59 protein-coding genes, 1 tRNA gene and 1 pseudogene (1 of these 61 cut by a window edge) are annotated in these 55,246 nt (G+C 65.0%); 46 read left to right on the top strand and 15 right to left on the bottom strand.

Features of this window, described 5'->3' with window-relative positions; all coding sequences use genetic code 11:
- A protein-coding gene (locus BLW17_RS16385; RefSeq protein ID WP_036731509.1) for a helix-turn-helix domain-containing protein crosses the window boundary here: on the bottom strand, positions 1-3 show its beginning. 324 nt of this gene lie to the left of the window's left edge; only the first 3 of its 327 coding nucleotides appear in the window; it begins with the start codon at positions 1-3; the stop codon falls past the left edge of the window.
- Between the two features lie 110 nt (positions 4-113).
- On the opposite strand from BLW17_RS16385, the gene BLW17_RS16380 reads away from it, so the two are divergent.
- The gene (locus BLW17_RS16380) at positions 114-2,369 is read left to right on the top strand and encodes an AAA family ATPase (RefSeq protein WP_081969065.1); all 2,256 of its coding nucleotides are present in this window, start codon (positions 114-116) and stop codon (positions 2,367-2,369) included.
- Positions 2,366-3,658: an McrC family protein gene (locus BLW17_RS16375; RefSeq protein WP_036731511.1), complete on the top strand. Its 1,293-nt coding sequence runs from the start codon at positions 2,366-2,368 to the stop codon at positions 3,656-3,658. Before BLW17_RS16380 ends, BLW17_RS16375 begins: the two co-directional genes overlap by 4 nt.
- Before the next feature lie 548 nt (positions 3,659-4,206).
- Here the strand turns inward: BLW17_RS16375 and BLW17_RS16370 are convergent.
- The 4 genes from BLW17_RS16370 to BLW17_RS16355 form a co-directional block, all read right to left on the bottom strand.
- A complete protein-coding gene (locus BLW17_RS16370) occupies positions 4,207-4,884 on the bottom strand; it encodes an RNA ligase family protein (protein WP_074827048.1) in 678 nt (225 codons plus the stop codon).
- Complete coding sequence (locus tag BLW17_RS16365; RefSeq protein WP_211656946.1) at positions 4,881-5,288, bottom strand: hypothetical protein; 408 nt, start codon at positions 5,286-5,288, stop codon at positions 4,881-4,883. Before BLW17_RS16365 ends, BLW17_RS16370 begins: the two co-directional genes overlap by 4 nt.
- A 134-nt stretch (positions 5,289-5,422) precedes the next feature.
- On the bottom strand, positions 5,423-6,787 hold the full coding sequence (locus BLW17_RS16360) for an AAA family ATPase (RefSeq protein WP_197055250.1): 1,365 nt from the start codon (positions 6,785-6,787) through the stop codon (positions 5,423-5,425).
- Positions 6,788-7,150: 363 nt separating this feature from the next.
- Positions 7,151-7,528, bottom strand: a complete 378-nt coding sequence (locus tag BLW17_RS16355; protein WP_244507346.1) for a hypothetical protein — start codon at positions 7,526-7,528, stop codon at positions 7,151-7,153.
- 326 nt (positions 7,529-7,854) lie between these two features.
- Between BLW17_RS16355 and BLW17_RS16350 the strand changes: the two genes are divergently transcribed.
- The gene (locus tag BLW17_RS16350) at positions 7,855-9,126 is read left to right on the top strand and encodes a tyrosine-type recombinase/integrase (RefSeq protein WP_036731517.1); all 1,272 of its coding nucleotides are present in this window, start codon (positions 7,855-7,857) and stop codon (positions 9,124-9,126) included.
- A 3-nt stretch (positions 9,127-9,129) separates the two neighbouring features.
- On the opposite strand, the gene BLW17_RS16345 is transcribed toward BLW17_RS16350, so the two are convergent.
- Entirely contained in the window at positions 9,130-9,729 is a 600-nt protein-coding gene (locus tag BLW17_RS16345) for a hypothetical protein (RefSeq protein WP_036731519.1), read from the bottom strand.
- A gap of 614 nt (positions 9,730-10,343) precedes the next feature.
- Here BLW17_RS16345 and BLW17_RS16340 point away from each other — a divergent pair.
- The 14 genes and pseudogenes from BLW17_RS16340 (at position 10,344) to BLW17_RS16275 (ending at position 22,858) form a co-directional block, all read left to right on the top strand.
- Entirely contained in the window at positions 10,344-10,604 is a 261-nt protein-coding gene (locus tag BLW17_RS16340) for a helix-turn-helix transcriptional regulator (RefSeq protein WP_244507345.1), read from the top strand.
- Complete coding sequence (locus tag BLW17_RS16335; RefSeq protein WP_036731521.1) at positions 10,601-10,840, top strand: hypothetical protein; 240 nt, start codon at positions 10,601-10,603, stop codon at positions 10,838-10,840. The genes BLW17_RS16340 and BLW17_RS16335 overlap by 4 nt, the downstream gene beginning before the upstream one ends.
- On the top strand, positions 10,837-11,232 hold the full coding sequence (locus BLW17_RS16330; protein ID WP_036731523.1) for a VRR-NUC domain-containing protein: 396 nt from the start codon (positions 10,837-10,839) through the stop codon (positions 11,230-11,232). The genes BLW17_RS16335 and BLW17_RS16330 overlap by 4 nt, the downstream gene beginning before the upstream one ends.
- Positions 11,229-12,242 (top strand): helix-turn-helix domain-containing protein, encoded by a 1,014-nt coding sequence (locus tag BLW17_RS16325; RefSeq protein ID WP_036731525.1) that lies wholly within the window; start codon positions 11,229-11,231, stop codon positions 12,240-12,242. Before BLW17_RS16330 ends, BLW17_RS16325 begins: the two co-directional genes overlap by 4 nt.
- Before the next feature lie 5 nt (positions 12,243-12,247).
- Positions 12,248-12,709 (top strand): annotated as a pseudogene (locus tag BLW17_RS18745) (DNA cytosine methyltransferase); the annotation flags it as partial.
- Between the two features lie 49 nt (positions 12,710-12,758).
- Positions 12,759-13,331, top strand: a complete 573-nt coding sequence (locus BLW17_RS18740; protein WP_036731529.1) for a hypothetical protein — start codon at positions 12,759-12,761, stop codon at positions 13,329-13,331.
- Positions 13,328-14,035 (top strand): hypothetical protein, encoded by a 708-nt coding sequence (locus BLW17_RS16310; protein WP_036731531.1) that lies wholly within the window; start codon positions 13,328-13,330, stop codon positions 14,033-14,035. Before BLW17_RS18740 ends, BLW17_RS16310 begins: the two co-directional genes overlap by 4 nt.
- A gap of 424 nt (positions 14,036-14,459) precedes the next feature.
- Complete coding sequence (locus BLW17_RS16305) at positions 14,460-15,209, top strand: DNA-methyltransferase (RefSeq protein ID WP_231572722.1); 750 nt, start codon at positions 14,460-14,462, stop codon at positions 15,207-15,209.
- An 8-nt stretch (positions 15,210-15,217) separates the two neighbouring features.
- Positions 15,218-15,682 carry a BglII/BstYI family type II restriction endonuclease gene (locus tag BLW17_RS16300; protein ID WP_036731533.1) on the top strand — a complete coding sequence of 155 codons (465 nt, stop codon included), beginning with the start codon at positions 15,218-15,220 and terminating at the stop codon, positions 15,680-15,682.
- Positions 15,683-15,696: 14 nt separating this feature from the next.
- Positions 15,697-17,028: a hypothetical protein gene (locus tag BLW17_RS16295; protein WP_139306053.1), complete on the top strand. Its 1,332-nt coding sequence runs from the start codon at positions 15,697-15,699 to the stop codon at positions 17,026-17,028.
- Between the two features lie 69 nt (positions 17,029-17,097).
- Positions 17,098-18,945 carry an SNF2-related protein gene (locus BLW17_RS16290; RefSeq protein ID WP_231572723.1) on the top strand — a complete coding sequence of 616 codons (1,848 nt, stop codon included), beginning with the start codon at positions 17,098-17,100 and terminating at the stop codon, positions 18,943-18,945.
- Complete coding sequence (locus tag BLW17_RS17500; protein ID WP_081969064.1) at positions 18,942-19,778, top strand: protein NO VEIN domain-containing protein; 837 nt, start codon at positions 18,942-18,944, stop codon at positions 19,776-19,778. The genes BLW17_RS16290 and BLW17_RS17500 overlap by 4 nt, the downstream gene beginning before the upstream one ends.
- Positions 19,779-20,273: 495 nt before the next feature.
- Positions 20,274-21,536, top strand: a complete 1,263-nt coding sequence (locus BLW17_RS16280) for a site-specific DNA-methyltransferase (protein ID WP_036731539.1) — start codon at positions 20,274-20,276, stop codon at positions 21,534-21,536.
- The gene (locus tag BLW17_RS16275; protein ID WP_036731541.1) at positions 21,533-22,858 is read left to right on the top strand and encodes a site-specific DNA-methyltransferase; all 1,326 of its coding nucleotides are present in this window, start codon (positions 21,533-21,535) and stop codon (positions 22,856-22,858) included. The genes BLW17_RS16280 and BLW17_RS16275 overlap by 4 nt, the downstream gene beginning before the upstream one ends.
- A gap of 641 nt (positions 22,859-23,499) precedes the next feature.
- Here the strand turns inward: BLW17_RS16275 and BLW17_RS16270 are convergent.
- The 4 genes from BLW17_RS16270 to BLW17_RS16255 form a co-directional block, all read right to left on the bottom strand.
- Positions 23,500-24,075, bottom strand: a complete 576-nt coding sequence (locus BLW17_RS16270; protein ID WP_036731543.1) for a DUF3489 domain-containing protein — start codon at positions 24,073-24,075, stop codon at positions 23,500-23,502.
- A gap of 96 nt (positions 24,076-24,171) precedes the next feature.
- The gene (locus BLW17_RS16265) at positions 24,172-24,399 is read right to left on the bottom strand and encodes a hypothetical protein (protein ID WP_028030960.1); all 228 of its coding nucleotides are present in this window, start codon (positions 24,397-24,399) and stop codon (positions 24,172-24,174) included.
- A 111-nt stretch (positions 24,400-24,510) separates the two neighbouring features.
- Positions 24,511-24,732, bottom strand: a complete 222-nt coding sequence (locus BLW17_RS16260; RefSeq protein ID WP_028030959.1) for a hypothetical protein — start codon at positions 24,730-24,732, stop codon at positions 24,511-24,513.
- Between the two features lie 13 nt (positions 24,733-24,745).
- Positions 24,746-24,940 (bottom strand): DUF6900 domain-containing protein, encoded by a 195-nt coding sequence (locus tag BLW17_RS16255; RefSeq protein WP_028030958.1) that lies wholly within the window; start codon positions 24,938-24,940, stop codon positions 24,746-24,748.
- A 123-nt stretch (positions 24,941-25,063) separates the two neighbouring features.
- Here BLW17_RS16255 and BLW17_RS16250 point away from each other — a divergent pair, with 123 nt between their 5' ends.
- From BLW17_RS16250 to BLW17_RS16210, 9 genes are all read left to right on the top strand, one after another.
- Positions 25,064-25,600: a hypothetical protein gene (locus tag BLW17_RS16250; RefSeq protein ID WP_036731546.1), complete on the top strand. Its 537-nt coding sequence runs from the start codon at positions 25,064-25,066 to the stop codon at positions 25,598-25,600.
- A complete protein-coding gene (locus tag BLW17_RS16245) occupies positions 25,548-27,602 on the top strand; it encodes a phage terminase large subunit family protein (RefSeq protein WP_036731548.1) in 2,055 nt (684 codons plus the stop codon). The genes BLW17_RS16250 and BLW17_RS16245 overlap by 53 nt, the downstream gene beginning before the upstream one ends.
- The gene (locus BLW17_RS16240) at positions 27,602-27,814 is read left to right on the top strand and encodes a phage head-tail joining protein (protein WP_036706918.1); all 213 of its coding nucleotides are present in this window, start codon (positions 27,602-27,604) and stop codon (positions 27,812-27,814) included. The genes BLW17_RS16245 and BLW17_RS16240 overlap by 1 nt, the downstream gene beginning before the upstream one ends.
- Before the next feature lie 2 nt (positions 27,815-27,816).
- The gene (locus BLW17_RS16235) at positions 27,817-29,322 is read left to right on the top strand and encodes a phage portal protein (RefSeq protein ID WP_036731550.1); all 1,506 of its coding nucleotides are present in this window, start codon (positions 27,817-27,819) and stop codon (positions 29,320-29,322) included.
- Positions 29,322-30,632 (top strand): S49 family peptidase, encoded by a 1,311-nt coding sequence (locus BLW17_RS16230; RefSeq protein ID WP_036731552.1) that lies wholly within the window; start codon positions 29,322-29,324, stop codon positions 30,630-30,632. The genes BLW17_RS16235 and BLW17_RS16230 overlap by 1 nt, the downstream gene beginning before the upstream one ends.
- 70 nt (positions 30,633-30,702) lie before the next feature.
- The gene (locus tag BLW17_RS16225) at positions 30,703-31,083 is read left to right on the top strand and encodes a head decoration protein (RefSeq protein WP_036731554.1); all 381 of its coding nucleotides are present in this window, start codon (positions 30,703-30,705) and stop codon (positions 31,081-31,083) included.
- A 47-nt stretch (positions 31,084-31,130) separates the two neighbouring features.
- Positions 31,131-32,153, top strand: a complete 1,023-nt coding sequence (locus BLW17_RS16220; protein WP_036731556.1) for a major capsid protein — start codon at positions 31,131-31,133, stop codon at positions 32,151-32,153.
- A gap of 18 nt (positions 32,154-32,171) precedes the next feature.
- Positions 32,172-32,486, top strand: coding sequence for a head-tail joining protein (locus BLW17_RS16215; RefSeq protein WP_036731558.1), 315 nt, complete (start codon positions 32,172-32,174; stop codon positions 32,484-32,486).
- Entirely contained in the window at positions 32,483-33,112 is a 630-nt protein-coding gene (locus BLW17_RS16210) for a DUF6441 family protein (protein WP_036731560.1), read from the top strand. The genes BLW17_RS16215 and BLW17_RS16210 overlap by 4 nt, the downstream gene beginning before the upstream one ends.
- A gap of 45 nt (positions 33,113-33,157) precedes the next feature.
- Here BLW17_RS16210 and BLW17_RS16205 read toward each other — a convergent pair whose 3' ends face one another.
- On the bottom strand, positions 33,158-33,385 hold the full coding sequence (locus tag BLW17_RS16205; RefSeq protein WP_036731562.1) for a hypothetical protein: 228 nt from the start codon (positions 33,383-33,385) through the stop codon (positions 33,158-33,160).
- Positions 33,382-35,019 (bottom strand): EndoU domain-containing protein, encoded by a 1,638-nt coding sequence (locus BLW17_RS17495; protein ID WP_052176216.1) that lies wholly within the window; start codon positions 35,017-35,019, stop codon positions 33,382-33,384. The genes BLW17_RS16205 and BLW17_RS17495 overlap by 4 nt, the downstream gene beginning before the upstream one ends.
- A gap of 118 nt (positions 35,020-35,137) precedes the next feature.
- On the opposite strand from BLW17_RS17495, the gene BLW17_RS16185 reads away from it, so the two are divergent.
- The 18 genes from BLW17_RS16185 to BLW17_RS18905 all read left to right on the top strand — a co-directional run bounded on the left by BLW17_RS16185 (position 35,138) and on the right by BLW17_RS18905 (position 50,431).
- The gene (locus BLW17_RS16185; RefSeq protein ID WP_036731565.1) at positions 35,138-35,560 is read left to right on the top strand and encodes a hypothetical protein; all 423 of its coding nucleotides are present in this window, start codon (positions 35,138-35,140) and stop codon (positions 35,558-35,560) included.
- Between the two features lie 23 nt (positions 35,561-35,583).
- Entirely contained in the window at positions 35,584-36,522 is a 939-nt protein-coding gene (locus tag BLW17_RS16180) for a phage tail tube protein (RefSeq protein ID WP_036731567.1), read from the top strand.
- Between the two features lie 2 nt (positions 36,523-36,524).
- Positions 36,525-36,962: a hypothetical protein gene (locus BLW17_RS16175; RefSeq protein WP_036731569.1), complete on the top strand. Its 438-nt coding sequence runs from the start codon at positions 36,525-36,527 to the stop codon at positions 36,960-36,962.
- A gap of 83 nt (positions 36,963-37,045) precedes the next feature.
- Positions 37,046-37,192, top strand: a complete 147-nt coding sequence (locus tag BLW17_RS18855; RefSeq protein ID WP_425287092.1) for a DUF7697 family protein — start codon at positions 37,046-37,048, stop codon at positions 37,190-37,192.
- Positions 37,185-39,647, top strand: coding sequence for a phage tail tape measure C-terminal domain-containing protein (locus BLW17_RS16170; protein WP_074827034.1), 2,463 nt, complete (start codon positions 37,185-37,187; stop codon positions 39,645-39,647). The genes BLW17_RS18855 and BLW17_RS16170 overlap by 8 nt, the downstream gene beginning before the upstream one ends.
- Positions 39,647-40,273, top strand: a complete 627-nt coding sequence (locus tag BLW17_RS16165) for a DUF2460 domain-containing protein (RefSeq protein ID WP_036734808.1) — start codon at positions 39,647-39,649, stop codon at positions 40,271-40,273. Before BLW17_RS16170 ends, BLW17_RS16165 begins: the two co-directional genes overlap by 1 nt.
- Positions 40,270-40,617: a hypothetical protein gene (locus tag BLW17_RS16160; RefSeq protein ID WP_036734810.1), complete on the top strand. Its 348-nt coding sequence runs from the start codon at positions 40,270-40,272 to the stop codon at positions 40,615-40,617. Before BLW17_RS16165 ends, BLW17_RS16160 begins: the two co-directional genes overlap by 4 nt.
- Positions 40,610-40,741, top strand: coding sequence for a hypothetical protein (locus tag BLW17_RS18850; protein ID WP_269429090.1), 132 nt, complete (start codon positions 40,610-40,612; stop codon positions 40,739-40,741). Before BLW17_RS16160 ends, BLW17_RS18850 begins: the two co-directional genes overlap by 8 nt.
- Positions 40,742-40,745: 4 nt before the next feature.
- Complete coding sequence (locus BLW17_RS16155) at positions 40,746-41,432, top strand: lysozyme (protein ID WP_074827033.1); 687 nt, start codon at positions 40,746-40,748, stop codon at positions 41,430-41,432.
- The gene (locus BLW17_RS16150; protein ID WP_028031130.1) at positions 41,429-41,644 is read left to right on the top strand and encodes a hypothetical protein; all 216 of its coding nucleotides are present in this window, start codon (positions 41,429-41,431) and stop codon (positions 41,642-41,644) included. The genes BLW17_RS16155 and BLW17_RS16150 overlap by 4 nt, the downstream gene beginning before the upstream one ends.
- A complete protein-coding gene (locus BLW17_RS16145) occupies positions 41,641-42,525 on the top strand; it encodes a DUF2163 domain-containing protein (protein ID WP_036734813.1) in 885 nt (294 codons plus the stop codon). Before BLW17_RS16150 ends, BLW17_RS16145 begins: the two co-directional genes overlap by 4 nt.
- Positions 42,522-42,956 carry an NlpC/P60 family protein gene (locus tag BLW17_RS16140; protein WP_036734816.1) on the top strand — a complete coding sequence of 145 codons (435 nt, stop codon included), beginning with the start codon at positions 42,522-42,524 and terminating at the stop codon, positions 42,954-42,956. Before BLW17_RS16145 ends, BLW17_RS16140 begins: the two co-directional genes overlap by 4 nt.
- 9 nt (positions 42,957-42,965) lie before the next feature.
- Positions 42,966-46,964, top strand: coding sequence for a baseplate multidomain protein megatron (locus BLW17_RS16135; protein ID WP_036734822.1), 3,999 nt, complete (start codon positions 42,966-42,968; stop codon positions 46,962-46,964).
- An 11-nt stretch (positions 46,965-46,975) separates the two neighbouring features.
- A complete protein-coding gene (locus tag BLW17_RS16130; RefSeq protein ID WP_036734827.1) occupies positions 46,976-48,898 on the top strand; it encodes a DUF2793 domain-containing protein in 1,923 nt (640 codons plus the stop codon).
- Between the two features lie 31 nt (positions 48,899-48,929).
- Positions 48,930-49,238 carry a hypothetical protein gene (locus BLW17_RS16125; RefSeq protein ID WP_036734830.1) on the top strand — a complete coding sequence of 103 codons (309 nt, stop codon included), beginning with the start codon at positions 48,930-48,932 and terminating at the stop codon, positions 49,236-49,238.
- 122 nt (positions 49,239-49,360) lie between these two features.
- Positions 49,361-50,035 (top strand): YcbK family protein, encoded by a 675-nt coding sequence (locus tag BLW17_RS16120; RefSeq protein ID WP_036734832.1) that lies wholly within the window; start codon positions 49,361-49,363, stop codon positions 50,033-50,035.
- Positions 50,032-50,277, top strand: coding sequence for a hypothetical protein (locus tag BLW17_RS16115; protein ID WP_036734834.1), 246 nt, complete (start codon positions 50,032-50,034; stop codon positions 50,275-50,277). Before BLW17_RS16120 ends, BLW17_RS16115 begins: the two co-directional genes overlap by 4 nt.
- A gap of 25 nt (positions 50,278-50,302) precedes the next feature.
- Entirely contained in the window at positions 50,303-50,431 is a 129-nt protein-coding gene (locus BLW17_RS18905) for a hypothetical protein (RefSeq protein WP_331429087.1), read from the top strand.
- A 201-nt stretch (positions 50,432-50,632) separates the two neighbouring features.
- On the opposite strand, the gene BLW17_RS16105 is transcribed toward BLW17_RS18905, so the two are convergent.
- Positions 50,633-51,250, bottom strand: coding sequence for a TetR/AcrR family transcriptional regulator (locus BLW17_RS16105; RefSeq protein ID WP_036734838.1), 618 nt, complete (start codon positions 51,248-51,250; stop codon positions 50,633-50,635).
- Positions 51,251-51,332: 82 nt separating this feature from the next.
- On the opposite strand from BLW17_RS16105, the gene BLW17_RS16100 reads away from it, so the two are divergent.
- Positions 51,333-51,806, top strand: coding sequence for a (2Fe-2S)-binding protein (locus BLW17_RS16100; RefSeq protein WP_036734840.1), 474 nt, complete (start codon positions 51,333-51,335; stop codon positions 51,804-51,806).
- The gene (locus BLW17_RS16095) at positions 51,803-53,917 is read left to right on the top strand and encodes a molybdopterin cofactor-binding domain-containing protein (protein ID WP_036734842.1); all 2,115 of its coding nucleotides are present in this window, start codon (positions 51,803-51,805) and stop codon (positions 53,915-53,917) included. Before BLW17_RS16100 ends, BLW17_RS16095 begins: the two co-directional genes overlap by 4 nt.
- Before the next feature lie 323 nt (positions 53,918-54,240).
- On the opposite strand, the gene BLW17_RS16090 is transcribed toward BLW17_RS16095, so the two are convergent.
- Positions 54,241-54,963: a hypothetical protein gene (locus tag BLW17_RS16090; protein ID WP_036734845.1), complete on the bottom strand. Its 723-nt coding sequence runs from the start codon at positions 54,961-54,963 to the stop codon at positions 54,241-54,243.
- A 161-nt stretch (positions 54,964-55,124) separates the two neighbouring features.
- A tRNA-Met gene (locus BLW17_RS16085) sits at positions 55,125-55,201 on the bottom strand.
- Positions 55,202-55,246 lie beyond the last annotated feature (45 nt).

Here is a 55,246-nt window from a genome sequence, read left to right as displayed (position 1 = left end):
CATCGCAGTACACAGTCCTCTCTCCCGTCGATCCGCTTGTTCGCGGATATGCGGAGTGTTACGCATTATCAACAAGGGTTTCAACAGAGACCGCCGACGTGGAGGCGCAGCACGTGTCGAAGTTTATCCCAAGCTACAACGCTGAGCCGATCTATCGGGCTGCTGACTTATGGGCAAGGCGCTGTCTACAGGCAGACGGCTCGGTCTTCGTCGAGGATCGAACCCTGTGGACGATCGAGCTTCTAGATGAGCTTGATCAACGATTTGTCAAAAATCTCTACGCAGGTGAAGGTAATTTTCTGTCCACGCTGAAGGAACAGCTCGAACCAGGCTCCCCGCACTGCAAGCAATTGATGGCAGAATGTTTATGGGTCTTGCGACTGTTTCCTTCAAACATCGGTGCCGCCAAAAAACGCGAAACCATACGCGAGGCTTGGGAATGGTCCGGCGACGTACTCGAAGATGGTCATCATCTTCTGGAAGACGCCGTCCTAGGGGGGGTGGGCTCCACCGGTACGGCATTCCTCACGCACCATTGGCGCGAGCTCGCGTTTTTGATCCAAGCCATGAGAGCCCTGAAACGCCGGGAGGCCGGCGACCGCGGCGCGATCCTGAAAGACCCCTGGGCTTTCTCAAGTTGGTTAAGTAGCCTTCCCGAGGCCGATAGGCGACAGGTAACTCATATCTTTCCACACCTACTGTTTCCCGACACTTTTGAGCGGATCAGTTCTGCAGGCGACAAGCGCCTGATCCTCGCCGGCTTCGGAGACACGCCGGAGAAGGAGATCAAGAAGTGGAGCACTGTCGAGATCGACCGCGCCTTGCTCGAGCTGCGCCGCCGACTTGAAGGAGAGCATGGCGAGGACATCGATTTCTACGAGGAAGAGTTCGAGGCCCAGTGGAAGAACCAGACGAAGAACTGGCTGCTCAGTTGGAACCCCTCCAAATGGACCTGGGACACACTCGCGGCCGACCGCGCCACGACGATCAGCGGGGAGAAGGCCGACAACCGATGGCGCTGCAGCTCGAGCAAGCCGCGTGAGGGTGACCGCGTCTTTTTGATCCGCACCGGCAGCCCTCCGAAAGGCGTCGTTGCAGTTGGAAAGGTCACGCGCGCGCCCTACGAAGCCGAGCACTGGGAACAGGCCCGCGCCGATGCCGGCGAGACGACGCGTTTCGTTGACGTGGCATTCGACTCCGTCCGCGATGCAACAACGGACGAAATCGTCCCTCTGGAACAGCTGCAAAACCGCGAGCCCGGCCAGGAATGGAACCCGCAGTCTTCCGGAATCGAGATCAAGGCAAAGGCTGCCCGGACCTTGGAGCGCCTATGGAAGGCGCTGTCACCACCCGTATCGGACCCTCCTACGCCGGGGGGCGACGCTGGATCTGAAGATCCGTTTTCAAAGAAACTCGCACCGCCCCTGAACCTCATTCTCTACGGCCCTCCGGGTACCGGCAAAACGTACCGCCTGAAGAAAGACTATCTGCCGCGCTACCAGGATGAGGCCGGTGATCGCTTCGAGTTTGTGACGTTTCATCAGAGCTACGCGTACGAGGACTTCGTCGAGGGCATTCGCCCGGTCACGGAGAACGGGGCCGTCACCTACGAGGTGCGGTCAGGAGTGTTGAAGCGGCTTTGCGATCGGGCCCGGCGCTCGCCGGACAAGCGGTTCGCCCTCTTCATCGACGAGATCAATCGCGGGAACGTCGCCAAGGTCTTCGGCGAGCTGATCACGCTGGTCGAAGTTGACAAGCGCATCCGCATCGATGCCTCGGGAAACCGCTTGGCGAGCTGCAAGGGCTTGGAAGTGACGCTCCCTTACTCCGGTGAGCGTTTTGGTGTGCCCGCGAACGTCGACGTAATCGGCACAATGAACACCGCGGACCGCTCTATCGCTCTGCTCGACACCGCCTTACGGCGCCGGTTCCGGTTCGAGGAACTCACGCCGAAGCCGGAACTGCTTGGATCGATCAATGACAGCGAGGGCGACGCGATCGACCTGCGTCAGCTCCTCCAGGTTATGAATGCCCGCCTGTCCCGCCTGCTGCATCGCGACCAGACCCTTGGCCACAGCTACTTCTACCACGTGAAGTCCTTCGACGAGCTGCGCCGTGTATTTGCGAGGGAGATACTGCCGTTTCTGCAAGAGGCGTTCTACGACGACTGGCGTCAGATCCGTTACGTCCTCGCCGACCAGGCCGTAGAGGAGGAGCTGCAATTGGTCCGGGCGCGGGCACAGAATGCCGCTGTGCTCTTTCCCAAGGCGGACCCGGCCGAAATCGGGGACGGTGAGGCGTTCGAGATCATTCGGGAAGACGACATCACCCCGGACGCAATCCGCAAGATCTACGAGCCACCGGAATGAGGTGCCTGACCTTCCGAGAGAGGGAGAGTGTCAGCATCGGTCCGGCCGGCGAGATCAGCGAGCTCGAGGCAGAAGGCATCGCGAAACTCGCCGGACGTCTGCCACCTGGGGTCCTCGCATGGGGCCTTCGGTCATTGCAGTTCGGGCCGTTCTGCGGAGTCCTGCAAACCGAGCAGCTGGCAATCGAGATACTTCCAAAGATCGACCATGGCAGCGATAGCAGCGAAGACATGCGGGGCCTTTTGGTGGCCATGCTTGCGCGCGCAGGTGAGCTTGGATCAAAGCGCGTCGGCGATGCAGGCCTTGGGCAACAGCACAGCCACCTCCTGGACGTCTTCATCGAAGATTTCTGCAGCCAGGTGAAATCTGCGCTCCGAGGCGGGGCCATTGCCCGGTACTCGGAGAGGACGGAGAACCTCAATGCCATCCGCGGACGGCTCGAGCTGACCGAGCACCTGCGCGCGAACGCCTTCGATCGTTCTCATCTGCTCTGTCGTTTCGACGAGCGCAGCATCGACAACGCCTACAATCAGACACTGAAGGGCGTCCTGCGAATCCTCCTCGGATTCGCGCTGAGCCCGAGGACCCGCGCGATGGTGGCTGCGTTCCTCCATCGCTTTGACGAGGTGACCGATCGCAGGGTCAGGGCTCGCGACGTCGGTGCCTTGCGGTTCGATCGCACCGTCCGACACTGGGAGCCGGTGTTTGCGCGGGCCCGCTGGCTGCTGACAGGCCTCTATCCGGATGTTCGCATCGGCGACGCAGCTGGTTCCGCTCTGCTGTTCAACATGGAGAAGCTCTTCGAGACGGTACTCGGACTGCGCATCCGGCATGCTTGCCAGGTGCAGGCCGGTGCACGCCTTACTGTCGGACTTCAGAGCCCTGTGAAGAACCTCGCGACGGCGGGCTTCCAGCTGCGCCCCGACATCACCGCTCAGAGCGGAGACGAGTGCGTCGCCATCTTCGATGCAAAATGGAAGCACCTCGATCTCGCCGAACCGAACTCGGGCGTCTCGAGCGGCGACGCATATCAGATGAACGCCTACGCCAGTCGCTACCGCTGCAAGCGACTCGCGCTCGTTTACCCGGCCTCAAGGGACTGCCCGCCAGGAAGGATCACCGAGTTCGTGCTCATGACCGAAGAGCGGCCGGTATTGGATGTTGTCGCGATCGATGTTCGAGAGCTCGCCTTTGGCAGCGGGATCCCGGTCGGCATCGATGCGATGATCCCGATCGAGCGGCACTGGAAGCAACGATCATCGCAGGCACCGGTTTACGAAGCGGTATGAAGGACTTCGGCCCCTCTTGCTTCCACAGTGCTTCCACGGGTGGCGGAAACGCAAACGCCGCCCCGGAGGGCGGCGTGTAAGCGTTTGATAACGCGTACAAAACTGGTTGCGGGGATAGGATTTGAACCTATGACCTTCAGGTTATGAGCCGAACCTATTGATTTTTTTGACTCTTTTGTTTTCAGAGACTTAGTGGACAGGCCTTTGGAATGGCGGATTCTTTTGCGAACTCTCGACGTTTCTCGCCGGATTTCGGCGGATCGACGTGCGCACAGGAAGGCATTCGCGGGTTGACCAGACGTTGACAAGCGATGCTCATCAAGTGTAATAGACCATCACCACGGTCGCATGCACCGATCATCACGCGATGGGCGGAAAGCTGTCTGACGGCACCGCGACATGCAGTCTCTGCGAAAACGGAAACGCGGACATTCATGAACGTGTGCGTGAAATGCTTGTCCCCGGTAGATTCTCTCTTCTTTCGGGGTGCGCTGGCAGAGTTCGTGCAGCTATCTTCATTTCTTGGCCGGATACGACACCGCCGATGGCTATGCCAAGCGGTTCCATGATAGAGGGCGAGAGCTCCAATGTTCCTGAATAGCTTGTGAAAAGTCAGGCCTGACGAGCTTGGCGCGAGCAACACTTAGCTCATCGCTTTCACTTCTGATGACTAGCCCTTCTATTGTGCCATTTCTGAACTCACTCTGCGCATTGAGTAATAGGTTAGTTAACTGACCCAACGTGAACCGCCCTCTAGCAATTTCGGGCACTGTGCTGATACCAGCGGCCCGTGCCATCGCATTCCTTTGCACTGTGCTTAAGAATCTTTCTTTACCGCGGCAATAGACGTCGAATAACACAAACCAGTCCGGCAAGTGATCATAAAGCAGCGAGTGCTTCGCCGCGCACCATTCACCGAACAATATTGTCTCCGGGGAGAGAACGCTGCCTAAGCCTTCCGCGTGCTCACCAAGCCACGACGTAAGTCGGGTAAACTGTCCTCGATAGGGTGGGGAAAGATAGGAACCCCGATTCTGCAGTAAAATCTCGTTGTCCTGTGCATACGAAATCCCAAGGTTTGCCCCATCGATCTTCTCCTCGACAATTACTTCGTTCGCCAGAAACTCCCGCATTTCATATTGTGAAAGAACCTTGTCCCCTCGAGGACCTCCCGAACCAAGCCAAGCTAAGTGGGGTGTATGTGGAAAGCGAAAGAAGTTGCTCATTTAGGCAATTTTGGTTGGCCGTTATCTGGAAACTTGGAAACATAAAACTGACAAGCATCATCCGGGCACAAGAAATCGACCGCGATACCGTGATTTCCGAGCGTTTCCCACCAATCCAGCCATTTGCAGTCTGCGGCCTGCAAAATAGGTGGTTTCTGTGGATGCGCGTTGGAAACGGCTGCAAACTTTCGGTCGGGAGGGTCAAAGAGATCTTCGAGCTCTGCGTCCGGAAACTCTGAAAATCTGTTTTCTTCAACCTCAGTAATTGTTACTTGTTCGACATGAGCGGGGTTCCGTTGGTTTTGAAGCAGCCATTTCAGGAACACATCACCCACCCCTTTCGGTTGGTTCGGATGCGTCTTGTTCTGATATTCACGAAGTATATGAAAGCAGTCGTCAATCACGGTTATGCCCTGTTCCTTCTGGAATACGAGGCGCTCAATGCATTTTTCAATGCAAGCGTCCGAGACATCTCCGTGGCTTCCGTTAGCGACCAAGAGGACATTGGTATCGACAATTGCACGAACCATTATTCTACCTATCTCAATTTTCCGGCAGATCGTCTCCTAATTGCCGCTAGTGTCCGCGCAGTTATGTCCTCCATTTCATCTCCGAAAAAGTTTTCTGGCCAGTTCATGATTTCTCCGTTCTCATCGAGCTCAAGCTCCTCGAGTTGAGCCATCCCTTTTCTGCCATTGACAAAATAGACCGCTATATCATCATTCTTAATCACTCCCTCAGCAACCCGTCTTTGCAAACGGTTGAGAAGATGCTCCGAATGCGTTTCGATGATGAGTTGTGTCTCGCGTGGCTTACCATCCTCGTAAGATTGAATTGCACTGATAAACGCATCAGCCAATACGGATTGTGCTTTGGGATGAAGATGTATTTCCGGCTGCTCCATCCACACGGTGGAACCCACTGGACAATAGAAGGCTTGCACCAACGCTGGAAGGACCTGCGAAACACCGAAGCCTACATCAGTGAGCTTGACTTCGGGCGACTTTGCCTGCGCCTTCACCAGAACCTCATACTCTTTGCGGCCTTCAGCGACGGCCTTCACGCGAAACTTGGCGATGATGCCGAGGTCAACCAGCCAAGATGCAATGAACTCGTCGAAACGCTGCTTGCTGCGCCCGCGGCCGCGATTGAGCCTGCGGCCCTCAGCCGAAGCCGAAAGGAGCGCCGCAATAGCACTTTCACCCTCCTGGCCCACATCGGGGGGACTATCGCCTGACCACTGATACACTCGCCGAGGTGGGCTTCTCAAAGGGCCGAGATAATATAAATCATCCAAGAGGCGTTCGGTCTCTAGCGCAAACTCAGTCAGGAAATCAGCATTCTGATATCGGAGAAGCGTTCGATCTGCGAAACGATAGAATTTCTCAGGTGGCTCTGCTGGCCATTTTCGACCTTGAGCATGGATAAGCCGCAGCGGCGTGGCATCAAGATACCCACCGCTGCCTTTGCGACCATGCTTGATCTCGAGGATCTTTTCTTCCCCATCGAAGAGTGAGTATTGGATCTCATCCGTGATTGGCTGCCCCGCCTTGTCTGCCCGCAGAGTCGAATGGAGGGACAGCTGGTCACCTGAGTATCCTTCTGAAGAGGACAGGGAGTTATCGATGTCCAATCGACGAGGAAGCCGCCACTTCAAGGTGAACTCAAGCGACGACTCCAGATCGTGACCATGCAGGCAGTCTGTAAAAGTCCCTAGATCGATCAAGGAGTTCTCGTCACCGAGATGAAGCGCGCGTTTTCGGTCGGAAATCTGCACCGTTTGCTTCAAGGCGAGAAGGAGATGGCCGAGGCTCGATTTGCCGGAGCTGTTGCCGCCGAACACGACGGTGAGAGGCGCGAGTCGGATCGGACCCGTATCCTGCCACGCCTTGAAGTTTTTCACCTGTAGTTCAACTAGCATCGCATCTCTTCCTGCTGCTTTGTTGTACTAACGCGGTTTGAACTGCTCACGTCAATCGGGTTCGATGCTCGCGTTTGCCCAAGATACCTCCAGACCTCGAAGCGGTCGGATGCCTAACACGTTTTGTTGCGCCACGCCGACGGCGGATGGCCCAGCTTCTCCCGCAGGATCGAAATCGCCAAGCGCGATCCCACGGCGGCTGACGTGCGCGACCGGGTGGGCGCATCGCTCCTAAGTTGATGCAGCCTTCGCTGCGTTGCGCCTGACCGGCGGCTTCGGAGAGTGCGGCATTGCCGGAAGATTTGCCGCCGAGTGGCCGTTTCGGGCCGAAAGCCCCGCCCCTACCTACCTCTTCGGCGCAACATCCTTCATCCTCTTCTGCAGCAGCAGTGCCACCTGTTCTGCGGTGAACTTGAAGCCCTGGCCATCGGGGATTCGCTCGGCTGACACCGGGTATTTTGGGCGGCGGGGGTCGATGCCGGTGACGCGGAACTGCTCGCGCCCTGTGCTGAACTGGCGGCCGTAATCGGCGGGGGAAAGCCCAAGTGCCTCAGCCAGCGCCTCGAACCGCAACCGCCCAAGGTCGAGGGCTGAGCCGTCCGGCAGGGGGATCGACACGCGAAAGGTGGCATCAAACCCCCAGCGCAGGTCAACGGCAGTGATGTTCCGCGGCTCGACCACCAGGCCATGACGGGCGGCGACAGCCTCACAGGCCTTCAGCATCTCGGCTTGCAGGCGCTGACACAGCACTGGCGTCAGGTTTCTCGGGGGCTTGGCGCTGGGCATGGCAGTTTCGCGATTGGGAGCGTGCCGACAGGATTACCCCATGGGCGGACCCCGATCAAACGATGGGTACAGATGGTGGCGTGCCTCCGTCTGCTCCCTGTCCCGCGCGCTGGGCCAGTTCGCCCAACCCCTTGTTCTTCCTGTCCGGAATTGCCACCGGCGCGCAATTCCACCTTCCGCCTGTATTCCGGTCCCTGCCTCGTGGTCCGACTTGATAGTGGCGCGGGTCTACGCCTGTGTCACAGGACTTGGAGGCGGGATGGATGGTCAAGAGACTGAAACTGAATGAGAAAACCCTGCGCGAGGCGGAACCCAAGCCCGGCGTCAGCTATCAGATATTCGACACGGAGGTGATCGGCTTCGCCGCCCGTGTGCAGGCCTCGGGCGCGCGGACCTTCACCATCGACTACCGGCACGCCGGGCGGCAGCGGCGGATGACCATCGGGCGCTGGCCGGAGTGGAGCGTCACGGCCGCGCGCGAACGGGCCAAGGAACTGCGCCGCGCCATCGACGAGGGACAGGATCCTCTGGCGGCGCGGGATGAATGGCGCGGGGCCCCGCGGATCACGGACATGATCGACCGCTACATCGCGGAGCATCTGCCGAAACTGGCCAAGACGAATGCGGGCGACCAGGTCTCGATGCTGAAGAAGATGGTCGAACCGGCCTGGGGCAACCGGCTGGTGACGGAGATCACCAAGACCGACGTCGCGAAGTTCCTCGATTTCGTGGCCGAGGGCCGCCCCCGCCCCTGCAAGGCGAAACCCAATAACAGGGCCCGCAAACTGCAGGGCCACAAGCCCACCCCGATCCGCGCCAACCGCATGGGTGAGGTGCTGCGCAAGATGTTCACGCTGGCCATGGAATGGGAATGGCGGACGGACAACCCCGCGCAGGGGTTCCATCGTCGCATCGAACATGCCCGCGAGCGCTTCCTGTCGCCCGAAGAGCTGACTCGACTGGCGACCGTGCTGGATGGCGCCGAGGATCAGCGCGCCGCGGCGATCATCCGCATGTGCATGTTGACCGGCGCGCGGGTGGGCGAGGTTCGCACCGCGCGGTTCGAACAGTTCAACCTCGACTATGCCATCTGGTCGAAACCCGCCTCGACCACGAAGCAGCGCAAGATCCATCGCGTCCCGATTTCACAGGACGTCGCGGCCATCGTGCGGCTGCGCCAGCAGGCGGTGCCACGCGGGAATCCGTGGCTCTTCCCCGGCGACACCGTGGGCCAACCGGTGCGCGAAATCCGCCGCTTCTGGGCCAAGGTGCAGAAGGACGCCGGGCTGGCCGACGTCCGCATCCACGACCTGCGCCACACCTTTGCCTCGCTTCTGGTCAGTGGCGGCGCATCGCTGGAAATGATCGGCAAGCTTCTGGGCCACAGCCAGATGCAGACCACCCAGCGCTATGCGCACCTGATGGATTCTCCCCTCCGGGCGGGCGTCGACACGGTGGCCAGCCTCCTGCGCCCGCGGCCGCGCCTCGTGCATGACGCGGCACAGGACGGGGCCGACCTTCCGAAATCGGCCTGACCGTCACGCGGCATCCTCGCCGCGCAGCCTGCGCCAGAGCGAGGACAGCCGCTTGCGGATGGTGCTTTCATCCGGCACCTCGCCCGACTTCGAGTTCTGGACGAACCAGTCCTGCACCAGCGTGACCAGCGCGGTCTGGGTGTCGGGCACGCCCTTTTCGAACAGGAACCACGTCAGCCACGCGTACATCGCGTCCCAATCGTAGCGCGGGCTGGCCCCTATGGTGGAAGCCGGGCGCCGCAGCAGATCGCGTTCCTCCTCGAAGGCTTGCAGCGTTCCGGAATCCAGCAGTAAGTCCGAGGACCGGACCAGTACACCCTCTGCCGGATCGGTGATCTTGAGCCAGGTCTTGCTGCCCAGCGGCATGACTCGCCTGAGCCGCGCCTGCTCGCTCGGGCCCATCCGCCGGAACATCCCCATCAGTTCCGCCATCGGCACCTGGACCATACCGGCCACCGTCTCGTCACCGCAGAGGACGGGAGGAATGCCCGCCACGACATGCAGATGCCCCGCCGCCGCCCAGCCCGCCACATCGGCCGGGTGACAGCCCCAGCGCACGGCGATTTCGTAGATCGAGAAGAAGGCAACGGGCGGAAGCGGCATGAAACAATCTCCTTTCAGACATGCGGCATCGATCGGCCAGGGCCGTCAGCACGCGGGTTGCAAATGACCCTGCGCGCGAGAGGCGCGCGGGCACACGGGGTGGAGAGCACGTCGTCGAGGAAAACCGCCTGCAGGCCAGAGCCGCACCGTCACCGGCGCAGACATCCGACTGTGTTCGTCTTTTCGATTCTTATGGACTGCTCAACCATTAATCTATGCATCCAGAAGGCGAGCACGCAACCACAAACCTGTGATGCACCACCCGAACAAAGAAAGAACCTGTGGATATCGTCGAGCGCCTGCGGAACCTGACCGGAACGCCCCATTCCGGCAATTCCGCTCCCCTCAGCAGCGACGAAACCGCCTGAACACCGGCCAATCGGCCCTCCCCGGAGAGAGCGGTAACGCTGGCGCATGAATCGCCGCTCGGAACCGGCACGGACCCTGGTCGCGGAGACGCGTTCCTGCGGTGATCCAATCTGCCATCACGGCAAAAAACCTCAATGAAACAAGAGGTGGAATAGGGCGGCGGCCCTCAATTCCACCTTCCGCCTGTCTTCCGGTCCTCGCGCTCTGCTTCGCTGAACCGACCCCGCCATAGGGGTGCCGCGCGAATGGAGCAGCCGATGAAGGACATTCAGACCGATCTTGACGAGGACATCCCCGACCTGCTGGCCGACTGGATCAGCCGAGAGCAGCTGGCCCGGGCGCTGGGCCTGACGGCAGACACGCTGTCTCGATGGGAAGCCCGCCGCCAGGGGCCGCCCTGCACACGCATAGGTCGAAAGACCTTCTATCGCCGCGCAGCCATTCAGGAGTGGATCCGCGCGCAGGAACAGGCCCATCCGGTGCGCAAGACGCGGGGGCGGTCATGACCATGCAGCCCCGCAGTTCCACCTGGCCCGCCGACCGCGTGGCCGAGGCCCGCGCCGTCATCGCTGACGTCGCGCATCACAGCGATCTCCTGATCCGGCTCGCCTGCAACGTGCTTGCCCAGCATGGCGAGACCCCGGGCGAGCGAGCTGATGCCCAGCGCCTGCTGGTCGTCGTCGATGCGCGACGGCCGGTGCGGCGCGCCCAGCGCGAAGACCAGGGGAGGGCCGCGCGATGATGCGCCTTGGCACCCCCGAGGCCGATCTGCAGCGCGCCGTCGTGCAGGCGCTTCGCATCGCCCTGCCCCGCTCGGCCATCATCCATCATTGCGCCAACGAAGTCACCGAGGCCGGGCCCCGCGGGGCCAAGCGCCAGGCGATCCTTGTCGGCATGGGCGTCCATGCCGGGTTCGCCGATCTGATGGTGATCTGGGACGGCCGCGTCCTGTTCCTCGAGTTGAAGGCGCCGAAGGGGCGCCTGCGGCCGGAACAGGAGGCATTCCGTGATGCCGTTCTGGCGCAGGGGTTCAGCTGGGCGCTGGTCCGCAGCCTCGACGATGCGCTGGGCGCACTGGCCGATCACGGCTTCACCACGCGCATCGCCCCTGCCCTGCGGAGGACAGCGCCATGAGCCACGAGGCCACCAACTGGGCCATCAAGCAGCGCGGGCTGAAGCCGACGACCAAGATCGTGCTCTGGCATCTGTGCGACCGGTTCAACCCGGATTACGGCTGCTTTCCTTCGCAGGACCGGCTGGCGCATGACTGCGAGATCAGCCGGTCCACACTGAACGATCACCTTGGCCAGCTCGAGGCGGTGGGCTTGCTGCGGCGGGTGCCGCGGCTCGACCCCGTGACCAAGCGCCAGCTGCCCACCCGCTACATCCTGGGGTTCGAGCCGGGGTTCACACCCGTGGCTGTGGTGCCGTGTCCGGAAATCGGACACGGCAACGACAGCGGCGCGGAAATCGCTGACATGGCCGAGGGTTCGCCCCTGGATGGCGCTGCCGACGCCCTGCCGTGTCCGGATTTCGGACACGGGGATAGCGCGAGGCCCGTGTCCGATTTTCCGGCCGAGCCGTGTCCGGAAAATCCCGAAAGCCGTGTCCGGATTTCGGACACTAACCCTGTAAGGGAACCTTTAAGAGAACCAGTAAAGGAGGAGGAGGGCGCGCAGGCGCGCGAGGCGATTTCCGATGAGGTTTTCGGGGATCTGCTCGCAGCACTCGGCCTCGACCCCGCGGCACTGCCCGGCTGGTGGCAAGGCTGGCCGCCCCGGCTGCACGTCCAGCGCTGGCGCGACGAACTTTGCCTGACCGAGGCGGAGATCATCGCTGCGGCCGAGGCCAGCCGCCAGGAACATCCGGAACCGCCTGATGGGCCGAAGGCGCTGGACCGGGCGATGCAGCGTGCCGCCCAGCGCAAGGTCGAAGATACCGGGCGGAAGCGCCGGAAGGCGAAGGAGGCTCCCGCCCCTGCCCCGGCTGCGAAGCCAATCACCGACTTGCCAGCCTTCTACGCCGATCTGGTCAACTCTGACCGCTACCTGCCGGTCAGCGCGATCAGCAACACGATGCGCGACGCCATGCTGGCCCGGGGGCTGGTCACGGCCGAACGCCTGCGCGAGCGCGGGGTGCGGTGAATGGCATGGTGTCACGTCCCCGGCACGGATTGTCCCTCTGCGCAGGCGGCGGAGGCCTTGATCTGGGCCTCATGCTCGCCGAGCCCGGCTATCACACCCGCGCCTTCGTCGAATGGGAGGACTGGCCAAGGGCGGTCCTCATCGCCGCCCAGCGCGCGGGGTATTTCGTCCCGGCCCCAATCTGGACCGACCTGCGCAGCTTCGATGCCCGGCCATTCCGCGGCGCCTTCGATGCCGTTCTTGCCGGATACCCCTGCCAGCCCTTCAGCGCTGCTGGAAAGCGCGGTGGCGCCGAAGATCCTCGGCACCTCTGGCCCGACGTTGCGCGGGTCATCGGCGAATGCCGTCCCGAATGGATCTTCCTCGAAAACGTCGCCGGGCACGTCACCCTCGGCCTTGAAACCGTCCTGCGAGAGCTTTGGGGATTGGGCTACAGGCCTGCGGCGGGCCTGTTCTCGGCGGCAGAGGTCGGCGCGCCGCATGAACGGCTGCGGATCTTCATCCTGGCCCACACCGATGAGCCTGCATCCCGGCACCGGCCGCTACAACCCGGCCGGGAACAGCGACTTCACCCGGAAGGCGGAAGCGCTGGCGCTGGGCATTGCGAAGGCCCTGCCGAACCACTGGCCGACCCCGGCGGCACAGAACTGGAAGGGCAGTTCGGAAGCCAGCATCACGCGCACCGACGGCAAGTCCCGGATGGACCTGCTGCACTACCGGGCGGAGCAGGGCTTCACCCGCCCAGCCCCGGCGATCTGGCCGGATGGGCCGCGGTCCTCGCCACACGCCCCGATCTCGCGCCCGCTCTGGGCTTCGATGACTGCCTCGCATGGGCGCGTCGTCTCGCGGCGGATCCTGAAGGGCCGGGCACGGCGGCGGCTGAACCCGCTCTTCGTCGGATGGCTGATGGGTTGGCCCATCGGGCACGCGCTCTGCGCCTGCTCGGCAACGGAGTTCATCCTCTGGCAGCGGCACATGCGTGGCGCACTCTCGCGGCTGCCCATGGCCTCGGGCCCGTGGATCTGGCGGCCGACGGACCAGGCCCAGCGCCCGGCGCAGATGGATTTCCTTGAAGGATTGAACCCATGAGTTTCCACGGCCGCGTCAGCGGCACCAGGATCAAGCGCGCGCTGGGCGTGCAAGCCGCGCTGGAATGGGCGTTCCGGATCGAACAGGCGCAGCTGGAACTGCCGCTGCCCCCAGACGTCACCGAGGAAGGCTTCGGCTTCGGGTTGGAATACGTCCTGCTGCAGCGCGCCGTGCTGGGCTGCAAGATCGACGGCGGTCAGCACAAGATCGGCGGCTACACCCACGAGGACGCTGAGGTCATCGCCGCCACTGTCGCCGGGATCCCCGACAGCCTCGGCGGCAAGCGCATGGCGATCCGCGTCGCCGAACTGGCCCGCGCCGGGCTGACACCGGACTGGATGCCGGGCGCCGTCCCGCGCTGCGTGCCGACCATCGTCAAGCAGAACCAGCACGGCACGCATGCAGGGGCCATCGTCGTCGGCACCGAACGCATCCGGGTGCGTGGCGCGGGCGCCCGTGCCACATGGAAGACCGTCGACATCCTGGCCTGCCCGGTCACCTTTTCTCCCCATCCGCAACAGATCGAGGCCGCCCGGCGCGGCTATGACGACTGGTGCCAGGCGCTGGGTTGGGTTCGCGAGGGGCTAATCGAAGGCGGGATGCTGCGGGAGGTCGAGGTGACGGCAGCGATGCCGAAGGCGCGGCCGTGGGGCGCCGAGGTGCCACCGGCAAAGGCATTGATTGCTGTTGCCAAATCCCGTTGAGACTGTCGTCGAGGCAGACATCAAGCGGCCTCTCGGTGCGCCAAGCCCGTAACAGTTGTGTGCGGCCCAGCAGCACGACGAGTACTCCCGATGCCACCGGTCCTGTCCAAGTCAGCTTCCGTTAACCCAGAGCAACTAACGTATGGTAAGAGGCGAGGATGGTCGAACGACGCCAGATGCAGGATTGCGTTTCGCGCCAGATACCAGATATCGTCTAGGTGCCGCCTCGGTTTTCGTCCTGCCGCACCATTCATGCAGCGTAAAGAATCATCGGAACAAAGACATGCCCTCGAAGCAAGCCGTTGCCCTTGTGCACTCTGACCACAACGATAGTGCCACAATCCACCGCTTGGAACGGGATGCGAAAGCCGAAATCGCTTGCGAGCACAATTTAAAGTTCATGCGCCGTCTGCCTGACGAGTCCATGAGTCTGATCGTGACCTCACCGCCGTACAACATTGGAAAGTCTTACGAAAAGCGCACATCGCAAGAAAAATATGTTGAGGATCAGGCTGCGTGCATTGCCGAAGCCGTACGTCTGCTCGCGCCAAACGGGTCCATCTGCTGGCAGGTTGGCAACCACGTTGACTCAGGCGAGATATTCCCGCTAGACATCCTTCTCTACCCGCTCTTCAAGCACCACGGCCTGCAACTCCGCAATCGAATTGTTTGGACATTCGGTCATGGGCTGCACTGTCAGAAGCGCTTTTCGGGTAGGCATGAAACGATTCTATGGTTCACCAAATCTGAGGACTACACGTTCAACCTAGATCCTGTCCGCATCCCCTCGAAGTATCCGAACAAAAAGCACTTCAAAGGTCCGAACAAGGGCGAGCTTTCCAGCAATCCTCTTGGAAAGAACCCTTCCGATGTTTGGGATATTCCCAATGTCAAATCCAACCACGTTGAAAAGACCGATCATCCTTGCCAGTTCCCCATCGGGCTGGTGGAGAGATTGGTGTTGGCTTTGACAAACGAAGGCGAGAGCGTCCTCGATCCTTATCTTGGCGTTGGTTCGTCCGCGATTGCAGCGTTGAAGCATGGAAGACATGCCTACGGCTGCGATCTCGATAAAGCCTATGTCGATATTGCATGGGATCGTATTCACCAGCTCCGCGCAGGTACGCTCCGCACCCGCCCGATGAACAAACCCGTCTATGACCCCAATGCTTAGTAGGATCCATGAAGCTCGCATATACCTACGAAGATCATCACAGCGCGGGTGCCGAATGGGATCGGCGTGACCTGAAAGAATGGCTCACGGACGTTTTTGAAGCGCCCGCAGTCAAGATCGCGCCGCGATGCACGCCCGATATTCGAACGCATGTGGAAACCGAGTTCCTGAAAGAAGGGTGGGCGCTAAACGTCAACCTCGACCAGGCGCATGGCCTCAGCGTCTTTGCCATGCAAGACGATCTCGCGTTCCAGCTTCAAACGGGCAACATGAGCCGAGCGCCCTACGATCTCCTGAAGCTCCAATACCTATTTCAAAGCCAGAAGATCGAAGCCGCAGGCATAGCCCTGCCAACAAGAGAAGCTGCAAAGATCATTGGCGATAATATCGCCAACGCCGAGCGCGTTATCAAAGAGCTTGAGCTCTTCGACCGTGTAATCACCGTGCCTATCCTCGTGGTCGCGTTCGAGTAAGAAGGGGGACGCCAGTGACCTACAAAATCAATCTGACACCCCGAGCAGAGCGCGAGGCCATGATCGCCAAGAGGCGAGAAGCGTCGGATGAATTCGGCGAAACTATTTTTGATTTTCGTAGCGACAAGTTCACGCCCAAGGTGATTTCCTTGCCCATCGACGTTCCCGTGTACCGCATGGAAAACTGCCGCACGTTCAGCGCGCAGCAGACGGAGATCGCCCGCGAAGGCCTGGCCAAGGACTTCTTCGAGAAGGGTCAGGAGCTGACCACCGCTCAGCAGGCGCAGCACGAAATCCTGGCGCGGCTCGCCAAGCAGGGCACCGACTCTGTTACCCCAATCATCTCGGTTCTGGAAAAGGACGGCCAACGCGAGACGATCCTCATTACCAGCACGGGTGTTGTCGTTAACGGCAACCGACGCCTTGCTGCTATGCGCGAGCTCATGAAGCGCAAGGATGGATCGCTTGATGATCGCTTCACCAACATCAAGTGTGCCGTTTTGCCGCCAGACGTTACGCGAGACGAAATCGACGATATCGAAGCCGATCTGCAAGCGCGGCCTCAAACGAAGCTCGACTATGACTGGATCGGCGATGCAAGACTGATCCGCCGCCAGGTCGGAAAGAACAGATCCACGAAGGAGGTCGCTGACCGCCTTCGCCGCAGCAAGACCGACATCGAAAACGTCCTGCAAGCGCTGGATGAAGCAGACTTGTACCTCAGCGAGTGGGTCAAGAAGCCTGGCGAGTACGACCTGCTTCAGGACGGGCAGCAGATATTTGGGGATCTCCCCAAAGCTATCGCCAAGAAGGACGCGAACCTTCAGAACGCAAGCCGCGCGATTGCGTGGTGTCTCTATGAAAACCGCGACAGGATTAGCGGGCGTGTCTACCGCTTTAATGCGGCGTTCGGCAAGCTGGCACCCCAAGTGCTGGAAATTATGGAAGATCAGCTTGAGCTGCCCGCCGCCGATGATGACGATCAAGTCGATGACGATGATTTCGCCATCGATATCGACAATGACGGCGACAGCAAAGACTACACGCCCATCATCCAGGTGCTGCGTGACGAAGATACCAGGGACGAAGCGATCACCACTTTGATCGAGGCCTGCGAGACAGCCATTGAGCTCGACAAAGGTCAGAAGAACGAAGAAGCCGCGCTCAAGGCGCTGGCGCAGGTCAACTCCAAGATCACGGGCATCGACATCAGTTCCGCAGGAACGCCGACTTTGCCAGCCATCCTCAAGCAGATTGGATCGATCCGCAAAGGTCTCGACAAGATCGAGGCCGCGATCCAAGCGCGCCAGGACGGTGTTGCTGCCGATGATGACGGGGAGGAGTAAGCCTGCGTGAGCGATACCCCAACAGCCGTAACCGTTCGATATAATCCAGATCACACAGGCACTTTCACAGTGCCTGACGACGCGCTGGAAACCCCCATCTGGTCGCGCCTGAAGCTGGCGATTCGTACGAAGAAGCTCGATCACACCGTTGCTGGCGGCGCGATCAATCTGTCTTGGCCAGACACGCTTGGCGTGGTGCGAGAGCTTGGCAGCAAGGCCAACCAGATAAGCCTGAATTTCCGCTTCAGACCCGAGGGTGAGGCCGAAGGCAAGTTGCGCGCGTTCGCTGTGCAGATACGCAAGACACGCGAGCTACGCAGTCAGATAACTGAAGTTCTCAGCACGGATGAGATCGAAGCGCGGCTTAAAGACATGGGCTTCACCAAGCGGGAACTCCGCGACTTCCAGCTTCGAGACCTTTCTCACCTTCTCGCACTCAGCAACGGTGCAAACTTTTCTGTTCCTGGCGCTGGAAAAACTACGGTGACATTCGCGCTGCATATGCTGACGCGGCGACCTGGACATCACTTCATTGTCGTCGCGCCGAAGGCGGCTTTTCAGGCCTGGATGGACATTGCTGACGAGTGCATGATTGAAGATGCCCCAGACGGCGGCTCTGAACCTTTCACGCTCTTGGTCGGTTCTGAGGAAGAAACCCGAAAAGCGCTTCGGTCGGGGGCGACGCGGTTCATCATCTCCTATGACATGGTGATCCGTCACCAGGGTTTGCTGGCTTCACATTTCGCCACCACGCCGACCCATCTTGTACTTGATGAAGCCCACCGCATGAAGGCGGGCTGGCAGTCTCAGCGCGGCGCGTTCTTTCTCCGAACGGCAGATGACCCCATACGGCGCGATATCCTTACGGGAACGCCAATGCCGCAGGCGGCATCCGATATGGAGTCGCAGCTCGATTTTCTCTGGCCTGGACACGGCTACGGCCTCGAAATCTCGCACGGAAAATCTCCGCGTGAGGTTCTCGGTAATCTTTATGTCCGCACGACCAAGACCGAGCTAGGCCTTCCACCCGCCGAGCGGCACTTCATTGATATCAGCATGGATTCGGGGCAACTCGCCCTTTACTCCATCGTCCGCAACGAATTCCTGCGCAACTATTCAAAGCAGATATCGCGCGGCATGGGTGACGCGCAGTTCCTGAAAGCACGGCGGTCGGTCATGCGCCTGCTTCAGCTCTCCGTTAATCCAACCCTCGCGCTCAGCGCGATGGCCAATGATGACGTCAAGGTGGACTCGGCCATTGTCGATCAGGTGCTCGATGAAGGCCACTCCGCGAAAATGCGGGCAGTCATGGATCATGCCTATGCACTGGCGAGGGACGGCAAGAAGTGCGTGATCTGGACGATCTTCACCGACACGATCCACAGTTTCGTCTCGGCGCTTGCCGACCTGAACCCCGTCTACATCCATGGCGGAGTTCCGTCAGGCCTGCCTAGTGATCCTGAAACTAGAGAGGGACGGATTCGGCGCTTCCACGAAGACCCAGGATGCTTCGTCCTCGTGGCAAATCCTGCTGCAGCGGGTGAGGGCATAAGCCTCCACACCGTCTGCCACAATGCCATCTACGCCGACCGCAGCTACGTTTCGACCCATTATCTTCAATCCATCGACCGCATTCACCGCCTCGGTCTGGCACCCGACGAAGAAACCCACATTCACATCTACCGCTCCAAGGCACCGCCCGTCATCGGCAGCATCGACATGTCGGTCAGTCGCCGCCTTGTTGAGAAAATCCGCAACATGCAGCAGCTCCTTGACGATCCTGATCTCCACGAGATCGCCTTTGACGAAGAAGAGGCCGCCGATCCGCTCGACTATGATGTCGAGCTCAAGGATATAATCGACCTCATCGCGGAGATGGAGGGTACAGCACCGGACGTTCCGCCGGAGGTCGAATGACCGCGGCGATCTCTACCGAACGTGTCTTCTCGCTGCCGTGCTTCGAAGGACTTCGCCTGTTTCGCAAGTATCGGGCAAGTCATCCAGAACTTCCGCTCACCGATCTGCTTGCGCTAATCGAAAGCGTTGAAGCAGACGCACACAGCCTGGATATGGAAGCATCTGTCTACCTGTCCGGGCTCGTCGAGAAAGACTGCCCGCTCGACGGCCATCTTTTCTACCAGACCTGCATCAAGGGTGTCTTGATAAAGCACCAACCGATTTGGGCAAAGCTCATGCGCCAAGGCCGTAAGCGCTTCGTCAAAAGGCTTGACCGCAACGATCAAGATGTTTTCGCAGCTGCCGGTCTGATGGAGAGCCCGACGCCACTCCATGTTGTTACCTGGTGGGATTCGGTTTCAGGCTATGCACGCCTGCTCACAGATCACGAAAAAATGGAGCAGGGACGCGCTGCAGAAATCCTTTCGCTGGAACATGAGCGCAAGCGCCTCAAGGACATCGGTATTGACCGGGAACCGGAATGGCCAGGTTTTGATGACAACTTTGCAGGTTACGACGTGCTTTCCTACGATAACAGCAAGGGCGGCATTGCGAACAGGCTCATTGAAGTCAAGTCCACTACGATCTCTCCCATGCGCTTCATTGTGACACGCAATGAATGGAACAAGGCAGTTCAGGCTGCCGACGCTTACATTTTCCATATCTGGGATATGAATCAAGCACCGCCAGTGTTGCACACTCGAACAGTGGCGGAGGTTGCCCCTCACATCCCGACAGATAGCGGGAAAGGATCGTGGAAGAACGCAGAAGTTCCCGTCCTTAACCAAGCATAGATCATCCAGCAGAGATCGAATACGGAAAGCACGGTAGATAGACACTCTGAGACAACACATCACTTCCCCACATGTATTCAGTCTGTACCGAGCAAACATCCCCCTCCTCTGGTTCCTCCCCGGCCCCGAACGTATGCGGGGGGGCGCAGCGCGGCGGTTCGCTAGCGTGAGGCATTTTCACCGGGGAAGCCAGGCGGAAGCCACCTTGCGACCTGATGCCGGAATTCGTGAGTCAGATCAGCGGCTTGCGGAATCGCGATCTGGCAGGGGTGGATTCCCGGCGGGAAGCTAGGGAAGCCACCTTCGGGGAAGCCAGGTGGCCAGAAGCCACCCCGAAAAGCCAATTCGTTAGAAGCTGTTGAATCCGCTTCACTTTTCGGGTTGACAGACCTGCCCCCATTGACCTACCCCTTGATCATCGAAGAAATTGCGCCCGGAGGAACCCCCTCGCGGGCGCTTTTCATTTCCCCTCCCCCACATCCCGAGCCCTATCCCATGGACCTCGTCTTCGCGCCGAGCCAGGTAGAGTCCTGGCCGATTGCCCGGCTGCGCCCGTATGCCCGCAATGCCAAGATGCACGGCGACGACCAGGTGGCGAAGATCGCTGCCAGCATGGCCAAGTTCGGCTGGACCGTGCCCTGCATGGTGGCCGACGACGGCGAACTGATCGCGGGCCATGGACGGGTGCTGGCGGCCACCATGCTCGGGCTGACCGAGGTGCCGGTCATCCGGCTCAGCCATCTCGACGAGGCCGAGCGCCGGGCCTACCGGATCGCCGACAACAAGCTGACGGAACTGGGCGAATGGGACGAAGCCCTGCTGCGCGACGAGATCGCGGGGCTGCTGGCTGAGGATTTCGACCTGACGCTCTTGGGCATCAGCGACGATGACCTCGACGCGCTTTTGCGGGATCCCGACGCGCTGGGCGACGATGGTCCGGTCGAGGGCGAGGACGATGTGCCCGAACTTCCGGTCACGCCGGTGTCGGTGCCGGGCGACCTGTGGCAACTCGGCGCGCACCGTCTGATCTGCGGCGACAGCACTGCGGCGGATGTGGTCGGACGGCTGCTCGGGGATGTACGCCCCCTGCTGATGGTCACCGACCCGCCCTATGGCGTGGAGTATGATCCAAGCTGGCGCAATCAGGCGGGCGCGGCCAAGACGAAACGCACCGGAAAGGTGCTGAACGACGACCGCGCCGACTGGCGCGAGGCATGGGCGCTGTTTCCCGGCGACGTCGCCTATGTCTGGCACGGCGCGCTGCATGCCGGGACCGTGGCGGACAGCTTGACCGCAGCAGGTTTCGCGATCCGGTCGCAGATCATCTGGGCGAAGGACAGGCTGGTGCTCAGCCGCGGCGACTATCATTGGCAGCACGAACCCTGCTGGTATGCGGTGCGCGCCAAAGGCAAGGGCCATTGGGCCGGGGACCGCAAGCAGACCACGCTCTGGCAGATCGCCAACCGAGATCAGGATGCAGACACGGTCCACGGCACGCAGAAACCGGTCGAATGCATGCGCCGCCCGATCCTGAACAGTTCCAGCCCCGGCCAGGCAGTCTACGAGCCTTTCATGGGATCCGGCACCACCGTGATCGCGGCCGAGACGACGGGGCGTGTCTGCTTCGGGATCGAGTTGAACCCGGCCTATGTCGACGTCGCCATCGAGCGCTGGCAGTCCTTCACGGGCGAGGAGGCTGTGCTGGCGGAAACCGGCGAGACCTTTGCCGCCCTCAAGGCCAAGCGGCTCGCGGCATGAACGCGCCCCTCCTGCCCGGCCGGATCGAGCATTGGCCGCTGGGCCGCCTTCGCCCCTATGCCCGGAATGCAAAGACCCACGATGCCGATCAAGTGGCGAAGATCGCCGCCAGCATGGCCGAATTCGGCTGGACCGTTCCTTGCCTGGTTGCCGCGGATGGCGAGTTGATCGCGGGCCATGGCCGCGTCCTGGCCGCTGCACAGCTCGGGCTGGCGGAGGCGCCAGTCATCGTGCTGGGCCATCTGACCGAGGCGCAGCGCCGAGCCTACCGGATCTCCGACAACAAGCTGACCGAACTGGGCGGGTGGGACGAGGCGCTCCTCCTCGAGGAATTGCGGGGCCTTATGGCCGAGGATTTCAACCTGGGGCTGATCGGCATCCCCGAGGACGAGCTGGACGCGCTGCTGCATGACGCCGACGATCGTGCGCCCATCGACGATGACACCGCGGATACCATCCCCGAGGCCCCGGCCGAACCGGTCACCCAGCCGGGCGACATCTGGGCGCTGGGCGATCATCGGCTGATCTGCGGCGATGCAACCGACCCCGCCGTGGTGGCGCGGCTGATGGACGGGGCGCAGGCGTCGCTCCTCTTCACCTCCCCGCCCTATGCCCAGCAGCGCGACTATGGCGCGGCGAAGGAGAAGGTCGGCGATTGGGATGCGCTGATGCAAGGCGTCTTCGCCGCGGCTCCCGTCACGGCCGACGCCCAGCTGCTGGTGAACCTCGGCCTTGTCCATCGCGATGGCGAATGGATCCCGTATTGGGAAGGCTGGCTCGACTGGATGCGCGCGCAGGGCTGGCGGCGCTTCGGCTGGTATATCTGGGACCAGGGGCCCGGCCTGCCCGGCGACTGGAACGGGCGGCTGGCACCGTCGCACGAGTTCATCTTCCACTTCAACCGCCAGCCCCGGAAGCCGAACAAGACAGTGGAGAGCAAGCACGCGGGCGAAACCCTCGGCGGCGGTGGGCTCCGCGGGGCCGACGGCATGGTTCATCGCAAGACCGGTTTCGGCAACGCGATCCAGAGCCACCGCATCCCGGACAGCGTCTTCCGCATCATGCGCCACAAGGGCGGTCTTGGCGCCGCCGGGTCGCACCCCGCCGTCTTCCCGGTGGCGCTGGTCGAGGCAGTGCTGGAAGCCTTCACTGATCCAGGCGACCTGGTGTTCGAGCCATTCTGCGGTTCCGGCACCCAGCTGATCGCCGCCGAACGCACCGGGCGGCGCTGCTGCGCTGTGGAACTGGACCCGGTCTACTGCGACGTCGCTGTACGACGTTGGGAGATGGCGACGGGAAGAGAAGGCGGTCTCGTATCATGAGCAGCGGAGACTTTGATTGCCTGAAAGTTGCTGCACGCGATACGGTGCGCTTGGACAATTTCAAGCGGATGTAGGGCATGCCACGTAACTCTCTGCCAAGGGCCCGTATACAGGGTAATCTCGACGGCCTCTGCGGGGTCTACGCAGTCGTCAACTCTGTGAGAAACTTGAGTCCGAAAAGGTTGAATGGCGAAGATGAAAGGAAGCTATTCCGGCAACTGATTGCCAAGTTGGGAGAAGAGGATCGTCTGGCAGATGCTCTTTGCAACGGAATGACAGTGCAACCCCTTGGTCGACTGATTGACTCAGCCAGTGAATTTCTGCAGGGCAACCGGGGTCACCGCCTCAGCCGCCAACTCGCATTTCGCCAAACGCCTGAAGGTCTCCAGCAATTCTGGGAACTCATATCTTCGCATCTGTCCGATCATGGACCGGGGTCGGTGATCTTGGGCTTAGGCGGAAAGCATGACCACTGGACCTGCATCAGCACGATGAGCGAGCACACTATTACCCTTATCGACAGCGATGGAATTCGCCGCCTCCATCGAAAGCACTGTACCGTCTCGGATGCTAAGGCCGGCAGACATCATGTGCTTTGGCCGACCCAGACATACGTCTTGCACGTCGAAGCCCAAATTTGATCAACTGCGATATTGGCAACTGGGAAAGAGGGTGTACACCGTCCCCCTACCCTCGACCTTCTCCGCGGCGATGGGCAAACCCAGCTTCTTCTTCAGCGCCCCCGAGATGCAGCCCCTGACCGTGTGCGCCAACCATCCGGTGGCCTCGACCATTTCGGCGACCGTCGCCCCCTCGGGCCGCTGCAGCATGGCAATGATCTGCGCCTGCTTGGTGCCAGCGCGGATGGCGATGGGTTTCGTGGTGGCTGTGGCGTCGGGCGCGGGTTCCGCCTTGGGCTTCGCCCTCCGCACGCTGGCGACGGCGTTGGCCACCACCGGATCGATCCCGATGGCCTCGAGCCCGGCCTCGGTCGCGATCAGCGTGGTGCCGTGGCCGTCGCCGGTTTCGCGCCACATCGGCTCGCCGCGCCGCAGGTCTGCCTCGACCTCCTCGAGCCAGCCGCGAGCGATCATCTTGCCGACAACCATCTTGGCGGCGGCGCCGACCAGCCCCTCGGGCAGCGGCAGGGCGAGGTTGCCGGGCCGGGTGGCAGCGCGGGACAGGATCAGGGATTGGGTGTCGGACGGGGTAGTCATCGGGGCCTCCGGGCGCTTGGGCGCGCGCAGTGCGCGCCTTCTACTGAGGCAAGCCCCGCCATCCGGACGGGGCGGCCATCGCGCGGGTTGGGCGCGTCAAGCGGCGTGTTCGCCTTCCTTGAAGGCACTGTCGGTAATCTGGCGCAGCAGGCCCGCGTAGTGCGTCAGCGTCCCGACATGCCCCCAATGGATCTCGTCGGGTTGGGTTTCGAAGTGGTCGTCGCTGAGGGCCTTCAGGCGCTCCAGCATGGTGTCGATCTCGGCCTTTGCAGCGATGAAGGCGTCGAGGGCCTTGGAGTTGTCGGTGGCGCGGCGGGTCGTCATGGAAGGGCGTCCTTCGGTGAGTTGCATCGTCTTGGTGCCGACACCATCGCTCTGTCGGGCGGATGATCGTAGGCAAATCGGAGCAATATCAGTGCTTTCTGATCGCTCCCGTCAGATCAGCTGCATCTCGGCCAGCGTGCGGCTGGCGGCGCCCAGCTGGGCGGTGGGCAGTTCGATCTTCAGGTGCGAAAGGACGTCGGACGCCTCGGCCGGGATCCCGCTCTCGCGCAGCGCCTGCTCGATGACTTCGGCGATGGCGTCGGGGCGGGTCAGATCGAAGCCGTCGGGAAGGGCGGAATAGTCGATGCGGATGGTGGTGATGGCCATGGTCATGTCAACGGCTCCCTCAGCGCTTGGCCGCAGCGAGGCCCGCGGCATAGGCCTCAATCAGGGCGGCGCGGATCGACCAGACGGCGACGTCGTGGAAGTCGAGCCCATCGCTGTTCCGGGTGTCCAGCGTCTCGACGAAGAAGTGGCGCTTGGCGATGTCGAGCATGAGCGCCTCGGGCGCGGCGGGGGCGGGTTTGGCGGTTGCGGTCATGGTCTGGCCTCCGATCCAGGGGTGAGTTCCTGATCGCAGAATCGCTCTGGAGGGCAAGGCAATCAACCGGATTGATTGTCTTTTCCTGTTTATTTTCAATATCTTGATGGGATTCACAGCGCCATGAAAGGCATGAGCGAACGCGAGTACGCGGCCCATTCTGGCCTGTCGCGCGGCGGGGTGCAGAAGGCACGCAAGAACGGGCGACTGGTGGTGCATGACGACGGGTCGATCAACGCCGCGGCCTCGGATGTGCGGCGGGCGGAGATGACGGACCCGGACCAGCAGCGGCGCAGCCTGGGTGGCGAAACCCTCGCCAGCGGTGCGGGCGAGACCTCGTCCTACATCAAGGCCCGGACGCTGCTGACGGTCTATGCCGCACAGGACAAGCAGATCGCGGTCCAGAAGAAAAAGGGCGCGCTGGTCGACCGTGCGCGGGCGGAAACACTGGTGTTTCGGCTGGCGCGGCAGGAACGGGACGTCTGGGTCACCTGGCCCGGACGGGTGGCCGCGCTGATGGCGGCGCAGATCATGGCGGAGGTGGAACGGCAATCCGGGGCATCGGTGACGATCGAGACCGCGATCATGCAGAGGGTGCTGGAAGCCCATGTCCGCGAACAGCTCGACGCCCTCGCCGACCTCCGGGTTTCCCTCGGGTGACGATGATCGGATCGACAACGACCTGACGGCCGGCCTCGACCTCGGCTTCGACGGCGCCGAGGATCTGCTCCGGGTCTGGCGGCAGGGGATGCGCCCCGACCCCAACCTGACGGTGTCGGAATGGGCGGATCAACACCGCTGGCTCAGCTCGCGCGCCTCGGCCGAGCCGGGCCGGTACCGGACGGCGCGCACCCCTTACCTGCGCGAGATCATGGATGCGCTGTCGCCCGGCCACCCGGCGCAGCGCATCGCGTTCATGAAGGCGGCGCAGGTCGGCGCGACCGAGGCCGGCAACAACTGGATCGGCTTCGTGATCCACCATGCCCCGGGCCCGATGCTCGCCGTTCTGCCCACGGTCGAGATGGCGAAGCGGTCGTCACGCGGCCGAATCGACCCGCTGATCGCCGACAGCCCGGCGCTGCGCGAGAAGGTCAGCCCGGCGCGGTCCCGCGATGCCGGGAATTCGATGCTGTCGAAGGAATTCCCCGGCGGCATCCTCGTGCTGACCGGCGCGAATTCGGCGACCGGCCTGCGGTCGATGCCCGCGCGCTATGTCTTCCTCGACGAGGTCGACGCCTATCCGGCCTCAGCCGACGAGGAAGGCGATCCGGTCACGCTGGCCGAAGCCCGCACCACCACCTTCTCGCATCGGCGCAAGGTGTTCATGGTGTCGACCCCCACGATCCGGGGGCTGTCGCGCATCGAGCGCGAGTTCGAGGCGTCCGACCAGCGGCGCTACTTCGTCCCCTGCCCGCATTGCGGGACGATGCAATGGCTGCAATTCGACCGCCTGCGCTGGGCGAGGGGCCGGCCGGAAACGGCGGCCTATCACTGCGAGGGTTGCGAACGCCCCATCGCCGAACACCACAAGACCGAGATGCTCGCCCGCGGAGAATGGCGGGCGACAGCGGTTTCCAAGGATCCGAAGGCCATCGGGTTCCACCTCTCGGCACTCTACTCGCCGCTCGGGTGGAAAAGCTGGTCCGACGTCGCGCGGGAATGGCTGGCGGCCCAAGGGTCGGACGAGACATTGCGCGCAGCGCGCAACACGCTTCTGGGCGAGACATGGGTCGAGAGCGGCGACGCGCCGGAGTGGCAACGGCTGGCGGATCGGCGCGAGGCGTGGAAGCCGGGTACCGTGCCTGTGCCGGGGCTGTTCCTGACCGCTGGGGCGGACGTCCAGAGGGACCGCATCGAGGTCGATATCTGGGCCTGGGGCCGGGGGCTCGAGTCCTGGCTTGTTGATCACATCGTCATTCCGGGCGGGCCTGACGATCCGGCCGCATGGGACAAGCTGACCGCCTTGCTCGGCCGGTCGTGGCAACATGCCAACGGCGCCTTCATGACCGTGGCGCGGCTCGGCATCGACACCGGATATGAGGCCGCGGCGGTCTATGCCTGGTCGCGCAAGGTCGGGTTCGAGCAGGTCGCGCCGCTGAAGGGGCTCGAGGGCTTCAACCGGGCCGCGCCGGTTTCGGGGCCGACATATGTCGATGCGACCATCGGCGGGAAGCGCTTGCGCCGCGGTGCGCGGCTCTGGTCGGTGGCAACGGCGACGTTCAAGGCGGAGACCTACAGGTTCCTGCGCATTGAACGGCCGTCAGATGAGGACCGGGCGCTGGGCGTCCTCGATGCGCCGGGCACCGTCCACATCCCTGGCTGGGCCGACACCGAATGGCTGAAACAGCTGGTGGCCGAGCAGCTGGTCACGATCCGCAACAAGCGCGGCTATGCCCATCAGGAATGGCAGAAGATGCGTGAACGGAACGAGGCGCTGGACTGCCGGGTCTACGCCCGCGCCGCGGCATGGATCCTTGGCGCAGACCGGTGGGACGAAGCCACCTGGCGGCGGCTGGAAACTCAGGCGGGCGTGGAAACGCGCATGCCCACGGCCGTCGCAACGGAAAGTTCACCACCCGATCCGGCCCAGCCCAAGGCCGGAACCCTGACCACGCCGCGCCGGAAACGGCGGGCCTACACCCCGAACTTCATGAGGGACTGATGGACTTGGAACGCATGCAGGCCCTGCTGACCGCACTGCAAGAAGCCCGCTTCGCCGGGCTGCGCAGCGTCAGTTACGACGGCAAGACCGTGACCTATGGCTCGGACGCCGAACTGGCTGCGGCGATCCGGGATCTGGAAGGACGGATTGCCACCGCCTCTGCCACGCCGCGTCGCCGCCGCTGGGGCACGGTCGCGACGAAGGGTCTCTGACCATGGTGCTCGACGCCTTCCGTGCGCGGCTCGGGTCCATCATCGGCGGGTTCGACGCGGCGCAGTCCCACCGTCGCATGCGCGGGTTCCGGGCCACCCGGGCGCATGTGAACACGCTGATCGCCGCCTCCGGCGAGACCATCACGGCCCGCGCCCGCTGGCTGGTCAAGAACAACGGCTATGCCGCGAACGCCGTCGACGCCTTCGCCAACCATGTTGTCGGCGACGGCATCAAGCCCTCGTCGAAGATAACTGTGGCAGCGAAGAAGGAGGAGTTGCAGAAGCTCTGGCTCGCCTGGACGGACGAGGCCGACGCCGAGGGGCTGACCGACTTCTTCGGCTTGCAGCGCCGGGCGGCGCGGGAGGTATTCCTGGCAGGCGAGGTGTTCTTGCGCATCCGCACCCGGCGTCCCGAAGATGGTCTGACAGTGCCGATGCAGTTGCAGATGCTGCCCTCGGAAATGCTGCCCCAGGACATGATCCGCGTTCTGCCCGGTGCCGGGTCGATCCGGCAGGGGATCGAGTTCGACGGCATCGGTCGGCGTGTGGCGTACCACTTCCTGCGCCGCCACCCGGGCGACATGACCGATCCGGGGCTGGCCGGGGAAACGGTGCGCGTGCCCGCGTCCGAGGTGATCCACATTCTGGACCCGGTCGAGGCGGGCCAGCTGCGCGGGGTGTCGCGCTTCGCCGCGGCAGTGGTGAAGCTGTTCACCCTCGATCTCTACGACGATGCGGAATTGGAGCGGAAGAAGACCGCGGCGATGTTCGCGATGTTCATCACCTCGCCCGCCCCGGAAACCGCCCTCGACCCGGTCGAGGACGATCTGGAGGTGGAACCGGGCCAAGTGGTGCGGCTGGATCCGGGCGAAGATGTCACCACGCCATCGACGCCGGATTCCGGGTCCACCTACGAACCCTTCCAGTACCGCACGCTCCTGCAGATCGGCGCGGCGCTGGGCGTGCCCTATGGCTATCTGACCGGCGACACGGCGAAGGGCAACTTCTCGAATACGCGGATCGCGCTCGTCGATTTCCGCCGCCGCATCTCGGCCTTCCAGCATTCGGTGATGGTCTATCAGCTCTGCCGGGCGGTCTGGACGCGCTGGATGGATATGGCCGTGCTGGCGGGCGCCATCGATCTGCCGGGCTATGCCACCGACCGGCGTGCTTATCTCGCCTGCGACTGGCTCCCGACGAAATGGGACTGGATCGACCCGGCCAAGGATGCCGCGGCCGAGATTCTGCAGATCGAGGCAGGTCTCAAATCCCGCACGCAGGCCATCGCCGAACGGGGATACGACGCAGAGCAGGTGGACCGCGAAATCGCTGCGGAACGCAAACGCGAGGCGGAGTTGGGCCTGGACTTCCGGCGGCCGGGGTCACCGGCGCAGGCAGCCGGTGGCAGCAGCGAGGATCAGGGCGGCGAAACGGGCCCTGACAAAGAGGACCAGCGCGAGAATGACGAGGGTGAGGACCGTGATCCCCGGCCCGCGGAGGACGCATGATGCACCACACTCAGATCGCCCAGCGCGTCTTCAACACGCCGCTGATGGTCGATCCCGCCAAGGCGCTGGCTTTCCTGACCGGGCTTGGTCCGCGGATCACCGGGCGGGAGATCAGTGTCGAGGGGCTGGAAATCGCGGCCGAAGACGGGAATGCAGTCGCCCTGCCCGCCCGCGCCTCTCTCTTCGGCGATGACCTGACCAGCCGCCAAGTGCGGAACGGAAGCCAGCCCTTCGCGGTCGTCGACGGGATTGCCGTTATCGAGATCGCGGGCACGCTGGTGCATCGCGGCGCCTGGATCGGTCAATCCTCGGGGCTGACCTCCTACGAGGGGATCGCGGCCCAGCTGCAGGCGGCCGTCGCCGACCCCTCCATTCGTGGCATTGCCCTGGACATTGACAGCTTCGGCGGCGAGGTCGCGGGGGCCTTCGACCTCGCCGACCGCATCCGCGCCGCGCGCCAGGTCAAGCCTGTGCAGGCTTTCGTCGCCGATCACGCCCTCTCGGCCGCCTATGCGCTGGCTTCGCAGGCCGACCGGGTCATCCTGCCCCGCACCGGCGCCGTCGGCAGCATCGGCGTCGTGGCCATGCACAGCGACATGAGCGGCGCGCTCGACCAGAAGGGCATCGCCGTCACGCTGATCCACGCTGGCGCTCGCAAGGTCGATGCGAACCCTTACCAGCCCCTGCCCGAGGCCGTCCGAGCCAGGATCGCGGGCGAGTTGGAAGACCTCCGCCAACTCTTTGCCGAGACCGTCGCCGAGGGCCGCGGCCAGCGCCTCGACACCCAACGCGCGCTGGGCACCGAAGCCGCCGTCTTCCGCGGCGAGGCGGCGGTTTTTGCCGGTCTTGCCGACGAGGTGGCCGATCCCGTCACCGCCTTCCGCGCGTTCACCGCCGCACATCGCGGCACAATCACCCCCAGAGGAAAGGGCTCGATGATGACCACCGCCCCCGAAGACCATGCGCAGCCTGCGGTCGCGCCTGCTGCCAGCACGCCGCAGGAACCAACCCCGCCCGCGGCAGTCGCGCCGGTGCAAACCACGGCGGCCGCGATGTCACCCGAAGCGATCCGCGCCGAGGCGGCGGAGGTCGCGCAGGTCTGCGCACAGGCCGCACGCCTCGGCATCCAGATTGATGCCGCCGACGCCGTCGCCAAGGGCGTGAAGCCCGAGGCCCTGCGCGCCAAGGTCCTGGCCGATCTCGCTGCCCGCAGCGATGCCGCGGGCATCATCGCCACGGCCCCCGCGCCCGGGGCCAAGGAAAGCCCCATCGTCGCGGCCGCCAAGAAATCCGCCGCCGCCTCGCGCTGATACCGGCGCGGACCACCCCGCGCTGCGTCATCGCGCGGCGCACCCCCACCAACATCCTGGAGACTGAACCATGCCCGTCCTGACGGAACCGCCCAGCATGGGCGACGTCCTCAAATACGAGGTCAACCCGAACTACACCCGCGAGGTTGTGACGCTCCTCGCGGGCCTGCCCTACCCCGTCGGCTCGGTGCTCGGGAAAATCACGGCCAGCGGCAAGTATACCCTGTCGCCCGCGACCGGGGCCGACGGGTCGCAGGTCGCCACGGCTGTCCTGCTTTACGCCGTCGACGCCACGCTGGCCGATGCCACGGGCATTGTGCTGGTCCGCGGTCCCTCGATCGTGTCGCGCGCAGCCCTCGCCTACGGCGCAACGGTCGATGACGGCACCAAGATCGCCGCGAAGCTCACCCAGCTGGCCGCCGTCGGCATCGTCGCCCGCGACGGCGTCTGACGCTGCCTACCCGGCCGCGCCCATCCCCTCATCCCCCGGAGCATCCCATGACCCTCGTCCGCAATCCCTTCGACGCTGGCGGCTATTCGCTGGCCGAGATGACGCAGGCCATCAACATCCTGCCCAACCTCTACACCCGCCTCGCCCAGATCGGCCTCTTCCGCTTCGAAGGCGTCAGCCAGCGCTCGGTCATCATCGAACAGTACGAGGGCGTCCTGAGCCTTCTGCCCTCCGTTCCCCTCGGCGGCCCCGCCACGGTCGGCACGCGCGAGGGCCGGTCCATGCGGTCCTTCGCGCTGCCGTGGATCCCGCATGACGACGTGGTCCTGCCTGCCGACATCCAGGGACAGCCCGCGCTGGGCGCCTTCGACGCGGCCGATCCCCTCGTCGAGGTGATGAACCGCAAGCTGCTGCTGATGCGGCGCAAGCATGCCCAGACCCGCGAATACATGGAGATGAACGCGCTCCGCGGCATCGTGAAGGATGGCGCGGGCACTACCCTCTACAACTACTTCACCGAGTTCGGCCTGGCGCAGATCTCGGTGGACTTCGTGCTGGGCACCGCAGGCACGAACGTGCAGGGCAAGGTCCGCGAGGTGCTGCGGGCCATCGAGGACAATCTGCTGGGCGAGGCGATGACCAGCGTCCATGCGCTGGTCAGCCGGGAGTTCTTCGACAAGCTGATCGCGCATCCGAAGACCGAAGAGGCCTACAAGTTCTACGCCTCGACCGGCGCGCAGCCCCTGCGCGAGGATGTGCGGCGCAACTTCCCCTTCGCCGGGATCCTCTTCGAAGAGCACTCCGGCACTGTCACCCTCTCGACCAAGGCCACCGAACGGCTGGTCCCGGCGAACGAGGGCATCGCCTTCCCCTTGGGCACCATGGACACCTTCACCACCTATGGCGGCCCGGCGAACCTGCTGGAAACCGCCAACACCATCGGCCTGCCCCTCTACGCCCGCCAGCATCTCGACGAGAAGGGCCGCTGGATCGACGTGATGACCGAGGCCTCGATCCTGCCGGTGAACAAGCGGCCGCGGCTTGCGATCCGCCTGCACACCTCGAACTGACGCCGGGCCGCAATCGTCATGTCCGTCTTTGCCGCCGCCATGGACCGCATCTTCAGCCATGCCTCCATGGCGGCCCCGGCCCTCTGGATCTCGGCCACCACCTCAGAGGAACGCCAGATCCGCATCATTCGCCGCGCCCCGGATCGCGTGACCGACTTCGGCGCGGGCCGGTTCGTCAGCGACACCATGGTGGTGGACGTGCGCGTGGTCGACCTGCCCGCCCCGCGCCCGGGCGACGTGATCGTCATCGGTGCCGACAGCCATGTCATCCAGGGGGAACCCCTGCGCGACCGCGAACGGCTGATCTGGACCCTCGATCTGAGGCCAGCATGAGGCTGAAGCTGGAAATCAGCCCCGACCTCGCCAACCTGATGCAGGCGGAAATCGCCGCGGGCGAAAAGGCCGTCACCACCGCCATGCGCGAGGCGGGCGCGGGCCTGAAATCCGCCTGGCGCGGCCAGATCACCGGCGCGGGCCTCGGCACCCGGCTCGGCAACTCGATCCGGCTCGCCACCTATCCCAAGGGCGGCGAGAGCCTGAACGCCGCGGCGCTGGTCTGGTCGAACGCCCCGGTGATCGTCGGCGCGCATGATGCTGGGCCGCTGATCCGGTCGCGCAACGGGTTCTGGCTGGCCATCCCCACCCCGGCCGCAGGCAAATCCACCCGCGGTGGCCGGATCACCCCCGGCGAATGGGAACGCCGCACGGGACTGCGGCTGCGGTTCATCTATCGCCGCCTGGGTCCGAGCCTGCTGGTGGCCGAGGGGCGGATTAACAGCAAGGGGCGCGCTGTGGCGTCACGGGCGAAGTCCGGCCGCGGGCTGACCACCGTGCCGATCTTCCTCTTGGTGCCGCAGGTCAAGCTGCCCAAGCGGCTGGACCTCGCGCGGGATGCGGAGCGGGCCATCGACGGCGTGCCGGGCCGGATCGTGGCGGGGTGGGTGGAGGTTAGGATATAATGCAGCACTGACGGCGCGCATGGCCACTCCCACTCTCGAAGCAGTTCACTGGTCGAATTCGGCCGTGTCCATGCCGAAATCGTCGACGAGGGCCCGCACTTCTCTTGCATCGAGCACACCGGGGTGCCTTTTGTGCGCAACGTAGACACCTTCCAGCGCGAGATCATACTCCCCGACACGGAAGAACTCCTGATCCATGGACATATCAACGCCAGCAGCAACGAGTGCCATGATCTGCTTCTCAAGAATGTTGATTGCTTCTTTGTCGGTCATTCTTGCCTCGGATTCTCTATGACGCCATCGCCTGAAACTGGATACCCGGTTCGCACTTCCCCGTTTGGCCGTACGACAACTCGTATCGTAACGCCATTTACCTCGCCGCTGATCAAAAGATCACCCTCTCGGTGCGCCGGACCGATAACCGTTCCGGAACCTGCTACCTGGCGGATAGCATCCAGAATGTCATCATCGGACCAACTGGCGGGAAATTCCGTCTTGCCCGGCGTGCCCGTTCCGTATCGATGCCCTCCGCTACGCCCCTCGCCATCCAGGATATGCCGCGCGCGGTCTTCGGGGATAGAGACGCTATCAATCGAATGCGGGTTCTCCATAGTCACGATGTTCGGCCCCGCTTCATCCGGGATCGGCGTGGAGATGATGTTGCCGGTAGAATCTTCGACAGGGGGCGAACCCGTGTGGTTCGGAAGCCCAAGCACCTCTGCCGGGTAGGTTTCCAGCCATTGCTCGATGCGTTCGGGCGTGAAACCGGGAAGCTGCCCGAGGCGTCGGTCATCCTCAGACAGTTCCGGAAAGACCTCGACCCAACCCTGCGCAAGTGAGCCTTCGTCGATGACAAGGCGCCCGGCGTCCAGTGCGGCGAGAGCGTCTGCGGCGAGGCGGCGCGCGAGATTGACCGCGTCAAGGGCGTTCTCGTTGGGTAATGTGAACAGACCGGGCCGGTACATCTCGTACAAGCCGAGGGCTTCAGCTATCACTCTCGCCCGTTCGCCACGTTCCGGGGACCCTGACAAGAAGCCATTTTCAGCCAGTACCAGCGCCTGAGCGTAGGATTGCGCGGCAAGCGAACCCTCCACGGTGCCAAGGTCAGCACCCAGGATGGCGGCGGCATCTTGGACTCGCTGCTCGCGGGCGGACTGCACGAAGCCTTGAAGCAGGTTGTTCGCTTCCAGCGCAGCATAGGCCGCTATCCCAGCAGGTGACCGAGCTATCAGGCCGTTTGCCAGCCTGCGTACGATCCCGCCGCTGTTCGGAAAACTGTCTGCCGTCGGTGCAAACTCTGCAAGGATCACATCATTCCGTGATCCCGGCGCAACCGGCTCGGCATAGCAACGACAGTTGTGCGCCTGCCCCGGATGGCTGCCTGCGGGTGGCTCGTCCCAGCGAAACACTTGGTCGTCGTATTCGGCATGGCTGTCACGCACTTTCGCGTCGTCCTGGGATCGCCAAATGTAACGCTCGATGCCGAGGTCCTGCTGCCGAAGCTGGTTGATCAAACCCGCGAAGGCCCGCAGCAGGCGTTCTTCCATGGCGGTTCGCAGGGGGCGAAGGCGTTGCGGATGGGTCTCGTATTCCTCGAAGATGGCCGTCAAGCGCGCATCCCACCGGCGCAGCGCCTCCTCCTTCGCATCGGAAACGTCGCGCAGGTCTGCTTCGGTCACCCACGGCACAGTGTCCGGGGGCGTCAGCGCATTCAGCAGCATCCGGGTGTTGTCGGCGATCACGCGGTCGAGTTGGTCGGTGAAATCGGCGCGCAGGTCGGCATAGCCGGGGAAAAGCGACTTGATGGAAATGCCCGCGCGATAGCCGTACACGACCCCGTTCTGCCGTCCGAACACGTACTGCCCGTTGCCACCGTGGCGGAGGAACTCCCGTAGATTGTGCTGCATGGAACCTCCCGCTGACCCGCGGGTGGTTTGTAGCGGCAGTTGGTAAAGAAGCGTTCACCCCACCGCACGGTGCCTGCAACACGGCAACGACCCAAGGGAGGCTGCGAGGTTTATGTCAATGCCCACCACCCGCGAAGCCATTCTCACCGCGCTGCATGCGCGGCTGCAGCCGCTTGCCGCCCTCACCTTGCGTGACGAGGTGCTGCCCGAGCGGATCCCGGTGGCCGGGCTGATCATCCTGCGCGACGGCCAGCCGGGCGAGCCGGAAGTGACGCTGTCACCGCTGCGCTGTCACTACCAGCACCGGGCCGAGCTGGAGATCGTCGTTCAGGCTGGCACCGGCCGGGCCAGCGCCTTCGACGACCTGATAGCTGCCATCGGCGCGGCGCTTGAAGCCGACCGGACGCTTGGCGGCCTCTGTGACTGGGTCGAACCCGAGGCCCCGGCATCGGTCGACCTGCCCATCGAGGGTGCCGCGGCCTTGAAGGCGGCGGTCATCACCATCGTCCTGCACTACACCACGACCGGCCCTCTGGCCTGACACCCCCCACATAGGAGACCCCCATGGCACGCGCTCACGGCGCGCGGGCGCAGATGGCGCTTGCGTTCGAGACGGTTTACGGAACCCCGCCCGCCAGCGGCTATCGGCTGATGCCCTTTGCCCGAACCACACTGGGCGCGGAACAGCCGCTGCTGAATTCCGAGCTGCTGGGCTACGGCCGCGATCCCCTGGCCCCCATCAAGGACGCCGTCACCGCCGATGGCGAGGTGGTGGTGCCGATCGATGTGGAGGCCTTCGGGTTCTGGCTGAAGGCGGCCTTCGGCGCCCCGACCACGACGGGGACCACGCCGAAGACCCACACCTTCCAGTCGGGCAACTGGACGCTGCCCTCCATGGCCATCGAAGTGGCAATGCCCGAGGTGCCGCGGTTTGCGATGTATGCGGGCTGCGTGATGGACCAGTTGTCGTGGCAGATGAACCGCTCGGGCCTGCTGACTGCGACTGCACGGCTGATCGCGCAAGGCGAGGCGATTGCGGCCATCACGGCCGCGGGGACGCCCACGGCCCTGGACCTGCAGCGCTTCGGCCATTTCAACGGGGTGGTGAAGCGCAACGGCACGGCGCTGGGCAACGTGGTCTCGGCCGAGATCACCTATACCAACGGCCTCGACCGGATCGAGACCATCCGCAACGACGGCAAGATCGAGGGCGCCGATCCCGGCATGGCGGCGCTGACCGGACGGATCGAGGTGCGCTTCGCAGATAGCGCCCTCGTCACCCAGGCCATCGACGGCACGCCCTGCGAATTGGAATTCGCCTACAGCCTCGGCGCGAATGCCAGCTTCACCTTCACGGCCCACGCCGTCTACCTGCCCGTCCCGCGGATCGAGATCCCGGGGCCCCAGGGCATCCAGGCCAGCTTCGACTGGCAGGCCGCCAAGGCCACCAGCCCCGCTCGCATGTGCACCGCCGTCCTCGTCAACACCGTCACGGGATACTGACCATGATCCGACTGAACCTTTCGAACCGACCCGAATGGCTGGACCTGCTGCCCGGCCTTCGCGTGCTGGTGGCCCCTCTCACCACCGCGCTGATGGTCTCCGCCCGCGCCGATCCCGCCATCGATGGCCTGTCAGAAACCTCCAGCCAGGAAGACCTGGCGCTGGCCATGGCCAAGGCCGTCGCGCGCCGCGCCGTGCTGGAATGGGAAGGTGTCGGTGACGAGAATGGCAACCTTATGCCCGTCAGCCCAGCGGGGATCGACGCCCTTCTCGAAATCTGGCCGGTCTTCGAGGCCTTCCAGGCGCAGTACGTCGCCCGTGGCCTGATGCTGGATCAGGAAAAAAACGTCTCCGCGCCCTCGCCGACTGGTCCTTCGGCGGGGGCGACGGCTACTGCGCGGCCTGCGCAGGCCCCTGCCCCGACTGCCCCGCAAGACTGAACCGGCCGCTGACGGTCGAGGGCTGGCAGGTCTGGGACCTGACCCAGCGCCTTGGTGGCCAACTGCGCATCGCGCCGGGGGCCGTGATCGGATGGGACATGGGTGCGGCCCTCTCGCTGGCACAGGCGCTGGGCGTCGATGTCCTGATCGCCGCCGAACTGCTGCCCGAGATCGAGGCGGTGATGGTGCGCAAACTCAACGAGCAGATGGAAGGACGCCGGAATGGCTGAGAAGAAGGTCTCCGTCCGCCTCGTGGCGGAGGGCGGACGCCGCGTGCGTGCCGAACTGGAGGGTGTCGGTGAGGCCGGTGCCCGTGGCTTTGGCCGCCTGTCGCGCGAGATGGAACTGGCGAACACCCGTCTGGCCGCCTTTGCGCGCCGGGCGGGCATCGCCCTCGGGGCCGCCGCTGCCGCCGCCACGGCCTCGCTCGGGCTGATCGTCCGTTCGACGGCCGAGAGCGCCGCGCAGATCCGCCAGTTTGCGCAGGTCGCCAATGCCACGCCCGAGGCTCTGCAGCGTTGGTCGGCTGGCGCGCGGACAGTGGGGATCGAGCAGGAGAAGCTCGCCGACATCCTGAAGGACGTGAACGACCGGGTCGGGGATTTCCTGCAGACCGGCGGCGGGCCGATGGCGGATTTCTTCGAGAATGTGGCTCCGCGCGTGGGCGTCACCGCCGACCAGTTCGCGCGGCTGTCGGGGCCGGAGGCGCTGCAACTCTACGTCGACACGCTGGAGCGGGCGGGTCTCAGCCAGCAGGAGATGACCTTCTATCTCGAGGCCATGGCCTCGGACGCCACGCGGCTCCTGCCACTGCTGCGCAATGGTGGGGCAGACATGGCGCGGCTTGGCGACCAGGCCTCCGATTTGGGTGCGGTTCTGGACGGTGACGCGCTCGAAGCCCTGCGCCGCACGCAACTGGCGCTGGGCACCGTATCCCTCGTGTTCGATGGTCTCCGGAACCGCATCGCCGTCGCCATGGCCCCGACGATCGAGGCGCTGGCCAATGCCTTCGTGGCCCTCGCCTCCGATGGTGGCGTCCTGCGCTCGGCCATCGACGGGTTGATCGGCAACCTTGGACGCCTGGCGTCCTATGCGGCGACCTTCGCGGCCGTCATGGCCGGGCGGTGGGTGGCGGGTCTCGCCGCCGCGGCCCTGTCGGTGGGCGGCTTGGCCACGGCGCTCGTGTTCCTGCGCGGCGCCCTGATCCGCACCGGCATCGGTGCGCTGATCGTTGGCGCGGGCGAGCTGGTCTATCAGTTCTCGCAGCTGGTGGCCCGGGTCGGCGGTGTGGGCGAAGCCTTCCGCCTGCTCGGCGATCTGGCGCGCGAGGTCTGGTCCCGCATCGGCCTGTCGCTGGACGCCGCACTCGCCCGCATGGCGGCCGGATGGGAGGGCCTGAAGGCAGCGGGTCTCTCGGCTCTCGAGGGCACCATTGCGGGCGTCGTCAGCTTCGGCGACCGGACAGCCGCGATCTTCCAGGGGGCCTATGACGCGGCCGTCGCCATCTGGGGCAGCCTGCCGGGGGCCATCGGAGACTTCGCGTTTCAGGCCGCGAACGGGCTGATCTCCGGCGTCGAGGCGATGTTGAACGGTGTCGTCACCCGTATCAACAGCTTCATCGGGACCCTGAACACGGCGCTGGCCTTGCTGCCAGAGTGGGCCACGGGCGAAGGTGGCGTGCGGATCGGCATCCTCGATCCGGTGGAACTGGGGCGTATCGGCAATCCCTTTGAAGGGGCCGCGACCGCAGCCGGTGCCGCAGCCGCGGATGCCTTCTCGGCCGCGCTGTCGCGGACCTATCTGGAACCACCCGATCTCGGGCTCGGGGCCATGGCTGACGATGCCCGCGCCCGGGCCGACGGCTATCGCGAGGCGGCCGGGATGCTCGCCGATGCCGCCGGTCGGCCGCTCGCCAGCTGGCAGGCGCTGAAGGATGCGGTGACCGGCACGGGGACCGAAGCAGAAACCGCGCTGGCGGATGCGGCCGCTTCTGCCGATGCCCTGACTTCCGGGCTGAACGACACCGCCACCGCCGCAGATGGCGCTGGCGGCGCTGCACGCGACGCAGGGACGGCTGCGGCGCAAGGCGCGGACACCGCCCTCACCGGCTGGCAGGCTGTCACCGCCGCGCTCGCCGACTATGCCGGCAAGGCGCGCCACATCGGTGGGGATATCGGCAGCGCGCTGGTCGGGGCCTTCACTTCGGCCGAGAACGCCATCGGCGACTTCGTGAAGACCGGAAAGCTCGACTTCCGCGACCTGGTCACCTCGATGATCGCCGACCTCGCGAAGCTCGCCGCCCGGCGCTTCATCCTCGGCCCTATTGCGAACGCCCTTTCCGGCGCGCTGGGCGGGGCGGGCGGGATCTTTGCCAATATCCTGCATGGGGGCGGCATGGTCGGCGCCCCTGGACCCGGACGCATGGTCCCGGCGCTGGCCTTTGCGGGTGCCCCGCGCATGCACAACGGCGGCTGGGCCGGGCTGCGACCTGACGAGGTGCCAGCGATCCTTCAGCGCGGGGAGCGGGTGCTCTCGCGACGGGAAGCGGCAGGCTACGGCCAGGCCAGCGCCCCGACTGTCAACGTCACGATCAACGCGCGGGATGCCGACAGCTTCCGCCAATCCCGCACGCAGATCGCGAGCGACATCGCCCGTGCCGTGTCGCTGGGTCGGAGGGGGATGTGATGGCGTTTCACGAGGTCAGGTTTCCGGACAACATCAGCCGCGGAGCGCGCGGCGGCCCGGAGCGGCGCACGCAGATTGTCGAACTGGCCTCGGGCGCCGAGGAGCGCAATGCCAGCTGGGCCAACAGCCGCCGCCGCTATGACGTCGCCTACGGCATCCGCCGCGCCGACGATCTGGCGGCAGTCATGGCCTTCTTCGAGGCCCGGAACGGGCGCCTCCACGGCTTCCGCTTCAAGGACTGGGCCGATTTCAAGTCCTGCCTGCCATCGCAGACGCCGGGCCCGATCAACCAGCCGATTGGCACCGGCAATGGAGCGGTCACCCTGTTTCAGCTCACCAAGCGCTACACCTCCGGCGCGCAGTCCTGGACGCGGACCATCACCAAGCCTGTCGCGGGCACCGTCACCATCGCCCTGAACGGCACGCCCCAGGCCTCCGGCTGGTCGGTTTCTACCTCAACCGGTCTCATCACCTTCACCACGGCTCCCGCCGCAGGCGTCGCCATCACCGCAGGCTTCGAATTCGACGTTCCCGTCCGCTTCGACACCGACGTCCTCGACGTCACCCTCGATCTCGAACGTCTCGGGTCGATCAACTCGATCCCCCTCGTGGAACTCCGTACATGAACGACGAATCCTTCTGGTCCCACCTTTGGCGCGAGATCGCTGCCTCGACGGCGCTGATGCTGGCTTTCTGGGGCGCGCTGGGCGGTGCCACCAATGCCCTGACCACCCGGATGGCGCTGCGCGAAGCCCTGCGCCATGTCCTGCTCGGCGGGTTGATCGCCGCAGGGATGGGCAGTTTCTCCATCGTGATCGTGGCGGAATGGCTCGGTCTGCCCGATGGCGCCGTCGCCGCAGGCGGGGCGGTCGGCTCGGCCGCCTACCTGGTCGGCGTCTTCGGGGCCGCCTTCATCGAGCTCATCCTCGCCAGGCTCCGCCGCGCCGGGAAGGATGACGCTGATGCATGAGATCCTTCGCCTTGCCCGCTCGCTGCGCTGCGATCCCGCGGACCCCGGACAGGCCTTTGCCCACCGGCTGCGCATCGGCCTCGCCGTCGCCTTCCTGATCTTTTTCCTCTCAACCCTCGGGTAATCCCATGCAAACCTCTGATCGGGGGCTACTGGCCCTGATCCGGCACGAAGGCGTCGTGCCCGGACCCTATCTCGATGTGAAGGACGTCTGGACCTTCGGCATCGGTCACACCCCCGCCGCCGGTCCGCCCGATCCAGCAAGGATGCCGCGCGGGATGCCAATCGATCTCGACGCCGGGATCCGCGAGGCGTTCCGGCTGTTCCGCGCCGATCTCGCCGCCTACGAGGCCGAAGTGCTGCGCACCGTGAAGGTGCCGCTGGAACCCCACGAATTCGATGCGCTGGTCTCCTTCCATTACAACACCGGCGGCATCGCGAAGGCCTTGCTGACACGGCACCTGAACGCGGGCGACCGGGTAGCAGCGGCTGCGGCATTCATGGGCTGGCTGCGCCCTGCGGCCATCCGGTCCCGACGCGAGACCGAGCGCGATCTCTTCGCTAAGGGCCGCTACCCGACCGGCACCATTCCGGTCTGGTCGGTCGACCGCAACGGCCGGGTCGACTTCTCGCGGCCGATCCGGCGGCTCAGCGAGACCGAGGCGCTGGCACTGCTGCGCCCGCTGCTCAATCCACCCTCAACCCCTATGTCACCTGCCCCTTCCACGGCCGCCACCAGCACCGCGCCCGTGCAGGCGGCGCCGAGCCTGACCACCCGCATTTTCACCTTCCTCAAGACCCTGATCGGAGCATGACCATGAACTGGACCCTCGCACGTGGCCTCGTCTATCTGGCCTGCCTTGCCGCCTCCGGCCTCGCTGTGGCAGGGCTGGCAGATTTCGACCTCGCAACCGGCACGCTCGATATTCGCCCCTTCAATCTCTATGCCCTGACCGGCGCGACCGGAGGTGTCGTGTCTTCGCTCCTGGCCTCCGTGGCCCTGCTGCGCGGCTGGGGGCGGAAGTGAAATCCCTTCCGCCCGCGGTGCAAGCCCATCTCGACGAAGGCGCCACGACCCTCGCCTGGTGCTGGCGCATCACCCGCGCCGATGGCATGACCTTCGGCTTCACCGACCATGACCGGACCCTCACCTTTGACGGCACCGAGTTCGAACCGGAAAGCGGGCTGACCGCGTCAGAGGTGCGATCCGGCTCCGACCTCTCGGTCGATGCGCAGGACGCGCAAGGCGTGCTGTCCTCTGACCGGATCACAGAGACCGACATCCTCGACGGCCGCTGGGACAATGCCTCGGTCGAGGTCTGGAGGGTGAATTGGTCGGCACCGGCGCAGCGCGTGCTGCTGCGCCGCGGTGCCATCGGCCAGATCCGGCGCGGGCGGCTGGCCTTCGTGGCCGAGGTGCGCAGCCTCGCCCATATCCTCGGCCAGACGGTGGGGCGGACGTTTCAGGCCAGTTGCGATGCCGCGCTGGGTGATTCGCGCTGCGGCGTGAACCTCGAGGCATCGGCCTTCAAAGGGACCGGCGCGGTCATCGATGTGCTGCGCGACCGCGCCTTCACCGCCTCCGGCCTCGGCAGCTTCGCGGCGGGCTGGTTCGCCTTCGGGCTGGTCGAATGGACCAGTGGCGCGAACGTCGGGCGGCGGGTCGAGGTGCTGTCGCATAACCTCGTCGATGGCGTCGCGATCCTGACCCTGCTGGAAGCCCCGGTGCGCCCGATCGTGACGACGGATACCTTCGTGGTCCGGGCGGGCTGCGACAAGCGCCTCGCCACCTGCGGCGCGAAGTTCGCCAATGTCGCCAACTTCCGCGGCTTCCCGCACATCCCGGGCCAGGACGCAGTCCTTCGCTACGCCACCAAGGATGGCGGCCACGAGGGGGCGGTGCTGTGAAGACCGCCGATCCTGCCATCGTCATCGCTGTCGCGCGCTCCTGGCTCGGCACGCCCTATCACGACCAGGCCAGTTTGCGCGGGGTGGGCTGCGACTGTCTCGGCCTCGCGCGCGGCATCTGGCGCGAGGTGGTGGGGCCGGAACCGTTTCCCATTCCGCCCTACAGCCGAGACTGGGGTGAGACGGGGCCGCGCGAGGTGCTGGCCGACGGCGCGAGACGGATGATGCCGGAACTGGATCCATCCGAAGCTGGGCCCGGTGCGCTGATCCTGTTTCGCATGATGCCCCGCGCGATCGCCAAGCATGTCGGGATCCTCACCGGCCCCGACACATTCCTGCACGCCTACGACCGCCTCGGCGTGATCGAGCAACCGCTCACGACCGCATGGCGGCGGCGCATCGCCTTCGCATTCCTGTTCCCTTCACGCTGAGATTTTCCCATGGCCACGCTTGTCCTCGGCGCCGTCGGTTCCGCCATCGGCGGGGCCTTTGGAGGCGCGATCCTCGGCTTCTCTGGCGCTGCCATCGGTGGCTTCATCGGCTCGACCATCGGATCGGTGGTCGACAGCTGGATCGTGTCCTCGCTGGCGCCCGCGCAGAAGATCGAGGGCCAACGCCTCGACAGCTTGCGCATCACCTCGGCCACCGAAGGCGCCATCATCCCACGCCTCTACGGCCGCATGCGCATCGGCGCCAACATCGTCTGGGCGACTGATTTCCGCGAGGAGACGAAGACCACCACACAGGGCGGCGGCAAGGGCGGCGGCGGCGGGCGGGTCCAGACGACCGAGTACCTCTACTACGCCAGCTTCGCGGTGGCGCTTTGCGAGGGTCCGATCACCGGCATCGGCCGCATCTGGGCCGACGGCAGGCCGCTCGACATGACCGGGATCACCTGGCGCTGGTATCCGGGCAACGAGGCGCAAGCGGCCGATCCGTTCATTGCGGCCAAGATGGGCGCCGCCAACACCCCGGCCTATCGCGGCACCGCTTATGTCGTCTTCGAGGAACTGGCGCTTGCGACCTACGGCAACCGCCTGCCGCAACTGTCCTTCGAGGTCTTCCGGCCCTTGGCCGACCCCGACACGGCCGAGGGGCTGGTCAAGGCCGTGACCATGATCCCCGCTTCGGGCGAGTTCACCTATGCCACGGAGGCTGTCCGTAAGACCGTGGGCGCCACGACCACGGTCTTCGGCCAGACAACCGGTGGCACCACCTCGGCCGAGAACTTGAATGCGCTGCCGGATGAGGCCGACATCGTCGTGGCGCTGGACCGCCTGCAGGCCATGGCCCCGGCCGTCGAGAGCATCAGCCTCGTCGTCGCCTGGTTCGGCAACGACCTGCGCTCGGGGAACTGCACCATCAAGCCCGGCGTCGAGGTGGCGACCAAGGTCACCAGCCCGAAGGTCTGGACGGTCAACGGCGTGGCGCGGGCGAATGCCCATCTCGTCAGTCGCGACGTCGAGGACCGGCCGGTCTATGGCGGCACGCCTGCGGATTTCGCGGTGGTGCAGGCGATCCGCGAGATGAAGGCGCGCGGGTTGCGCGTCACCTTCTACCCCTTCCTGCTGATGGACGTCCCGCCCGGCAATACCCTGCCGAACCCCTATTCGAACAACGCCGCCACTCCGGGTCAGCCCAGCTTCCCCTGGCGGGGCCGGATCACCTGTTCTCCGGCGGCAGGCTTTGCCGGGACCGCGGACAAGACCGCCGCTGCCGCGACGCAGGTCTCGGCCTTCTTCGGCGCAGCCACCCCGGCACAGTTCGCGGTATCGGGCGACAGCGTCAGCTGGACCGGCCCATCGGGTGACTGGGGCCTGCGCCGGATGATCCTGCACTACGCCCATCTCTGCGCCGTCGCGGGCGGGGTCGATGCCTTCCTCATCGGCACCGAGATGCGCGGGCTGACCACCATCCGCTCCGGCGCCAGCACCTATCCCGCCGTGACCGCCTTCAAGGCCCTGGCGGCAGACGTGAAGTCAGTCCTCGGGCCCGGCACCAAGGTGGGCTACGCCTCGGACTGGTCGGAGTATTTCGGTCACCAACCGGGCGATGGAACAGGGGACGTGTTCTTCCACCTCGATCCGCTGTGGTCGGACGCGAACATCGATTTCATCGGCATCGACAACTACATGCCGCTCTCCGACTGGCGCGACGGCTTCGACCATGCCGATGCGCTGGAGGGTTGGCCCGCGAACCATGATCGCGGCTACCTGCAGGCCAACATCGCAGGCGGCGAGGGCTTCGACTGGTTCTATGCCAGCCTGGCCGACCGGTCGGCTCAACTGCGGACGCCCATCACGGATGGAGCTGCGGGCAAACCTTGGGTGTTCCGATACAAGGATCTGCGCGCCTGGTGGTCGAACCCGCATTTCAACCGACCGGGTGGGGTGGAAAGCGGTACGCCGACCGCATGGGTGCCGCAGTCCAAGCCGGTCTGGTTCACCGAACTGGGCTGCCCCGCCATCGACCGCGGCACGAACCAGCCGAACGTCTTCTTCGACCCGAAGTCGTCGGAGAGCTTCACACCGTACTTCTCCCGCGGCTGGCGGGATGACGCGATCCAGCGTGCCTACCTCGAGGCGAGCTATCTCTGGTGGGGTCAGGCCGCGAACAATCCGACCTCATCCGTCTACGGTGGCCGGATGGTGCATGTCCCCGAATGCGCCGCCTGGACCTGGGATGCGCGGCCCTATCCGTTCTTTCCCGAACTGACCGGCATCTGGACGGATGGCCCCAACTGGCGGCTCGGGCACTGGCTGACCGGACGGCTCGGTGCGGTGTCGCTGGCGGCCCTCGTGCGGCACCTCTGCCTGCGCGCCGGGCTTGCGGAAAGCCTGATCGACGTCACCGGCCTCTGGGGCGCGGTCGAGGGCTATGTGATCGGGGCGCTGGAAAGCCCTCGCGCGTCGATTTCCACGCTGGCCCGCCACTTCGGCTTCGATGCCATCGAGACGGAGGGGGTAATCCGCTTCATCATGCGCGGGCGGGCATCCAGCCTGACCCTCACGGTGGATGATCTGGTCGCCAGCCGCGAAGGCGAGGCGCTGGAACTGACCCGCGCGCAGGAGACCGAACTGCCGCAGGCCCTGAAGTGGCAGGTCGCGCGGGCGGATGAGGACTATGACGCGGCCCTTGTCGAGGCGCGGCGCATCACCGTCGACACCACCCGCATCGCGTCCGAGTCCTTCCCGATGGCCATCCCGCCCGAGGAGGCGGAACGCCGCTGCCGCCGCGCGCTGATGGAAGCCTGGATCGGCCGGGAAAGCGCCACCTTCCGCCTGCCGCCTTCGCGGCTCGCCCTCGATCCCGCCGACGTGATCCGCCTCGCGCATGACGGCCGCGAGGTCGAGTTCCGCCTCGTCTCTGTCGCCGACTCTGAGGCACGCGGGATCGAGGCAGTGCGTCAGGACCGCGCAGCCTATGATCTGCCGCCCGGCGATCCCCGCCCGGCTTCGCTTTCGAGCCCCGTCGTCTTCGGCATGCCCGAGGTGGTGATGCTGGACCTGCCGCAGATCAGCGAGGGCCAGCCTGCACATCGGCCCCTGATCGCCGCCCATGCCAGCCCATGGCCTGGCGAGATCGCCGTGTTCCGCAGCGCCTCGACGGATGGCTTCAATCTGCTGACGACCTTCGGCAGTCGGGCCCGGATCGGGACGCTGGCCTTCGATTTCTTTCCGGGGCCGACCTCGCGCTTCGATCTGGGCAACGCTCTGGTCGTCGATCTGCTGTCAGGCACACTGGAAAGCGTGACAGACGTCGCGCTGTTCGGCGGGGCCAATGCGCTGGCGGTCGAGAGCGCCGCTGGCCAATGGGAGATCGTGCAGGCAGGCGCGGCCGAACTGATCGCGCCGAGCAGGTACAGCCTGACCCGGCTCCTGCGCGGCCAGCGCGGAACGGAACTTGCGATGGGCAATACGGCCCCGGCTGGTGCGCGGGTCGTTGTACTGGATACGACGCTGGCCGCCCTACCCATCGCCGAGGCCGATCTTGGACTGCCTTGGAACTGGCGGGTCGGCCCAGCAGCGCGGGCGGTCAGTGACGCAAGCTATGCCGCGCAGGGCTTCACGCCGACCGGGCGGGGCGTCGTCCCCTTCGCCCCGGTCCATGTCGAGCAGCCATGGCGAACGGCCCGCAGCCCGGGCGATCTGACGATCCGTTGGACGCGCCGCTCCCGCACGCTGGTCGCCGACGCCTGGGAGCAGGTCGAGGTGCCGCTAGCGGAAGACCTGGAAGGCTACGACGTGCAGATCCTCGACGGGGCGGCCGTCAAGCGGACGCTGACCAGCAGCATAGCTTCTGTCCTCTACACCGCCGCACAGCAGACAGCCGATTGGGGCGCGCCCCTTGGCCCCGGCCAGACGCTGGCGATCCGTATCTTCCAGCTTTCGAACCGCCTCGGCCGCGGAACGCCCGCGACCGTGACCCTCCAGTTCTGACGGGATTTCCCATGTCCGACACCACGACCCATCTGGGCTTGCCTTACCTCTTGGCCGCCCAGGCGCAGAAGCATGTCACCCACAACGAGGCCCTGCGGCTGCTTGATGCGATGGTGCAGCTGTCGGTCCTCGACCGCACGCGGACGGCCCCGCCCGCCAGTCCCGCAGATGGCAACCGGCATCTGGTGGCCTCCGGCGCCACTGGCCTCTGGGCAGGATGGGATCTGAACATCGCCTTCTGGGTGGACGGGGCATGGCTCCGGCTGGTGCCGCGCACCGGCTGGCTTGTGTGGGTCGCGGCCGAGGGGCTGTTCCTCGTCTGGACCGGCAGCGCGTGGGACGTTGTGGGCGAGCCGCGCGACGTGTCGGAAGCGGTGTTCAGCCTGGTGAACGACGCTGATCCGACGAAGAAGGCCACCTTCTCGCTGGCGGGGATCAGCGCAGGCACCACGCGCAGCTTCACGCTGCCAAACACATCCTCCGAACTGGCGATCCTCGCGGGGACGCAGACCTTCACGGGCAACAAGAGCTTCTCGGGGACGCTGACCGCCTCGGGCACAGTCACCGTCTCGGCGGCCAGCGCCAGCATCGGCACGGCCACGACGACCGCAACCTACGGCATGGGCACCGGGGCCACGACCACGGGCGTCACCAAGACCGTGAACATCGGCACCGGCGGCGCGTCCGGGTCGACGACGGTCGTGAACATAGGCTCTGCGACGGCTGGCGCGGGCGGCACGACGGTGGTGAACACGCCCACCGTCACCTTCGCCAATGCGGTCACGCAGGTCGGAATGCAGCAGGCGAACCTGACCGCGCAGCTGCTCGGCCTCGGCGGGGCCACGGCCGACAGTTACAACCGAGTGTCGGTGAACACGCCCGCAGTCCTATTGAACAATGCAGGCGCGGGCATCGAAGCGACGGTGAACAAGGCGGCCCCGGCAAACGACGCCGCATTCGCCTTCAAGACCGGGTTTTCAGCGCGGGCGCTGATCGGCCTCTTGGGCAACGACGATTTCAGCTTCAAGGTCAGTCCGGACGGGTCAGCCTTCTTCGACGCGATCCGGATCGACCGTACCAGCGGCCAGCTGGAGCTGCCGCAACCGACGGTCCTGCCCGGCCTCAGCGCCGCGCCGACCCCGCCGCCCTCAGGGAAGGCCGCCGTCTATGCGCGCAGCCGTGCCGGGGCGCCATGGATCGACGTCATGCGTCCCTCGGGACGGGATTTCCCTTTGCAGCCGCATTTCGGGGTGAACCGGATCGCCACGTGGTCACCTTCGGTCACGACGACGATCACCACCGAAGGGATGCCGATCACCTCGGTCGGCACCGTTTCGCACCCGACGCTGGCCGCGACGAACCTGGCCGCCTCGATGCGGCGCTGGCGCCTGACCTCGGCGGCCGTCGTGGACTCGGTCGCCGACCAGCGATCCGCAGGCTGGGCCTGCTGGCGCGGGAACGCGGCGGGCCTCGGCGGCTGGACTTTTGTCACGCGGATTTCGCTGACGACGTTGCAGGCGACCGGGATGGGCTTCTTCGGCCTCTACGGCTCCACCGCCGCGCTCGCCACCACGCTGGCGCTGGCCGCCGCCATCAACTGCATCGGCATCGGCTTCCAGCGCGGGACGCACACCCGCTGGCAGTTGGTCGCGAACGACGGCACCGGGGCGCCGACCCTGAATGACATGGGGGCGAGCTTTGCCGTCGCCACGGGCGGCGTGCTCACCCTGTTCATCGCGGCCCCGCCGAATGGGTCATCCGTGTGGGTGCGCGTCGTCGACGAGGTTTCCGGCGCGGTCTTCGAACAGGAGATCACCGCCGACCTGCCAGCGACCACTCAGTTCCTTTCACCGCGCCTCTTCATGAACACCGGCGCGACAGCGGCCGCCGTCGCCTACGACTGCGCCGGGGTCTACCTCGAAACCGACTTCTGAACCGCAGGACCGCGATAGCGAAAGGACCATCATGAACGACCAGACCACTCGCGCCGGGGAGGTCGCGCGGGCCTTTCGGGACCACGGGATTACCGCCGCGCTGACTGCCCTGATCGGCGGCACCATGGCCCTGATCGCGGCGATCACCCGCAAGGCCTTCACCAACGAGGCCCTGCTGGATCGCCTTGATCGCGAACTCATCACCGAACGCGACCGGACTGACAAGCAGCGCAGCGAAGATCGCAAGGTCGATGGCGACCGCCTCGACCGGATCGAGACGGACATCCGATCCATGCGGGACATGCTGTTCGACGCCTTCCAGCGCGGCCGATCCGACTGACCGCCTGGCGACCACACCACAACGACCATGTCCCCCGCCCCCGGCGGGCAATGCCCGCCAGAACCTAAAGTCTGCGCGGCCTTGCCGCGCGGGGGCGGGTTTTTTCATCTGGAGGATCCACCATGCCGACCCTGACCTATCCCCATTGGCGCGATGTGCCAGCGACTGCCTGGCGCTGGCCGAACTTCTCGGCCGCCGAGATCGCCTGCCGCGGCACCGGCGCGATCAAGATCAACACCGAAGCAATGGACAAGCTGCAGACCCTGCGCGACCGCCTCGGCAAGCCGCTGATCATCCGCTCTGCCTACCGCAGCCCCGAACACAACCGTGCTGTCGGCGGGGCCCCGGCCTCGAAGCACATGCAGGGCACGGCCTTTGACATCGCCACGGCAAACCATGATCCCGCAGCCTTCGAGGCGGCCGCGAGGGCGGTGGGCTTCCTGGGGTTCGGATACTATCCGCGCTCCGGCTTCATGCACATCGACCTCGGCCCTGCCCGGTCCTGGGGCGATCCCTTTCCGGCACGTCTTGTGCCCTTCGCGCCGGAACTGACGCCTGCGCGCGAAGTGCTGTCGGAAAGCCGCACCCTGCGCGGTGGCGGCGCGGCGGGTGCCGCGACTGTCGGTGCGGCAGGGGTGGAAGTGCTGCAGGACGTTCTTGCCGAAACGCAGACCACCATCCAGCCGCTGATCCCCTACCTCGACACCCTGCGCTGGGTGCTGATCGCCATCGCGCTGATCGGCATCGCCGTCACCATCCACGCCCGGCTCGACGACTGGAAGCGGGGCCAGCGGTGATCAGCTGGCTTCTGACCCATGTCCCGGCGCGAAAGGCGCTGAGCCTGATCCTCACCGCCGCAGCGATCCTGCTGTTCCTGCTGAACCTGCGCCGCGCCGGTGAACGCGCTGGGCGCGCCGCCGAACGGCTTGATGCCAGAGAGAAAAACGATGCCATCCACCGCCAGATGCTCGACGCCGCCGCCCGCCGCCCTGCTGATCGTGACGCTCTGGCTGAGCGCCTGCGCGACGGGCGGTTCTGAGACCTACGCGCCATGTCCGCCGGTGGTGGAGTATTCTTCTGCCGATCAGGCGCACGCGGCCGACGAGGTCGACTCGCTGCCAGAAGGCGCGGTCATCGTCCGGATGCTGGGCGACTATGCCGTGCTGCGCGACCAGGCGCGGGCCTGCCGGTAGGGGCGGAAAGCGGACTGCAGCAATTGCCGGTGCCGCAAGGCGGCCATGGGCGAAAGCGGCCGTTGGTTTTCCGGATGTCGACAGTGCAGAGTGCAATCCCGCGACCATCGGCCAGTGGCGTGCGGGCAACGCGAGCGGCGAGGCCTGGTCACGATGGCGGCTTCGGGCTTGCAATGCGCGGCATAGGGAGCCGCCCATGCTTCAATCGCCGCGGCCTTGATCCGTCCCGCAAGGGCGCATCAGGCGCAGGAAACGCCGGACGCTCAGCCCTGCCCGCGCGGCGCATGTCGCGGCATCCGGCGCCTCGATGACTCCGATGAGGCGTCGGATCTGCAGATCTCCGACCAGCAGCGAGATGAAGCACTCCGCCATGTCGCCGTGATCGGCGAATTCATCGGTGAGGGGTTCGTCCCGAAGGCGTCGGACAAGCAACGGGAGGATGGTGCCGCGTCCTGTCTCGGCCAGGGACCGGGCAAGCTCTCCGCTGGCGTCCGCTGCCGCCGCGCGATTGAGAAGGATCGCCCGATCGGACAGGATGCCCTGCAGCAGCGTCGACCCGAAGGCTTCGAGATCGGCTGCGAGCCGTTCCCCTTCGAGCGAAGCCGTCAGGGCCTCTGCTGCAATCGCGCGATTGCTTGCGATCATGCTGGCAAACAGGCCTGTCTTGCTGCCGTACCACCCGTAAAGCGTTTCGTTGGACGCCCGCGCGCGGCGGGCGATCTCCAGCATGGTCGCGCCGCTGAACCCGCGTTCGACAAGCACTTCATAGGCGGCGGCCTCGATCTGCCCGCGTCGTTCCGTCTTGCGATCTTTCTTCATGGCTCCCGCATGCGATGGCTTGATCGAATCCGTACATTGCATTACGGGTCTTTGGCAAGCGTAACAACATGTACGGCTTCACATGCACCTGTCGTTTCTTGTCAACGGCGCCGCCCAAAGGCTTGATGTGCCGGATCCGGAGATGCCGCTGGTCTTTATCCTGCGCGACCTGCTTGGCCTGAAGGGGACCAAGTTCTCTTGCCTGGAGGGGCTGTGCGGCGCCTGCACCGTGCATCTTGACGGTGTGGCGATGCGGGCCTGCCTGCTGCGGGCATCCGATGTCGAGGGAAGGCGCGTCACCACGATCGAGGGGCTGTCGGCCGATGGCGACCATCCGGTCCAGCGCGCCTGGCTGGAGGAGCGGGTGGCCCAATGCGGCTGGTGCCAGCCCGGGCAGATCATGCAGGCCGCAGCCTTTCTGGCCGAGACCCCGGCGCCCTCGCCCGAGGACATCGCCGCGGCAATGGACGCCAATCTCTGCCGCTGCGGGACCGGACCGCGCATCCTGCGCGCCGTCGCGCGCGCCGCGGGCATGGCTGGGGAGGCGACACGATGAGCCAGCGCCTCCGCCTGTCCCGCCGCGCCTTCGTCGCCCTCTCCGGTGGTGCTGCGGTCGCTGTCGCCTCGGGCGGAGCGACCTGGGCGCTCTGGCCGCAAACCGTGCTGAACGGTCGGGTGATCAATGCCTACGTGGCACTCGCCCCGGATGGTGCGGTCGAAGTGGTCTGCCCCGCGCTCGACATCGGACAGGGCGCGCCGGATGCTTTGGCCATGATCCTGGCCGAGGAGATCGGCGCATCGCTGGCGCGGTTGCGCGTCATTGCGGCGCCTCGCGATGCCGCGCGCTACGGCAATCCCGACTTCGCGGGTCGGATGGTGACGGCGGATTCCCAGACAACGAAAGGGTACTGGCCGATCCTGCGTCTGGCGGGCGCCGAGGCGCGGGCGGCCTTCGTGGCCACGGCGGCCCGGTTGCGCGGCTGGGCCGTGACAGAATGCGACGCGGAAGCTCACAACGTGATCCACCGACCCAGTGGCGCGACGCTTGATTTTGCCGAGATCGCGACCTCCGGCCGGCTGAGCCTGCCGCGGGGGGCCAGCCGCGCGTTGCGGGATCCGGCAGGGTTCCGGATCGTCGGCAGCAGCCCCGAGGACCGGAATGCCAATGACATCGTGACGGGGCGCAAGCGGTTCGGCACCGATCTGCGTGCGGCCGACACTCTGGTCGCGGTGCTGCGCCGCAGCGCGCATCTGGAGGGCGCGCCGCGCGAGATCAACGACAGCCTCGCACTGGCCGTTCCCGGCGTTGTCGCTGTGGTGCCGCTGGCCGATGCGGTGGCGGTGGCGGCCACCGACACCTGGGCGGCGATCCGGGGGGCCGAGGCGCTGGAGGTGGACTGGACACCGGCCGGCGACTTCGACGGCGCGGCGCATGAGCGGCGGCTGACCGCTGCCCTCGACGACCCGTCGCAGGCCCGTGTTGCGCTGCGCAGCGTCGGCGCGGTGGAACCCTCGGCAGCCGCGGGGGCCGCGGCCTTGTTCCACGCCCCGGCCCTGACCCATGTTCTGCCCGAGCCCCTGAACGCGACGGCACGCCCCACAGCGATGGGACTGGGCGTCGCCGTGGAAGCGTCGACCCAGTCGCTCGATCTGGACATGCGGTTCGCCGCGCAAACCTGGAAGACGGCGCCGGTCATGGTGGAGACCATGGGGCACCCTTCGGGCGGCGCTTACGGGCGGCGCGTGCTCAACGATGTGGTGATCGACGCCTGCGCCGTGGCAAAGGCGCTTGGACGCCCCGTGCAAGTGATCCGACCCTTGCGTGACGAGATGCAGCGGGGCCAGATCCGTCCTGCCGCCGTCCAGCGCATCCATGCCTCTCTCGACGGCCGTGGCGATCTCGCGACATGGCGGCACGACATCGCCTCCGATGGGACGCTGTCCGCGCAACTGCCCACCTCGCTCAAGGGCCCCGGCGGCGACGAGGACAATACAGCCACCGATGGGGCGCGCCACCCCTATGGCGTTGCCGCCGAGCGGATCACCTGGACCCGCGTTCCCGCCACGCCGACGCCCGGCTTTCTGCGGGGTGTCTCCGCCGCCTACACCATCTGGGCGATCGAGGTGACGGTGGAGCGGCTGGCGCGCGGCTCGGGCCAGGACCCGCTTGCCTGGCGGCTCCGCCACATGGCGGATGCGCGCCTGCGTGCGGTCGTCGCGCGCGCAGGCGCGATGGCGGGCTGGGGCGCGGCCGGGCGCAGCCTCGGTCTTGCCGCCATGATCTTTCGCGAGGCCCGCGTGGCGACGGTTGCGGAAGTCGCCGGCGAGGATGTCGTCGGGCTGTGGGTGGCGGCCGATGTCGGGCAGGTTGTCCACCGCGACCGCGTGTTGCGCCAGATCGAGGGCGGCGTCCTGCTTGGCCTGTCGATGGCGCTTCACGAGGAGCTGACGTTCCGCAACGGGGCCGCCGCCGTCGAGAGCCTTGCAGACTATCCGATCCTCACGAACGGCGCCTTGCCGCCCTTCGAGATCCACCTCGAAGGCGCGCCGGGACTGTCACCTGCCGGGGTCGGGGAAGTCGGTGTACCGACGACTGTTGCCGCAGTGGCGAATGCCTTCGAGGCGCTGAGCGGCCGGCAATTCGATCGGCTGCCGCTGCGTCTGTGAGGCGCGCTGCCATGATGGCGGCGCCCGACCGCAGACAGGATGGCGGAGCTCGAAACCCGTCGCGGGCATTCTCGCCATCCGCCCCGCACCGCCCGATCCTGCGCCTTCCGAGAGCGGCCAATTCCCATTCCACGGCAGTCGCTTCGCCGAGACCGCGCCCGCGTATCCGCGTCGATCCCCCAAGGGCCGGCAACCGCTTTCGTCGGCAGCCCAGATCTCGACCAGCAGGCATCGCCGTGTCATGAGCGAACGACCGGTCCGGTCAAGCCAGACCGCAACATGCTGACGGCGATGAACGACAGCTTTGGGCCGATCGCGTCGACCTACTGCATTGCGACGGGGCGTAGGATGTCATCGGTGTCGAGCTTCAGCGCGCTGCGCCAGAGCGGCGTTTTGAAGACGTGGTGCACATGTTTGCCGTCGCGTACTTCACGGGTCTCGGCAAGCAATCCCGCCCACTCAAGGGGCCTAAGGACGCAGGAAGAGAACGCGGCCATCTCGCGCCACCCGGCATTGTCCCAATCATGGTTCTCGCCATAGAATGCCGCGAACAACGCCCGCTCGGTTGTGCCATGGTCAGCCTCGGCGTTGATGACGTTCATCCACACATCCCACTTCCCGAAGGGGCGATCTTCGAAGCGGGCGTAGGAGGAATGGTCGATCTGGAGAACGAAGAACGGGATGAGTTCGGCAAACAGCCGGGCTGGCGCGCCCGCGTATTCGGCGCCGCGCTTGGTCAGGCGGAATTCGCCCTTGAAGTGCCGGCCGAGGCGCAGGGTGATCAGAAGCTGGTGCAGCACCTCGAGCGGCGGGAATTCGTATTCATTGATGACCTTGCTATAGCGGAACATTTCTTCCGCGCTCTTTCCTGGCCAGTCAAAATGCTCGACCGCCCAGTGCACGAAGACGCGCTTGAAGGCCATTGTCTTGGTCAGGCCGATGGCACCGTGCTCCTGCGCGTAGCAAAGCGTCAGCAGCGCCGCGCGTAAGAGCGGCGAGTGCTTCAGGTCGGGATGGCCATCTGGAAGAGCGCGGAACTTGATCATGGCGCGATGCTGCCACAGCAAGTTTCGCAAGGAGAGAGCGCGATCATGTTGCCCGTCGATGGGGGCCTCGCAAAACGTTGACCAGGTGTTGACAAGGATTTGGAATGAGTAAAGCCGAGCGTTATACTCGGCTTTTAAGTCTTTGATAGTATTTGCTTTTTTGGTTGCGGGGACAGGATTTGAACCTGTGACCTTCAGGTTATGAGCCTGACGAGCTACCGGGCTGCTCTACCCCGCGACCGTGCCGCTTGTGCGGCGGGGGTTTCCCCGTGGGATCCGTTGA

The organism is Paracoccus sanguinis (assembly GCF_900106665.1).
Taxonomy (GTDB): domain Bacteria; phylum Pseudomonadota; class Alphaproteobacteria; order Rhodobacterales; family Rhodobacteraceae; genus Paracoccus; species Paracoccus panacisoli.
This window is presented reverse-complemented; position numbering and strand designations above follow the sequence as displayed.

Bases quoted from the DNA above. Each gene is read 5' to 3' on its own strand.
- BLW17_RS16375 (WP_036731511.1), top strand. From the start codon at position 2,366: ATGAGGTGCCTGACCTTCCGAGAGAGGGAGAGTGTCAGCATCGGTCCG.
- BLW17_RS16370 (WP_074827048.1), bottom strand. From the start codon at position 4,884: ATGAGCAACTTCTTTCGCTTTCCACATACACCCCACTTAGCTTGGCTT.
- BLW17_RS16355 (WP_244507346.1), bottom strand. From the start codon at position 7,528: ATGCTGAAGGCCTGTGAGGCTGTCGCCGCCCGTCATGGCCTGGTGGTC.
- BLW17_RS16350 (WP_036731517.1), top strand. From the start codon at position 7,855: ATGGTCAAGAGACTGAAACTGAATGAGAAAACCCTGCGCGAGGCGGAA.
- BLW17_RS16345 (WP_036731519.1), bottom strand. From the start codon at position 9,729: ATGCCGCTTCCGCCCGTTGCCTTCTTCTCGATCTACGAAATCGCCGTG.
- BLW17_RS16340 (WP_244507345.1), top strand. From the start codon at position 10,344: ATGGAGCAGCCGATGAAGGACATTCAGACCGATCTTGACGAGGACATC.
- BLW17_RS16335 (WP_036731521.1), top strand. From the start codon at position 10,601: ATGACCATGCAGCCCCGCAGTTCCACCTGGCCCGCCGACCGCGTGGCC.
- BLW17_RS16330 (WP_036731523.1), top strand. From the start codon at position 10,837: ATGATGCGCCTTGGCACCCCCGAGGCCGATCTGCAGCGCGCCGTCGTG.
- BLW17_RS16325 (WP_036731525.1), top strand. From the start codon at position 11,229: ATGAGCCACGAGGCCACCAACTGGGCCATCAAGCAGCGCGGGCTGAAG.
- BLW17_RS18740 (WP_036731529.1), top strand. From the start codon at position 12,759: ATGAGCCTGCATCCCGGCACCGGCCGCTACAACCCGGCCGGGAACAGC.
- BLW17_RS16310 (WP_036731531.1), top strand. From the start codon at position 13,328: ATGAGTTTCCACGGCCGCGTCAGCGGCACCAGGATCAAGCGCGCGCTG.
- BLW17_RS16305 (WP_231572722.1), top strand. From the start codon at position 14,460: ATGAGTCTGATCGTGACCTCACCGCCGTACAACATTGGAAAGTCTTAC.
- BLW17_RS16300 (WP_036731533.1), top strand. From the start codon at position 15,218: ATGAAGCTCGCATATACCTACGAAGATCATCACAGCGCGGGTGCCGAA.
- BLW17_RS17500 (WP_081969064.1), top strand. From the start codon at position 18,942: ATGACCGCGGCGATCTCTACCGAACGTGTCTTCTCGCTGCCGTGCTTC.
- BLW17_RS16280 (WP_036731539.1), top strand. From the start codon at position 20,274: ATGGACCTCGTCTTCGCGCCGAGCCAGGTAGAGTCCTGGCCGATTGCC.
- BLW17_RS16275 (WP_036731541.1), top strand. From the start codon at position 21,533: ATGAACGCGCCCCTCCTGCCCGGCCGGATCGAGCATTGGCCGCTGGGC.
- BLW17_RS16270 (WP_036731543.1), bottom strand. From the start codon at position 24,075: ATGACTACCCCGTCCGACACCCAATCCCTGATCCTGTCCCGCGCTGCC.
- BLW17_RS16265 (WP_028030960.1), bottom strand. From the start codon at position 24,399: ATGACGACCCGCCGCGCCACCGACAACTCCAAGGCCCTCGACGCCTTC.
- BLW17_RS16260 (WP_028030959.1), bottom strand. From the start codon at position 24,732: ATGACCATGGCCATCACCACCATCCGCATCGACTATTCCGCCCTTCCC.
- BLW17_RS16255 (WP_028030958.1), bottom strand. From the start codon at position 24,940: ATGACCGCAACCGCCAAACCCGCCCCCGCCGCGCCCGAGGCGCTCATG.
- BLW17_RS16250 (WP_036731546.1), top strand. From the start codon at position 25,064: ATGAAAGGCATGAGCGAACGCGAGTACGCGGCCCATTCTGGCCTGTCG.
- BLW17_RS16245 (WP_036731548.1), top strand. From the start codon at position 25,548: ATGTCCGCGAACAGCTCGACGCCCTCGCCGACCTCCGGGTTTCCCTCG.
- BLW17_RS16240 (WP_036706918.1), top strand. From the start codon at position 27,602: ATGGACTTGGAACGCATGCAGGCCCTGCTGACCGCACTGCAAGAAGCC.
- BLW17_RS16235 (WP_036731550.1), top strand. From the start codon at position 27,817: ATGGTGCTCGACGCCTTCCGTGCGCGGCTCGGGTCCATCATCGGCGGG.
- BLW17_RS16230 (WP_036731552.1), top strand. From the start codon at position 29,322: ATGCACCACACTCAGATCGCCCAGCGCGTCTTCAACACGCCGCTGATG.
- BLW17_RS16225 (WP_036731554.1), top strand. From the start codon at position 30,703: ATGCCCGTCCTGACGGAACCGCCCAGCATGGGCGACGTCCTCAAATAC.
- BLW17_RS16220 (WP_036731556.1), top strand. From the start codon at position 31,131: ATGACCCTCGTCCGCAATCCCTTCGACGCTGGCGGCTATTCGCTGGCC.
- BLW17_RS16215 (WP_036731558.1), top strand. From the start codon at position 32,172: ATGTCCGTCTTTGCCGCCGCCATGGACCGCATCTTCAGCCATGCCTCC.
- BLW17_RS16210 (WP_036731560.1), top strand. From the start codon at position 32,483: ATGAGGCTGAAGCTGGAAATCAGCCCCGACCTCGCCAACCTGATGCAG.
- BLW17_RS16205 (WP_036731562.1), bottom strand. From the start codon at position 33,385: ATGACCGACAAAGAAGCAATCAACATTCTTGAGAAGCAGATCATGGCA.
- BLW17_RS17495 (WP_052176216.1), bottom strand. From the start codon at position 35,019: ATGCAGCACAATCTACGGGAGTTCCTCCGCCACGGTGGCAACGGGCAG.
- BLW17_RS16185 (WP_036731565.1), top strand. From the start codon at position 35,138: ATGCCCACCACCCGCGAAGCCATTCTCACCGCGCTGCATGCGCGGCTG.
- BLW17_RS16180 (WP_036731567.1), top strand. From the start codon at position 35,584: ATGGCACGCGCTCACGGCGCGCGGGCGCAGATGGCGCTTGCGTTCGAG.
- BLW17_RS16175 (WP_036731569.1), top strand. From the start codon at position 36,525: ATGATCCGACTGAACCTTTCGAACCGACCCGAATGGCTGGACCTGCTG.
- BLW17_RS16170 (WP_074827034.1), top strand. From the start codon at position 37,185: ATGGCTGAGAAGAAGGTCTCCGTCCGCCTCGTGGCGGAGGGCGGACGC.
- BLW17_RS16165 (WP_036734808.1), top strand. From the start codon at position 39,647: ATGGCGTTTCACGAGGTCAGGTTTCCGGACAACATCAGCCGCGGAGCG.
- BLW17_RS16160 (WP_036734810.1), top strand. From the start codon at position 40,270: ATGAACGACGAATCCTTCTGGTCCCACCTTTGGCGCGAGATCGCTGCC.
- BLW17_RS18850 (WP_269429090.1), top strand. From the start codon at position 40,610: ATGCATGAGATCCTTCGCCTTGCCCGCTCGCTGCGCTGCGATCCCGCG.
- BLW17_RS16155 (WP_074827033.1), top strand. From the start codon at position 40,746: ATGCAAACCTCTGATCGGGGGCTACTGGCCCTGATCCGGCACGAAGGC.
- BLW17_RS16150 (WP_028031130.1), top strand. From the start codon at position 41,429: ATGACCATGAACTGGACCCTCGCACGTGGCCTCGTCTATCTGGCCTGC.
- BLW17_RS16135 (WP_036734822.1), top strand. From the start codon at position 42,966: ATGGCCACGCTTGTCCTCGGCGCCGTCGGTTCCGCCATCGGCGGGGCC.
- BLW17_RS16130 (WP_036734827.1), top strand. From the start codon at position 46,976: ATGTCCGACACCACGACCCATCTGGGCTTGCCTTACCTCTTGGCCGCC.
- BLW17_RS16125 (WP_036734830.1), top strand. From the start codon at position 48,930: ATGAACGACCAGACCACTCGCGCCGGGGAGGTCGCGCGGGCCTTTCGG.
- BLW17_RS16120 (WP_036734832.1), top strand. From the start codon at position 49,361: ATGCCGACCCTGACCTATCCCCATTGGCGCGATGTGCCAGCGACTGCC.
- BLW17_RS16105 (WP_036734838.1), bottom strand. From the start codon at position 51,250: ATGAAGAAAGATCGCAAGACGGAACGACGCGGGCAGATCGAGGCCGCC.
- BLW17_RS16100 (WP_036734840.1), top strand. From the start codon at position 51,333: ATGCACCTGTCGTTTCTTGTCAACGGCGCCGCCCAAAGGCTTGATGTG.
- BLW17_RS16095 (WP_036734842.1), top strand. From the start codon at position 51,803: ATGAGCCAGCGCCTCCGCCTGTCCCGCCGCGCCTTCGTCGCCCTCTCC.
- BLW17_RS16090 (WP_036734845.1), bottom strand. From the start codon at position 54,963: ATGATCAAGTTCCGCGCTCTTCCAGATGGCCATCCCGACCTGAAGCAC.